This is a genomic window from Calidithermus chliarophilus DSM 9957, from assembly GCF_000430045.1.
Classification (GTDB): domain Bacteria; phylum Deinococcota; class Deinococci; order Deinococcales; family Thermaceae; genus Calidithermus; species Calidithermus chliarophilus.
In genome coordinates this window covers 4,789-51,144 of record NZ_KE387026.1, presented here as the reverse complement: position 1 = coordinate 51,144, position 46,356 = coordinate 4,789, and the positions used below count along the sequence as shown (strand labels likewise).

Genomic DNA, 46,356 nt, shown 5'->3' with positions numbered 1-46,356 from the left:
GGCGCAGCCCGCCCCGGCCCAGCCGCAGCCCGCGCAAGCTGCCCAGGGCCAGCCCGTCGCCATGCCCTCGGCCGAGCGCCTGATGGCCCAGAGCGGCATCGACCCCTCGCAGGTGCAGCCCTCCGGCCCCGGCGGGCGCATCCTCAAGGAGGACGTGCAGCAGGCCATCGCCACCAAGCCGGCCCCGGCCCCTGCACCGGCTCCGGCCCCCGCCCCTGCGCCCGCGGTGCCCCTCACCCCCAAGGCCCCGGGCGAGCGCCGCGACGACGTGGTGCCCATGACGCCCCTGCGCCGCCGCATCGCCGAGCGGCTGCTGTCGGCCAAGCAGAACACCGCCATGCTCACGACCTTCAACGAGGCCGACATGGGCATGGTGATGGAGTTGCGCAAGGAGTACGGCGAAGGCTTCCAGAAGAAGTACGGCATGAAGCTGGGCTTCATGAGCTTCTTCGTCAAGGCCGTGGTCCAGGCCCTGCAGGAGATCCCCCAGCTCAACGCCGAGATCCGCGGCAGTGACATCGTCTACCACCGCTACTACGACATCGGCATCGCGGTGGGCGGCGGCGAGGGGCTGGTGGTGCCGGTGATCCGCGACGCCGACAAGCTCTCCATGGCCCAGATCGAGGCCGTCATCGCCGACTACGGCACCCGCGTGCGCGAGAAGAAGATCAAGCCCGAGGAGCTGATGGGCGGCACCTTCACCATCACCAACGGCGGCATCTACGGCTCCTTGAACTCCACCCCCATCCTCAACCCGCCCCAGGTGGGCATCCTGGGCATGCACGCCATCGTCGAGCGCCCGGTCGCCCGCGGCGGGCAGGTGGTCATCCGCCCCATGATGAACCTGGCCCTCTCCTACGACCACCGCATCGTCGACGGGCGCGAGGCCGTGACCTTCCTCAAGCGGATCAAGGAGCTCATCGAGAACCCGGTGCGGCTGGCCTTGGAAGTCTGAAGATGCAAGACGCCAAACGCAAGACGCGATCTGGAAAAAGGCGTTTGGCGTTGGGCGTTTGACGTTTAGCGGAGCGAAGCGACTATGCCGAAACATCAACTCGTCGTCATCGGTGCGGGGCCGGGGGGCTACGTGGCCGCCATCAAGGCCGCGCAGCTCGGCCTCGAGGTGGCCTGCGTGGAGAAGGAGCAGGCCCTGGGCGGCACGTGCCTGCGGGTGGGGTGCATCCCCTCCAAGGCGCTGCTCGAGGCCAGCGAGAAGTTCTACGAGGCCAAGAAGGGCGCGCTCATCGGGGTGAAGGTCCAGGACGTGAGCCTGGACCTCCCCGCAATGATGGCCCACAAGGACAAGGTGGTGCAGGCCAACACCGACGGGGTGAGCTTTTTGTTCAAGAAGAACAAGGTCACGCGCTACCTGGGCCACGCCCGCTTCGTCTCGGCCAACAAGCTGGTGGTGGAGGGCCCCGAGGGCCAGACCGAGCTCGAGTTCGAGCGCTGCATCATCGCCACCGGCTCCAAGGTGGCGATGCTGAAGGGGGTCGAGGTGGACTACCAGACCGTCATCACCTCCGACCAGGCCATCGCCCTCGAGCAGGTCCCCGAGACGATGGTGGTGATCGGGGGTGGGGTGATTGGGCTCGAGCTCGGCTCGGTGTGGAGCCGCCTGGGCGCTAAGGTCACGGTGCTGGAGTACCTGCCGCGCATCCTGGGCGGTATGGACGGCGAGCTCTCCCGCGCCGCCGAGAAGATCCTCAAGAAGCAGGGCCTCGACATCCGCACCTCGCAGAAGGTCACGCGGGCCTACGTCAAGGACGGCAAGGGCGTGGTCGAGGTCGAGGGCGGCGAGACCTTCACCGCCGACAAGGTGCTGCTGGCGGCGAGCCGGGTGCCCAACACCGACGGGCTGGGGCTCGAGGCCGTCGGCATCACCCCCGACAACCGGGGCCGCATCCCCGTGAACGCGCACTTCCAGACCGCCGTGCCCCACATCTACGCCATCGGCGACGTGATCGCGGGCCCCATGCTCGCCCACAAGGCCGAGGAAGACGGCATCGCGGCGGTCGAGGGCATGGTCACGGGCTGGGGCCACGTGGACTACAACACCGTGCCCAACGTGGTCTACACCCACCCCGAGATCGCCTCGGTGGGCCAGACCGAAGAGGAACTCAAGGAGGCGGGCGTGCCCTACAAGAAGGGCAGCTTCCCCTTCCAGGCCAACGGCCGCGCCCGCGCCATCGGCAGCACCGACGGCTTCGTCAAGGTGCTCACCCACGCCGAGACCGACCGCGTGCTCGGCGTCCACATCATCGGCCCTCACGCCGGTGACCTCATCGCCGAGGCGGCCACCGCCATGACCTTCAAGGCCTCCTCCGAGGACATCGCCCGCGCCTCCCACGCCCACCCCACGCTGGCGGAGGCGCTCAAGGAGGCGGCGATGGCGGCGTACGACAAGCCGATTCATATTTGAGGTCGTACGTCGTACGCGAGACGCCGAACGCCGAACGCCGAACGCCGAACGCCGAACGCCGAACGCCGAACGCCGAACGCAAGACGCCCTTTGTTTACCCCCCTTAGCAAGGGGGGTTGGGGGGATAGCCCCTCCCCGCGTGCGGGGAGGGGTCACAAGTCACACGCCACGAGCCTTTTGCTGACGGCTGACCGCTGATAGCTGACGGCTATACCCGCTACCTCCGCGCCTCGAGCCAGTCCTTCACCCAGCCGCCCAGCAGGACCGCCAGGCCCACGGCTACGGCGATCTGGGGCGGGGTTTTGATGACGTCCAGGATCGCCAGGACGGCCTGGATCACGGCGACCGCCCAGGCGAGGGTGAACGACCAGAGGATGCGGAGGAACCACTTGCGAGCTGCGTCCACGCCAACATGCTAAGGGCGGGGCCGCCCCTGAGGCGTAGGAGCCCCGCCACCTTCGCCCTACAGGCTAGCCGTGGACGTCCTCGGGCTTTTTCTCCATGCGGCCGGTGAGCCAGTAGAGGATGCGCTCGGCGATGTTCTCCAGGTGGTCGCCCAGGCGCTCGTAGCTGCGGGCGATGCGCATGAGGGTGAGGGCTTTGGAGATGGTGCGGGGGTCTTCGAGCATGTAGGTCAGCAACTCCCGCGTTACCGACTCGTACATTCCGTCCACCTCGTCGTCGCGGCGCAGCACCTCGCGCGCGGCTTCCTGGTCGCGCTCGGCGACGGCCTTGGCCACGAGGTCGAGCATCCCCGCCAGGCGGTGGGCCATCTCGGGCAGCACCACGTAGCTCTTGAGCGGGGGCTCCTTGGCGAGCACGATCACGTCCTCGGCGACGTGGGCGGCGTAGTCCCCGGCGCGCTCGAGGTCGGTGAGCGACTTGATGATGGTCAGGGCGAAGCGCAGGTCGCTGGCGACGAGGCTCTGGCGGGCCATGAGCACCACCGCGGCGTTCTCGATCTCGAGCTCGAGGGGGTCCACCTCGTTCTTGTCCTGGGCGATGACCTCGTTGGCCAGGCGGATGTCCTGCTCCGCCAGGGCCTTTGCGCTCTTCTCCACCATCTCGCGCACCAGCGAGACCATGCGGATGCTCTCCTGGGTCAGCTTCCCGAGTTCACGGTCTAAGGCTTCACGCATACATCCTCCAACAGCACCGGTCAGCCCCTATCGTAGGGGAATTGCAAGCCGAAAGCGTTGCCGCCCTCCCAGGCCCGGCCGTAGGCGTGGCCGCCCCAGCCCGCGGCCAGGCGGCGCACCAGCGCCAGCCCGAGCCCCGAGCCCCGCACGCTGGCGGCGTGGTAGCCGCGCTTGCCCGGCTGGAACAGCGGCTCGTAGTCGGGGAGGGGGCTGCCCCGGTCGCGCACCTCGAGCCACACCCCCCGCGCGTCGCGGGTGCTCTCCACCACGACCTCCCCGCCGGGGCCGTACTTGAGGGCGTTGTCGAGCAGGTTCAGGAGGGCCTGGTACACTGCGTCGGGGCTGGCCCAGACGGTGTGCGGGGTCTTCCAGGTGATCCGGGCGCCGCGCTCGGCGAGCTGGGGGGCGAGGAAGCGCTCGAGCCGGGGGCGCAGCTCCTCGAGGGCGAAGGTGCGCTCCTGCCCGGGCACGCGGGTGAGGGGCAGGTCCTCGACCAGCCGCCGCAGGCGCTGGGCCTCCTGCAGCAGCAGCCCCAGCACCTCCGCCTGCTGGTCGGGCTCGAGGCCCTGCTGCAAGGCCTCGATGAGCGAGAGCATGCCGGTGACCGGGGTGCGGAACTCGTGCGCGAGCACCCGGCTCGACTCCTCGAGCGCCTCCAGCCGTTGCTGCTCGCCGGTCCGGTCGAGCAGCAGCAGCACCCCCGGCGCGGCCTTGGCCCACAGGTGCCGCCCGCGCAGCTCGAGCCGGGCCTGGCCGCCCTCGCGGCACAGCCGCTCGAGGCGGTGGTCGCGCAGCGCCAGCAGCAGGGGCCTGCCCAGCACCCGCTCCCGCGCGACCTCCAGCAGCCGCGCGGCCTCGGGGTTGAGGTAGGTCACGCGCTCCTCGGCGTGCAGCACCACGCCCTCGCGGGCCTGTTCCCAGGCGTGCTCGAGGGCCTTGAGGCTGACCACGGCTTCCACGGGGGTCACCCCTCACCGCGGGCGGGAGCATTCGGGGGCACGGGCCTCATGGGTTCTCACGGAAACGATACCCCACCCCGCGCAGGGTCTCGAGGTAGAGCGGGCTCTTGGGGTCCTCCTGCAGCTTCTCGCGCAGTTGCGCGACGTGCTGGTCCACGGTGCGGGCCGTGCCCATGAACTCCTGCCCCCAGACCCGCTCGAGCAGCTCCTCCCGCGTGTACACCCGCCCGGGGTGCCGCGCCAGAAAGGCCAGCAGCTCGAACTCGCGGCGGGTGAGGTCGAGGGGGGTGTCGTGCAGGTAGGCCTGGTGGCGCTCGAGGTCGAGCACCAGCCTGCCCCGCTCGATGCGCCCGGACCGGCCCGAGCGGCGCAGCAGGGCCTGCACCCGCGCCAGCAGTTCGGGGGTCGAGAAGGGCTTGGTGAGGTAGTCGTCGGCGCCGCGGGTGAGCCCCTCGACCCGGTCGCTCTCCCCGCTGCGGGCGGTGAGCATCAGCACGGGCAGGGTCTCGTAGCGGCTGTCGGAGCGCAGGCGCTCGAGCAGCCGCACCCCCGGCTCGTCGGGGAGCATCCAGTCCAGGAGCACCAGGTCGGCCTGGCCCAGCAGCACCCAGGCCTCGGCCGCGGTGGCGGCCTCGAGCACCTGGTGCCCGGCACGCACCAGGCTCAGCCGCAGGCCCACGCGCACGGCAGGTTCGTCCTCGACCACGAGTAAGCGCGACATCCTGCCTCAGTGTAGCCGTGGCCTTGTCAGGAAAATGTCAAGGGGGCGTGATGGACCGCCTGCGGGACGAACGTCTCGGCCGCAGGCCGAGGGGCACTTGTCCTCAGAGGGTTGGGCTAGGGTAAGGCCATCAGCGCCGCTCCCTGGGACGTGCCTTCGCCAGCACCGACGCGGCGAGAAGGAGTTGGCCTATGTTCAAGCGCATCCTCATCCCCACCGACGGAACCGAATTCGGGCGCAACGCCCTCGAGCAAGGCCTCGAGGTCGCCCGGCTCATGGGCAGCGAGGTGACCATCCTCTACGCCCTGGAAAACCCCTACGAGTTCCTGCCCGCCTACAGCGCCGAGACCCCCGAGCACACCGAGGCGATGTTCGAGCACTACCGCGAGGAGAGCGAGAAGGCCCTGGCCCGCATCCGCGACATCGCCACCGCCCAGGGCGTGAGCGCCAAGGCCGTGCTGGTCGAGGACAGCCCGGTCCCGGCGATCCTCGAGGCCGCCAAGGAGCACGACCTGGTGGTGATGGCGACCCACGGCCGCAAGGGCATCGAGCGGGTGCTGATGGGCTCCGTCACCGACAAGATCTTGCACAATTGCTCCACGCCGGTGCTGGTGCTGCGGGGCTCGAGCGCCTGAGCCCTCGGGGCTACTCCGCCGTAGTCCCCGGGGGCTGCAGCCCGAGGGTTTCGGCCAGCTTCACCATGCCCCGGGGCTCGAGGAAGGGCGCGCTCAGGGTGCCGTCTTGCAAGTGAGAGTCCAGGCAGGCGATCAGGGCCTCGTCGTAGAGGTTGCCGGCGCAGGGGGCCTCCTTGCGCGGGCTCATGCGCTTCTGGAGGGCCTCGAGCAGGGGCTCGATGTCCGGAGCTGCGGAAGGGCCGTCGCTGATCGGCATGTCGGAGTAATCCTGGTGCACGTCGCTTATGAAGCTACGGATCTGCTCAGGGCCTGCACGGCGGGGGAGAACCTCCGTGTCGTTGGAATTCGATAGGCCCACTCGAGCACCGCGGCCCGAATTGAGAAGGATGGCGGCCTCGAAGTTGAGCGTACGGTTGAGTTTGGTGCCGCTGCCTGCCAGGGTGGGGTTCAGGTATAACAGGTTTAGGTAGACCAGCGCTCCAGCAAAGCTGGCTACGACTTCTTGCGGCAGGCTGTTGTCGATGCTGCGGGTGTGCAGAACTTCGTGAGCCAGTATCGGGGCATACAGCAGGGGGTTCTCGTTACGGTAGCTCCCGTTGATCAGGATTTCGCTATCGCCGGTGAGCCGTGGCCAGGTTTGGCCTCGGAGGGTCGGTGGCAACTCCCCCCACCTCACGCTTGCCACGACCGGTCGCAGGAGAGATGTGTTTTGGTGCAGCACCCAGTCAATGGCCGCCTCGAAAACCGTGCCGGTCAGCCCGGCGAGGGCGGCCCGGAGGCTCGGGTCGGGGATCTTGTCACGCGCGGCCGGGTGGCGGAACACGCGCAGGGCCCGCCTGGTTATCCCCGGAACTTTTTTCTCGGCCACCTGCAGGTGGGCTTTCAGGTAGGCCAGGGCCTCGGTTTCGGTCTGGTCGCGGCGGCCGGGCACCTCGTAGGGGTGGAAGGTTCTGGCCACGCCGTGGGGGTAGAGGCGGGGGTCTTTCACCGGCCACGGGCGCAGGGCCGTCTGCTGGGCGGCGGTGAGCCTGCAGCCGGGGGAGCTTAGCCCCAGGCCGGGGTCGCTGGGGCAGCGCGCGGGCGGAGGAGGCTCGGACTGGCGGGTAGCGATCAGCAGCAGGCCCAGGAGGATCCAGCCGAGCGTTTTCCAGGGGGGGCGTTGGGCAGGAGTCATCGAACCCTCGAGCGGTCTAAGCCACAGGGTAAGGAGGGAGTTTCCTGGTGTCAATCCATGAAAACCGCGGGCCGGAGGGCCGTTGCATTCGGCGGGGCGGTTTTGCATTATGCTTTCCTCGTAATGGCCACCGACCTCAACCCCTTCGCCGACCGCCCCAAACACGACGCCGACAACTGCCCGGTGTGCAAGTTCGCCCACCTGCACCAGCACACCCAGTTCTCGCTGCTCGACGGGGCCGCGCGCCTCAAGGACCTCATCAAGTGGGTCAAGAAGGTCAGCCCCGAGGAGCCCATGCTGGCCATGACCGACCACGGCAACATGTTCGGGGCCGTGCAGTTCTACAAGTACGCCACCGAGGCCGAGGTCAAGCCCATCATCGGCTACGAGGCCTACGTGGCCGCCGACTCCCGCTTCGACCGCAAGCAGGGGAAGGGGCTCGACGGGGGCTACTTCCACCTCACGCTGCTGGCCAAGGACTTCGAGGGCTACCAGAACCTCTGCCGCCTCTCCAGCCGCGCCTACCTCGAGGGCTTCTACGGCAAGCCCCGCATCGACCGCGAGATCCTGCGCGAGCACAACGCGGGCATCATCGCGCTGTCGGGCTGCTTAGGGGCCGAGATCCCGCAGTTCATCATGCAGGAGCGCCACGAGGACGCCGAGCGCCGCCTGCTGGAGTACCTTTCGATCTTCGGGGACAAGCGCTACTTCATCGAGATCCAGGACCACGGCCTGAGCGAGCAGCACAAGGTCAACCGGGTGCTCAAGGAGTTCGCCGACAAGTACGGCCTGGGCATCGTGGCGACCAACGACGGGCACTACGTGCGCAAGGAGGACGCCGAGGCGCACGCGGTGGTGCTGGCGGTGCAGTCGAAGGCGACATGGGACGACCCGGACCGCTGGAAGTTCCCCTGCGACGAGTTCTACGTCAAGACCCCCGAGGAGATGCGCTCTACCTTCGACGACGAGCGCGAGCTGTGGGGCAAGCGCTTCGACGAGCTGTTCGACAACTCGCTCGAGATCGGGCGCATGTGCAACGTCGAGCTCGTGCCCAAGAAGGTGCAGTACCGAATCCCCAAGTACCCCCTGCCCGAGGGCCGCACCGAGGTGACCTACTTCCGCGAGCTCACCTTCAGCGGCCTCCTCAAGCGCTACCCCGACAAGGTCACCGACGACCTCTACCGCGAGTTTTTCCGCCGGATCGGCAAGCCGGTGCCCCACGGCGACGGGGAGGCGCTGGCTAAGGCCCTGGCCGAGCTCGAGGACCTCGAGGCCGCCCGCGCCCACCTGCCCGAGCTCAGCGAGGGCATCGAGTGGGGGCCCTGGGAGATCCTCTCCCGCGCCGTCTACGAGCTCACCGTGGTCGAGCGCATGGGCTTCCCCGGCTACTTGCTCATCGTGGGCGACTTCATCAACTGGGCCAAGGACAACGGCATCAGCGTGGGGCCCGGGCGCGGCTCGGCGGCGGGGAGCTTAGTCACCTACGCCACGCGCATCACCAACATCGACCCCCTGGCCTACGACCTGCTCTTCGAGCGCTTCCTCAACCCCGCCCGCGTCTCGATGCCCGACATCGACACCGACTTCTCCGACGTGCGCCGCGGTGAGGTCATCGAGTACGTGCGCCGGCGTTACGGCGACGAGATGGTGGCCCAGATCGGCACCTTCGGCACCCTGGCCTCCAAGGCCGCCATCAAGGACGCCGCGCGGGTCTTCGGGCTGCCCATCAAGAAGGCCGACGAGCTCGCCAAGCTCATCCCGGTGGTCTTCGGCAAGCCGACCCCGCTGGAGAAGGCCATCGAGACCATCCCCGACCTACGGGCCGAGATGGAGAAGGACCCGCTGGTCAGGCGGGTGCTCGAGGTCGCGCAAAAGCTCGAGGGCCTCAACCGCCAGTCCAGCGTGCACGCGGCGGGCGTGGTGATCTCCGACGTGCCCATCCGCGACTGGATCCCCCTGATGCGCGCCAACGACGGCGAGGGCAAGGTCACGCAGTACGACATGAGCTCGGTCGAGGCGCTGGGCTTCTTGAAGATGGACTTCCTGGGCCTGCGCACGCTCTCCTTCCTCGACGAGTGCAAGCGCATCGTCAAGGAGTCGAAGGGCGTGGACATCGACTACGACGCCCTGCCCATCGACGACGAGAAGACCTTCGAGCTGTTGGGGCGCGGCGAGACGAAGGGCATCTTCCAGCTCGACTCGGCCGGCATGACCTCCACCGTGCGCGGGCTCAAGCCGCGCCGCATCCAGGACATCATCGCGCTGGGTGCGCTGTACCGGCCCGGCCCCATGGAGAACATCCCCACCTACATCCGCCGCCACCACGGCAAGGAGCCCGTCGAGTACCCGCAGTTCCCCAACGCGGGCAAGATCTTGGAGCCCATCCTCCGCGAAACCTACGGCATCCCCGTCTACCAGGAGCAGATCATGCAGATCGCCTCGGCCGCGGCGGGCTACAGCCTGGGCGAGGCCGACCTGCTGCGCCGGGCGATGGGCAAGAAGAAGATGGAGGAGATGGTCAAGCACCGCGCCCAGTTCAAGAAGGGTGCGGCGGAGAAGGGCATCCCCGAGGACGAGGCCGACAGGCTCTTCGACCTGCTCGAGGCCTTCGCCAACTACGGCTTCAACAAGTCGCACTCGGCGGCCTACGCGATCCTCACCTACCAGACCGCCTACGTCAAAGCCCACTACCCCGTCGAGTTCCACGCCGCCCTGCTCACGGTCGAACGCGGCGACTCCGACAAGGTGGCCGAGTACATCCGCGCGGCCAGGGGCATGGGCGTGGAGGTGCTGCCCCCCGACATCAACCGCTCGGGCTTCAGCTTCCGGGCGCTGGGGGGCGAGGTGCTCTTCGGGCTCTCGGCGGTGAAGAACGTGGGCGAGGGCCCCGCCGAGCTCATCCTGAAGGAGCGCGAGAAGGGCCGCTTCAAGTCGCTGGCCGACTTCCTCAAGCGCTGCGACCCCAGCGTGGCCAACAAGCGCGTGGCCGAATCGCTGATCAAGGCGGGCGCCTTCGACGAGCTCGGCGAGCGCGGCCAGATGCTCGCCGCCCTCGACGACCTGCTCAAGTGGGCCCAGGCCGAGCGCGAGACCGCCAGCTCGGGCATGATGGGCCTCTTCGCCGACGCCCAGAGCGAGCCCTCCCTGCCCAAGGTGCCCCCCCTGGACGAGGTGACCAAGCTGCGCTACGAGAAGGAGGCGCTGGGGATTTACGTCACCGGGCACCCGCTCTTGCGCTACGAGGGCCTGCGCGAGGCGGCGAGCTGCACCATCGAGGAATTGCCCGAGGCCTACCAGAGCCAGCGCGGGGGCAAGGGCCGCGCCAAGCTGCTGCTGGCGGGCCTGGTGGAGGGCATCGTCCGCAAGCCCACCAAGTCGGGCGGGATGATGTGCCGCTTCACCCTGGGCGACGAGACCGGCGCGGTGGAGGTGGTGAGCTTCGGCCGCTCCTACGACCGCGTCTCGCCCCGCCTGCGCGAGGACGCCCCGGTGCTGGTGGTGGCCGAGGTCGAGCCCGACGGGGAAGGGGAGACCCTGCGGGTAGTAGCCCAGGACGTCTTCCCCTACCACGACCTCGAGGGCATGCCCAAGGTGATGGAGCTCGTCATGGACATCGCCATCCTCGACGACGACAAGCTGCGCGACCTCTACAGCATCCTCGACGAGCACGTGGGCACCCTGCCGCTGCACATGCGCGTCCACGGCGCCGACTGCTGGGCCTCGCTCGAGGCCCGCGGCATCAAGGTGAGCGAGGAGGCGGTGAGGATGGTCAAGGAACTCGACTGGCTCGAGGCCCGCCTGATCCCCGACCGCGAGGCGCTGCTCTTCGGGCAGCAGGGCGGCAACGGCGGGCAGAACGAGACGGTGGTGCCTTTCTAGAGAGCGTGGCCGGGGCCCGCCCCGCAGCCTGTCCAGGGCTCGCCGCGAGGCCCCGGCCGCCGGTGCTACACTCAGCCTATGGTTCGTCCGGTCGCCAAGCCCATGACGCCTGAGGAGTACCTCGAGTGGGAGCTGAAGCAGCAGACCCGGCACGAGTACGTCAACGGCTACGTGTACGCCATGCCCGGGGTGAGCCGCCGGCATAGCCGTGTCAGCATGAACATCTCGGTGAGCCTCTGGCCCTTCGTCACGCGAAAGCAATGCCGGCTGCACCAGGCGGACGTCAAGCTCGCCCTCAAGAGCATCTTCTATTACCCCGACGTGATGGTAGCCTGCGGCCCCGAGCCGAAGAACCCGTATTACGAGACCGACCCCTGCATCCTGGTCGAGGTTTTGTCCCCCAGCACCAAGGACATCGACCTCCGGGAGAAGCTGATCGCCTACCGGGGCATCGCCTCCCTCCACACCTACCTGATCGTGGACCCCGAGTACATGTTCGTGCGGCACTTCTGGCGCGACGCCGCGGGGGACTGGCAGCAGGAGGACATCACCGGCAGCGGGGAGATCCGCCTGGCCTGCCTCGAGGCCACCCTCGCGCTGGGCCAGATTTACCAGGGCGTGTTTTAGGGCCGGCTCGGAATTAAGATAGTATAGGCTAGCCAAGCTCAACGGAGCACTAAGATGATAGTGCCTAATCACACTTTAGATTAGCGGCTATTTAAGCCTTAACTCGGCCATCTAATACAGCATTCACAGTGCTATTACCTGAAAAATAGGTAGAATATGACGATGAAAAAAGTGATATGTAGAGCATAGTGCAGTTTATACGGCGTTATGTGTTTTAGGAAACTAGTGTAGATTGGACTACGCCAGCCTGCAGATTTATCAACAGAGTAATTGTAAACCAGATAATCAATATAATCATGGTTCGATTTAGATTCTATCAGAATCTTTAGGTACTCAGCTTGTAGCTTCTCTAGCTCCACTTCTAATGAACTAGCAAGTGTGCCTGTTTGATTCTTTAGCAGAACCAAATCGATCTTATCAATAAGTGCGGTCAATAGAATAGAGCAATTGTGCAACTCGTATGCTCTTTGGGCGTAGCCCCTAGAGGCTTCAAACAGGGAAATTACAAGGACAAAGGCAGACACAAGTGTGCTTACCACCGGTAGCATATCTCTATCTGTTTGTGACAAAAATATACTCGGAAAGATATTGAATCCAATCCCGTACACGGAAAAAATAGCAACTGAGACCGTAGATAAATCTTGCTTGTACTTGAGTCTTCTTGATGCTTCAAATCTTATATGACGGGTTTTATTGACCTTACTACGTAGGCCTTCCAACGCTTTAACTATCGGGTTAGTGGTCATATCCCTTATTTGCCGTGAACAAAAACGGTAGGGTGCATATTGATAACAGAAATAAACCCTGCATATTCCCCGCAAAGGGAAAGATGCAAGTCAAGGCACCCTACCTATGAGAATATACCAACATCTGACTCTAATTGGGAGAGGTTGAAGTCACGGGTAGATTCAAAAATCTCGTGTACTTGAGCCTCTGGGGGAGGCGGCTCGTTTGATTTCAGCCTGTTTCTTCTGACTAAAAAACCATAGCGATCGCGGGGGGATATGATTTTATCGTAATCAAGGAAGTACTCGTGGCGTGGGTTGACTGAGAGCAAATGATAGGCCTTAACTGCACTCTTTATTCCGTTAAGCTTTATGCCTAACGATCTAGATACACAATCGATTTCCTCAGCGATCACTTTATCAATAAGATGAAGTTGAGACTTGTCTTTTGTTTGTGAGAAGTAAAACAGCCAACCGTAACGTTTATTTCGACTATATGCACCAGTTATCTTTTCGTTAAGGGTATCAATAAATGCTATTACAATGGCTTCGCGCTCTTCCCTTGTTTTCATGGATAAAAATTTCTTCTTAAAACGCCTTATGTCACTGATGCACCTGACCAAAAACCTTCTTACTCCATGATCAGCTACTCGAACAATGGGTGATGCATGTACAGGGTGATATTGAAAACGATAGCCAAGAAAGTTAAACCCATCTTCAGCCTTTTTGCTGGTTACCTTCTCCATATTGAGTGATAAATCCAACTCTGCTAAGTAAATACCTGCCTCATCAATAACTGACGAGCCATCTTTCTCCGTGAAAATGACAAAGTCATCTACATATCTCCAATAACCAAGTTTTCCCATACGAAGTTTGACATCTAGATCAACTAGATATATGTGGGCAAGTACATTTGATATAGCTAATCCCTGAGGAATACCTCTCTCTGAGTTCATATACCTAGACTTCTGAGAACGGCTGTACCCTAAAGGAACGGTAGGATTGGTGATAGCTCTGTGTATTATCTCATTAACGAAACTAAGGGGAATAACCTTACTGAGTTTACTATATAGATATTCGTGAGCAACAGAGGGGTAATAATTCTGGATATCCAATCTAGTCACTAGACCAGTTGGGGCTAGTTTTTGGTAAGCCTTGTATACATCACTGATTATTTTGTTTGGTGGGTGCCTATCATCTATAGGTTTGACAATTTCATGCAGATAGTCCTTTAGCAAGGATAAAAAAACTTGATCTCTTATAGTTGGAATTGAAACTAAGCGAGGCGGCCTGTCACGATCTTTTATTGCCAACCTCTCTCGATATGGACTAAATTTGTAGTTTGTAGAACTCAAGAAAATGGTATCGACTATATGAGCGAGTTGAGCCTCGGTGTACTTAAAAACTCTCTTCCCATCAATCCCAACAGCGTGCTTGCGCTTAGTAAACTTGATTGCTCGCCGAAGTATATTCTCACGTGAGAAGATGTCGAGATAAAGCTGCTTACTCATATTGCCAAAAATATTATAGGCTCTAGGCAATCTAGAGCCTATAAAGAATTTACGACGAATTTACGGTTATCTTGGCGCTAAGCCTTCGCCTTGGCCTCGAGCATGTTCTTCAGCACCGTCTGCAGGATGCCGCCGTTCTTGTAGTAGTCCACCTCGACCGCGGTGTCGATGCGGGCGACGACCTTGAACGTGACCTCGCTGCCGTCGGCCTTGCGGGCGCAGACGGTGAGCTCCTTGCCGGGGGTGAGGTCGTCGAGGCCGGTGATGTCGAAGGTCTCGTAGCCGGTGAGGCCCAGCGAGGCGGCGCTGGTGCCGGCCTTGAACTCCAGCGGCAGCACGCCCATGCCCACCAGGTTCGAGCGGTGGATGCGCTCGAAGCTCTGGGCGATGACGGCCTTCACGCCCAGCAGGTAGGTGCCCTTGGCGGCCCAGTCGCGGCTGGAGCCGTTGCCGTACTCGATCCCGCCGATCACGACCAGCGGCACGCCCTCGGCCTTATACTGCATGGCCGCGTCGTAGACGAACATCTGCTCGCCCACGCCGGGCTCGCTGCCCACGTCGCTCTTGGGGAGCTTCTTGGTGTAGGGGCCCTCCTGGCCGTCGAGCATGAGGTTGCGGATGCGGATGTTGGCGAAGGTGCCGCGCATCATCACCTCGTGGTTGCCGCGGCGGCTGCCGTAGGAGTTGAAGTCGGCGGGCTCGACGCCGTGGCCCATGAGGTAGCGGGCGGCGGGGGAGTTCTTGGCGATGTTGCCGGCGGGGGAGATGTGGTCGGTGGTGATGGAGTCGCCCAGCAGCAGCAGCGCCCGCGCGCCCTTGATGTCGCCGACCTCGCGGGTGCTGCCCAGGTTCTCGAAGAAGGGCGGGTTCTGGATGTAAGTGCTGGTGGACTCGAACTGGTAGAGCTTGCCGCTGGGGGCGGGCAGGGCCTTCCAGCGCTCGTCGCCCTCGAAGACGGTGGCGTACTGGCGGCGGAACATCTCGGCGTCGAGGGTCTGGTGCACGGTGGCCCGGATCTCCTCCTGGGTCGGCCAGATGTCCTTGAGGAAGATGGCCTTGCCGTTGGGGTCGTAGCCGATGGGCTCGCTGGTGAAGTCGATGTCCATACGGCCCGCCAGCGCGTAGGCCACCACCAGCATGGGGGAGGCCAGGTAGTTGGCCTTGACGTCGGGGTTGACGCGGCCCTCGAAGTTGCGGTTGCCCGAGAGCACCGCCGCCACCACCAAGTCGCCCTCCTTCACGCCCTTGGAGATCTCCTCGGGCAGGGGTCCGGAGTTGCCGATGCAGGTGGTGCAGCCGTAGCCGACGGTGTGGAACTTGAGGGCCTCGAGGAAGGGCGTGAGCCCGGCGGCGTCGAGGTACTCGGTGACCACCTTGGAGCCGGGGGCCAGGCTCGACTTGACCCAGGGCTGGGTGGAGAGGCCCGCCTCCACCGCCTTCTTCGCCAGCAAGCCCGCGCCCAGCATGACGGAGGGGTTGGAGGTGTTGGTGCAGGAGGTGATGGCGGCGATCACCACCGAGCCGTGCTGCAGCTCGAACTCCTCGCGGCCGCGCGTGACGGTCACCTTGCGCTCGAGCTGCTCGGGGGAGAGCCCGAAGCCGCGCTCCTTGACGTCCTTGGTCAGGTGCTCCTGGAACGAGCGCTTGACGTCGGAGAGGTTGACGCGGTCTTGCGGGCGCTTGGGGCCGGCGAGCGCGGGGATGACGGTGGAGAGGTCGAGCTCGAGGTACTCCGAGTACTGCGGCGCGGCGTCGTCGGTGCGCCACAGGCCGGCGGCCTTGGCGTACTGCTCGACGAGGTCGACGAGCTCGTCGGGGCGGCCGGTGAGGCGCAGGTAGGCCAGCGTCTCCTCGTCGATGGGGAAGAAGCCCATGGTCGCGCCGTACTCCGGGCTCATGTTGGCGATGGTGGCGCGGTCGGCCAGGGGCAGCTTGGAGACGCCGGGGCCGTAGAACTCCACGAACTTGCCCACCGCGCCGTGCTTGCGGATCATCTCGGTCACGCGCAGCACCAGGTCGGTGGCGGTGGCGCCCTCGGGCAGCGCGCCGTAGAGTTTGAAGCCGATCACCTTGGGGGCGAGCATGTAGTAGGGCTGGCCCAGCATCACGGCCTCGGCCTCGATGCCGCCCACGCCCCAGCCCAGCACGCCCAGGCCGTTGATCATGGTGGTGTGGCTGTCGGTGCCCACCAGCGAGTCGGGGAAGGCGTAGGTGCGGCCGTCCTCGCCCTGCTGGCGCATCACCACGCTGGCGAGGTACTCGAGGTTGACCTGGTGCACGATGCCGGTGCCGGGGGGCACCGCGCGGAAGCCCTTGAGCGCGTTCTGGCCCCACTTGATCAGGCGGTAACGCTCCTCGTTGCGCTTGTACTCGAGCTCGACGTTCTGGGCGAAGGCGTAGGAGGTGCCGAAGAAGTCCACCTGCACCGAGTGGTCGATCACCAGGTCAACGGGCACGGTGGGGTTGATCATCTCGGGGTCGCCGCCCAGCTTGGCGACCGCGTCGCGCATGGCGGCGAGGTCGACCACCGCCGGGACGCCGGTGAAGTCCTGCAGGATCACCCGCGCCAGCATGAGGGGCACGTTGACCTCGCCGGGGTCGGGTTGCCACTTCGCCAGCGCGACCACGTCGTCCTTGGTGACTTTATAGCCGTCCTCGTTGCGCAGCAGGCTCTCCAGCATCACCCGGATGGAAAAGGGGAGTTTGGAGACCTCGGCGATGCCCTGCCGCTCGAGCTCCAGGATGTCGTAGTAGAACACCTCGCCTGCCTTGGTGGACAGGCTCTTGCGCGCGCCGAATTCGTCACGATAAGCCATACCAGCTCCTCTCCTTTGAACCAGCACGAAAGCCGAACCTGAGCACCCACGATTCTACGCCCGCCCGGCAGCCGGCCACACCGGGCCGGGTCACCGAATCCGAGGCCCCGGAGGGCCTAAAAAAAGCGCGGCGCGAACCGCATGGGTTTTCAGGGGGTCTGGTTTCGATGCCAGGGCGGGTGCGCCCAACCTCAAGCCCACTGATTCTAACGCTTGCCGGGCCGGGTGTGCAACGGCGGCGGCCCACCCCCGCCGCGCCGCTTGTGATTAAGCCCGCCCGTTTTGGCCGTCTTTGTACTATTCTCAAAATGAGGGGGTCAGACTGCCGATGGAACCCCATGCCGCCGTGCCCAAAAGGATCGTGTCGAAGGGCCTCTTCGACCTCAGCCAGGGCTTGCTGCTCGAGGACCTCGGGCAAAACCTGCCCTGGGGCTGCTCGACCGGGACGGCCCGGCTGCTGCTGGGCCCCGAGCACCAGCGCCCCGACCGCGAGACCATGGTCTGGAACCCGGTGCGCTGCTTAGACGGCCTCGAGTGCCACCTCACCGGCAAATTCCTGCGCGACGAGCACGACGAGCGCCGACGGTTGCGGATGGTGGAGTTCGTTCCTTACGAAAAGCTAAAGGCGGCGGTGGTGCCGAAGTACCTGCTGGTCCGGCAGCACCTCGTCGGCCTGCTGGGGGAGCCCACGCTCGAGAAGGAGCCGGGAGATAGCCTCGTGGGCACGTTTTCTCGCTGGGACACTGAGGCCTACTTGGTGCTGTGGAAGGTCGTGAGCAAGCGGGGCCTCGAGCACTGCTTGGGCCAGCTCTGGCCCAAGCCGCTGCCGGGAAACTACCTGGAAATGATGATCTGAACGGGCTTCTCCCGCCCGGGGGAGGGCCGGGCGGCGAATGGTCGATTGACCTGCCCCGCCCCGCCCGCCCCGCCTACAATGACGGCAAATGGAGCAGCCCTACCGCCTGGACCAAGGAATTTACATCGAGAGCGCCGACGTCCTGCTACCCTGGCTGTGCGTGAACGCCACCGCGCGCATGCACCTGGGCCTGGAGAACTACCGCACCGACAAGCGCACGCTGGTGTGGGAGACCTACCCCATCCTCGGCGGGATCCCCGTGGCGCTGCACTGCAAGTTCGTGCGGCTGGAGCACGAGCCCGAGACCGAGCCCCGCCGCCTGCGCTACGCCCAGTTCTTCCCCAACCTCGAGCAGCTCGGCGTCAACGCCCAGCAGGCCTTCGGCCTCATCAAGCAGCACCTCTCCCAGCAGCTCGGCACCCCGCCCATCTCCTCCAACGGCGGTGTGCTCTACCCCTTCGCGGAGTGGGAGTGGGACAAGTTCGCGGTGACCCTCAAGCTCACCGGCCGCGAGCCCAACCAGGTGTGCGTGGGCGAGCTGTGGAAGAAGCCTATCCCGCGAGGGGTGCTCGAGTACACCCGGATGGATAGCCCGGAGTGAAGTCGATAGTCGATAGCCGATAGCTGATAGCCGGGCGTGGGTCGTACGTCCTACGCCGTACGCCAAACGCCAAACGCCTCGGCCCTCGACCGTTGACGCCGATAGGGAGGGACGGGGAAGGGTAACCACCAACCGTCAGCGGAAGGCTGACGGCTGATGGCTGACGGCTTTCTGCTTACAGCATTCCCGCCAGGAAACCCTGCTCGCGGATGCTGCGGATGAGGTCCATGACGGTGAGGCGGTAGGGGTCGTACTCGACTTCGACCTGGCCTAGCGAGGCTTGGTCGGCGCGTTGGACGCCCTCGAGCGTCCGCAGGGCGCCGAGGATTTTCTCCATCTGCTCGGGTAGCTCTACGCCACGAATGCCAATCAAGACCCGGTTCATGGCTTCTATTCTAAGACTCCGGCCACTTCGCCTCGTTCACCCCGGCTGCCCAGCACCCGCACCCCCAGCAGGAGGGGGCCCAGGCGGAAGCCGTAGTCCTCGAGCGCCCGGCTCAAGGGCTCGTTGGCGGGATCGACGTGCATGGCCACCTCGTAGACCCCGGCGTCGTAGGCCGACTTGACCACCGCCCCCAGCAGGGCCCGGGTGGCCTCGTCGGAGCTCGAGAGCAGCCGGGTGATGAGCACCGTGACCTGGTCGCCCTGCCACACGGCCTGGGCCAGCACCACGCCCGCGACCTGCGGGCCGTCCTGGGCCACGAAGGAGTGGCCGCTGCGGGCGAAGAAGCGCAGGGCGGCGGGGGTGCAGCGGTAGCGGTGGGCGGGCTGAGGGCCCAGGAGCTCGCGCTCGAGGGCCTCCAACGCGGGGAAGTCGGGTTCGTGGATGTCGCGGCAGACCATGGCTGTAGCCTACAGGGTCGGGCCCTCAGGCTTCAGGGACGAGGCTCCCCTGGCGGTCGCGGGACCGGTACTGGAACAGCCACCACTCCAGCCCCAGCACCAGCGCGGCCAGCAGGGCGAGCCAGGGGGTGAGCTCGAGGGTGAGGGCCGGAGGGAGCGGCCGGCTGGGCTGGGGGCGGGGCAGCAGGGTTTCTTCGGCGCTCAGCAGGCCGCGCCGCTGCTCGCCGCGGGGGACGACGAGGTTGTAGAGCAGCACCGGGAAGGCCGGGAGGTTCTGCAGTGCGGCGGGGGAGGGCAGGTAGAGGCCGTCGGGGTGGAACCAGGCCAGCGCCTGCCCGGTCTCGCTGCGGGCGAGGGGTTGCCAGGTGTCCGGCGGGCTGGGGGGGACGGGGAGGCGGAAGCCCACCAGCTCGGCGCCCCGCAGGTAGGGTACGGTGCGCTCCACGTCGTCCACCACGGCTTCGCCCTCCGCGGTGCGGGCGAAGTACACGCTGAAGGCCGGGGGGGCGGGCGGCGGCGTGCCCAGGCGGAAGCGGAGCTCGGGGTTGGGGCTGCGCACCGTGCCCAGCAGCCCCAGCAGCCGCTCGAGCACCGGCGAACTCCCCTCGAGCGCCACCCGCACGTTGCGGCGGCCGAACTCGGCGGCGTTGTCCAGGCTCAGGGCGTCGGCGCCGCTCAGCCGGGCCTGGAGCGGGGCGACCGTGGGCACCTCGAGGGTGCTGAAGCCCCCGGCGGGTACCTCGAGGGCGTAGCCCCGGCCGCCCACCCGCACCTCGCCCTTCCAGGGGCCGGGGCCGCTGTTGCCCACCGCCACGAAGCCCGGCCCGACGGCGGTGATCCCCACGTTGACCCCGTTGCCCGCGGCGTTGAGGTAGCCCTCGGCGCCCTTGGGCGGGGGAGCGTCGCTGACCACCAGCGCCGGGGCGTCCAGGCGCGAGCGGCCCAGGGCCACGGCGGCGGCGAGGTCGGCGCGGTCGTCGGCGGCGCGGATCTGCTCGAGTTCGTCGAGCAGTTCACGGCCCGCGGCGGGCCCGAAGGCCTGGGGGTTGCGCCCGGCCCGCACCAGCACGGCCCGGGGGCTGCGCGAGAGGCGCTCGCGCACCTGCGCCTTGGCCCACTCGAGGCGGCTGGGGCTCAGGTCGGTCGCGGCCATGGAGGCCGAGGCGTCGAGCACCAGCACCAGCGGTCCCGGCCGGTCGAGCTCGAGGCGCGGCCCCGACAGCGCCAGACCGCCCAGCAACCCGGCCAGCAGCAACAGCAACAGCCGCAGGTCGAAACGCCGCCGGGCCACCCCCCGCCGCCGCGCCTGCCGCCACAGCCACAGCCCCGCCACCTTGCGTTCCTGCGGCCTGCGGCGGCGGTAGAGCCAGTAGATGAGCCCCAGGATGGGGGGCAAAGCCGCGAGCCACAGCGGGTAGGCGAAGGTCACGGTCTCAGGATAGAACGGATCGGGTGTCGGTTGTCGATAGTCGATGGTCGATAGTCGATAGCCAAACGCAAGACGCAAAAAATCCCCTCCCTCCGGCCGGAGGGAGGGGACGGGGGTGGGTGGGAAGGCTGTTAGCTGACGGCTGAGCGCTACCTTACTTCCACCGCACCTCGCTGAACCCGCGGCTCACCAGGGTGCTGCCCTCGATTACCGAGTAGGAGATGCTGTTGCCCAGGCGGTTGTAGACGCGCTCGAGGAACTTGACCAGGCGGTCGGTGAGTTCCTTGGTCTCCTTGTCTTCGGCACCGATGGTCTGGGGGATGCTCTCGCGCAGGGTGGCGAGGGACTCCAGGCCGGGGCCCTTCTGGTCGCCGAAGCTGTAGGACACGGCGTTCTGGGGTACGGTGACGCGGAAGCGCTGGTACTCGGGGCGGTCCTTCCAGAGCTTGCCGGAGGCGGCCGCGAGCGCGGCCTTGCTGGTGGCGACAACGAGCTTGTCGCCGTCGAGGCGGTAGTAGAGGTTGCCCAGCAGGCCCACCTCGAGCACCTTGAAGCCGCCTTCCTGCCCCGCCACCTTGAAGCCGCCCTGGCCCTCGGGGGTAGCGAAGGCCGCGAGGTTCTGCACGGCGGCCAGGAAGTTGGCCTCGGCGGTGGCGCCGTCTTTTACCTCGAGGTAGATGAGCTGGTGGCCCATGGGGGCCTCGAGGTTGCCCACCCCGCTGCTGCGCGGGCCGGGCACGGTGACGAGGGCGTAGCGGGTGCCGAAGGCCTGGAGGTCGAAGTTGAGCTTGACGTCGAAGTCGGAGAGGAGGCTGCTGAGGTAGCGGCCGCTGCTGGCGAGGTCGAGCACGCCCACGCCGCCCGAGTAGCCGGCCGGGAACTCGCCCAGCTCCCACGGCTTCTCGCGGGGCAGGACGAGGTTGCTGAAGGCGGGGTCGGCGTTGCGGTCGAGCTCGAGGCGCGTCTCGGTGGTGTAGCCCCCGGCGGTGAGCTTCATGCCCGCGCTGATGCGCTTGATGGAGGCCAGCGTGAGCCCGAGCCTGGGTGGCAGGCCGTACTCGGCGTCGAGGTTGCGGGGCGGCTCGCCCCAGAAGAACAGGTCGCCGCTCACCGGCGCGCGCAGGCCCCGCTTGTTGCCCAGGAAGAGGGCGGCCTGCCGGGGCGTGGCCATGAACACCAGGTCGCGGCTCACGCCGTTGACCATCCCCGCGCTGCGCTCGACCAGCCAGCCGTTCTCGACCTTGGCCTTCTTGACCTCGGCGCGGATCGCCTGCATCGTCCGGGTGCTGGGCTTGGCGACGAAGAAGAAGCCCCCGTCGGGGTAGACGGCCGCGAAGGCGCCGCCCTGGGCGATGCCCAGCAGGTCGCTGTCCTGGCCGAGTTCCTTCTCGAGGTTGCGGCTGAGCCAGGCCTCGAGCCCGCTCTGCCGCCAGTCACTGGCGATGCCCTGGAGGTAGGGGCTGTTGCTCAGGTCCCCCACGTAGAACCCGGCAATGGCCCCCGTGGGGGCCAGGGACACCAAGCTTTGAGCCAGAGCGGGACTGAGCAGCAGTAGGGCGAACAGCGCCCATCGGGCGAGTGATTTCATGAGCCGATTCTAACCTGCTCCCGCGCGGGGCGTGTGCGTTTTGGGCACTTGACGGGAGGAGAGGGTTCAGGGTTGCGGGGACGCTTTGCCCCCGGACCCGGAGCCCTGAACCCGTTCCCCTGCCCTCAGAGCACTTCCCACGTATACCCGGCACGGTACACCCCGCCATACCGGGTAAAACACCCGCCGGGAAGGGCGGGTGTTTGTGGGAGGTGCGATCAGTGCGCTTCCGCCTGCCGCTGGCTGACCACCTTCTGCGCGAGGTGCGGGGGCACTTCGGCGTAGTGGGAGAACTCGAGGCTGTACGCCCCGGTACCCTGGGTCAGGCCGGAGAGCACGCGGCTGTACTCGAGCAGCTCCGCCAGCGGGACCTCGGCCTGCACCACCGCCAGGGCCCCGTCCTGGTCCATGCCCAGCACCCGGCCCCGCCGCCCCTGCAGGTCGGAGAGGATGTCGCCCACGCGGTCCTGGCTGACGAAGACCTTGAGGTTGTAGACCGGCTCGAGCAGCACCGGGCTGGCCTGGGCCATCACGTTCTTGAACGCCAGCGAGGCCGCGATCTGGAAGGCCATGTCGGAGGAGTCGACGTCGTGGTAGGAGCCGTGGTAGACGACGGCCTTGAAGCCGATCACCGGGAAGCCCGCCAGCGTGCCCTGCTTGGCCGCGTCCTGGATGCCCATCTCCACCGACTCCGTGTACTTCGTGGGGATCACCCCGCCGGTGATGCGCCACTCGAACTGGTACTCGGGGGCGGGCTCCAAGCGCAGCCACACGTCGCCGTACTGGCCGTGGCCGCCGGTCTGCTTCTTGTGCTTGCCCTGGCCCTCGGCCACCTTGCGGATGGTCTCGCGGTAGGGGATCTTGGGCAGGCGGTACTGCACCTTCACCCCGTAGTCGCCCAGGCGCTCGCGGGCGGTCTCGAGGTGCAGGTCGCCGTGGCCCCACAGCAGCATGTCGCTGGTGTCGGGCTGGCGCTCGAAGCGCAGGCTGGGGTCTTCCTCCAAAAGTTTGCGCAGGGCCTCGCCCAGCTTGGCCTCGTCGCCCTTGTTCTCCAGCGCCAGCGCCACCATCACGTTGGGGTCGGGCAGGCGGGCGAAGGGCACCTCGTCCGACTCGGGCTTGGCCCCGTTCCACAGCAGCATCCCCCGGTGCAGGTTCTCGGCCTTGGGCAAGGCCAGGATGCTCCCGGCCTCGGCCGCCTCGAGCTCCACCAGGTCCTTGCCCCGCATGGTGTTGAGGTGCTGCAGCCGCACCGTCCCGGCCTCCGACTGCAGGCTGTCGCCGGGCTTGAGGGTGCCCCGGTACAGCCGCACGAAGGCCACGTGCCCGATGAAGGGGTCGACCTGCACCTTGAACACCTTAGCCAGAGGGCTCCCCTCGCCGAAGCGCTCGGTGGGGGAGGGGAGGGCCTCGAGGAAGAGCTCCAGCAGCAGGTCCAGGCCGATCATCGCCCCCGACGAGCCGATGGCCACGGGGTAGACCAGCCCCCGGCGCACCGCCTCGTGGAAGGACTTCGACAACGCGGCCTCCTCGATCTCGCCGCCCTCGAGGTACTTCTCTAAGAGCCCCTCGTCGGTCTCGATGATGGCCTCGCGGGCCTCGTTGAGGTACTTCTCGACCTGCGCCCGCATGTCCTCGGGCACCTCCATGGGCGTGGCCTTGCCGTTCGCGTAGCGCAGGGCGCGGTTGTGCAGCACGTCCACGATGCCCACCCACTGCCCATTCTCGTACAGCGGCAGGTGCGCGGGGACGATGTGGCCCAGCGTGGAGCGGAGGTCCTCGAGCAGCGCAAAAAAATCGCCACCCTTTTCCAGCTTGGTGACGACCACCATCCGAGCGAGCCCAAGCCGCTCGGCCACCGTCCATGCTCTCTCGGTCCCGATCTGCACGCCGTTCTCGGCCGATACTGCCACCACCGCCGCGTCGGCGGCCTCCAACGCCCCCCGGATCTCGCCCACGAAGTCGGCGTAGCCCGGCGCGTCGAGGAGGTAGATCTTATGCTCCTTGTACTGCAGGGGCAGCACCCCGGTGCGCACCGACAGGCGGTGGTTCTTCTCCTCCGGGGTGTAATCGCTGGTGGTGGTGCCGTCCTCCACGCGGCCCATGCGGTCCTTGGCCCCCGTCGCCACCAGCAGTGCCTCGCCGAGGGTGGTTTTACCGCTGCCGCTGTGCCCCACGAGGGCTACGGTCCGGATCATCTTGGCCTCCTTTGTCAGAAAAGTATACGCTTGATGGGCCGGATGCCCAACGCCGAACGCCAGGTGTCCTACGCCCTACGTCATACGCTGGGGGTGGGGGGGCATACGTCCTGAGCATGGTCGATAGCCGATAGCTGATGGCCGATAGCCGGGCGCGGGTCGTACGGCGTACGCGAGATGCCAGACGCAAAACGCAAGACGCAAGACGCCAAACGCAAGACGCAAGACGCGGGACGCCTTGGCCCTCAACCCTCGACGCCGGCGGGGAGGGGTAACCACGAGCCATAAGCCACAAGCCCACACAGCCCTCGACCCCCTGTGTCCTTGCTCGCGATCTGGTGACGGTACGGCGGGGTAGCATTACGTCATGGCAAGAAAAGCCTTGGCTCGTTCCGTGGATGCCCGCGGTGCCCCTCACTTCACGCCGGAGTTGTTCCGGTTCCTGCTCGAGCTGCGCTACAACAACGACCGGGCCTGGTTCCAGGCCAACAAGGCGCGGTACGAGCAATACGTCAAGGGACCTTTTCTGCGCTTCATCGCCGACCTCGCCCCGCACCTCGAGGCCCTCAACCCCGCCTACACCGCCAACGAGCGCAGCCTCTTCCGCATCCACCGCGACACCCGTTTCTCCCACGACAAAAGCCCTTACAAGACGCACGCGGCGGCGCAGTTCCGGCATCTGTTGGCCTCGAGCGACGTGCACGCGCCGGGGTTCTACCTGCACCTCGAGCCGGGCCAGTCGGGGGTGGGCGGGGGGCTGTGGCAGCCCGACCCCGAGAACCTGGCGCGGGTGCGGGCGGCCATCGACCGGCAGGACTTCCGCTGGCTCGAGGTCAAGCAGGCCGTGCCCCTCTCCGAGGAGGACAAGCTCAAGCGCCCGCCCAAGGGCTTCGACCCCGCCCACCCCCTCATCGAGGACCTCAAGCTCAAGAGCTTCATCGCCTGGTTCCCCCTGAGCGACGAAGAGGTATGCTCGGCGGCCTTCATGGATCGGGTGCTCGAGGCCCTGCGCCGGACCGACGCGCTGGTGAGCTACCTGTGCGAGGTGCTCAAGCTCCCCACCGGGGCGGAGCCGGTGAAAGGGTAAGCTAGGCCGATGCTGCGGGTAAGCCAGGCCGTGCTGGAGCACACCTTTTACCACCTCCTCTCGGAGAGGCCGGGGGAGGGTGTGGGGCTTTGGGCCGGGCGGCAGGGGCTCGTGGAGCGGGTCGTGCCGCTGCCCAACGTTCACCCGACCCCGCGGGTGGCCTACCACGCCGACCCCACCGCGCTGCTGCGGGCGGTGCAGGGCCTCGAGCGCGAGGGGCTCGAGCTGCTGGCGATTTACCACTCGCACCCCTACGGCCCGGCCCGGCCCAGCCCCGCCGACCGCGGCCAGGCCTACTGGCGGGTGCCGTACGTGATCTTCGCCCTGGAGTCGGGCGAGGTGCGGGCGTATAACCTGCCCGAGGGGGAGGAAGTGAGGCTGCATGTGGAGCCGTGAAGAACTCGACCGCTACGCCCGGCACATCGTGCTGCCCGGGGTCGGCGGGGCCGGTCAGGCCCGGCTCAAGCAGAGCTCGGTGCTGGTGGTGGGGGCCGGGGGGCTCGGCTCGCCGGTGCTGCTCTACCTCGCCGCCGCCGGGGTGGGGCGGCTGGGCGTCGTGGAGATGGACGCCGTGGACCTCTCCAACCTCCAGCGCCAGGTGCTCTTCACCACCGAGGAGGTCGGGCGGCCCAAGGCCGAGGCCGCCCGTGAGCGCCTGCTGGCCCTCAACCCCAACGTTGCCGTGGACGTCTACCCGCTCCGCCTGAGCTCCGAAAACGCCCTCGAGCTCCTCCGCCCCTACGACCTCGTGGTGGACGCGACCGACAACTTCCCCACCCGCTACCTCGTCAACGACGCCTGCTTGATCCTGGGCAAGCCGCTGGTGTACGGCGCGATCCACCAGTTCGAAGGGCAGGTCGCGGTGTTCAACCACGCCGGGGGCCCCTGCTACCGCTGCTTCTTCCCCGAGCCGCCCGCCGCCGCGCCCAACTGCGCCGAGGCCGGGGTCTTCGGGGTGCTGCCGGGGGTGGTGGGCAGCCTGATGGCGACCGAGGCGCTGAAGGTGCTGCTGGGGCTCGGCGAGCCGCTATCGGGCAAATTGCTCGTTTATGACGGGCTTTATAACGACTTCCGCACCCTGAAGCTGCGGCGGCGGGAGGGGTGCGCCGGGTGTGGTGTAAACGGTGTATCTACACTGAGTGACCTGGACCTATACTGCGAGCGTTAAAGCGCCGTAGTGTTAGAATGCCACGGCTAGAGCGGTCTTCGCGTCGGCTCGATCAGGCAAAGCGAATCTTGCAGCTACCCGATTGGCACCGCTGGCCCCGTGCAGAGGCCAGCGCGAGTGGGGACCGCGGGGAAAATCCGGCATCTAGCCGGAACAAAACGGAGGAACCATGAGCACCCAAACCATTGCCCGAGGTCTCGAGGGCGTTCTGTTCACCGAGAGCGCCATGTGCTTCATCGACGGTCAGGCGGGGCGCCTCTACTACGGCGGCTACAAGATCCAGGACCTGGCGGAGCACTCCACCTTCGAAGAGGTCTCCTTCCTACTCCTGCACGGCCACCTACCGAGCAAGCTCGAGCTGCAGGGCTTCAGCGAGAAGCTGGTCTCGCTGCGCACCCTGCCGCCCGTGCTGCTGGAGTCGATGCGGCGCTACCCCAAGGACGCCCACCCCATGTCGGCGCTGCGCACGGCGGTGAGCGAGCTGGGGATGCTCGACGCCGACGAGGACAACGTCAGCCCCGAGGCGCTTTACGAGAAGAGCCTCTCGCTCATCGCCAAGTTTGCCACCATCGTCGCGGCCAACAAGCGCCTGCGCGAGGGCCTCGACCCCATCGCCCCCCGTGCCGACCTCTCCCACGCGGCCAACTTCCTCTACATGAGCACCGGGAAGGAGCCCAGCGCCGAGGAGACCAAGCTGATGGACGTGGCGCTCATCCTGCAGGCCGAGCACGGCTTCAACGCCTCCACCTTCACCGCCGTCGCGGCCTACTCCACCCAGACCGACATCTACTCGGCCATCACCGCCGGGGTGTCGAGCCTCAAGGGCCCCCGCCACGGCGGCGCCAACGAGGCGGTCATGAAGATGATCGGCGAGATCGGCAGCGTGGAGAACGTGAGCTCGTGGCTCGAGAACCTCGTGGCGAGCAAGGGCCGCGTGATGGGCATGGGCCACCGCGTCTACAAGGCCTACGACCCGCGCGCGGGGGTGCTCGAGAAGTACGCCAGCATCGTCGCCGAGAAGCACGGCCACAGCAAGGAGTACGCCATCCTCAAGGAGGTCGAGCGCCAGGCCGGGGCCATCTACAACCCCAAGGGCATCTACCCCAACGTCGACTTCTACTCCGGCGTGGTCTACAAGGACCTGGGCTACGACCTCGAGTACTTCACCCCCATCTTCGCCGTGGCCCGCATCTCCGGCTGGACCGGCCACATCCTCGAGTACACCAAGCTCGACAACCGCCTGCTGCGCCCCGACGCCGCCTACATCGGCCAGCTCGACCTCCCCTACGTGCCGCTCGAACAGCGCTGACCCCGGCCCAAAAGACGACCCCCGCCCACCGGCGGGGGTTTCGCCACGTTCACGGGCCGCTACCGGGCGCCGGCGTTGAGCTCGCGGAAGGCCTCGAGGGCTTCCGCCCCGGACCCGAAGCGCTCGGCGGGGTCTTTGGCGAGCATGGTGTAGATGAACTCGAGTAGCGGCGCGGTGATCTGCAGGCGCGTGTCCGCGGTGGGCGTGGGTACGGGGACGGCGTGCTTGAGGTGCGCCTCCATCACCTCCTCGGTGGAGCCGAAGAAGGGCAGCTCGTTGGAGAGCGACCAGTAGAGGAAGATCCCGGCGGCGTACACGTCGGAGGCGGGGCTGGTGGTCTGGCCCAGGAACAGCTCGGGGGCCATGTAGGCGGGGGTGCCCACCAGGAATTGCTTGGGCAGGCGCTCGCCCACCGGCCCGGCGAGGTCGAAGTCCACCAGGCGAGCCTCGCCGGTGCCGTCTACGACCACGTTCTCGGGCTTGATGTCGCGGTGGACGTAGCCCTGCTGGTGCATGTGCGCGAGGCCCTCGAGCAACTGCTCGAAGACCCGCAGCACCATCTCGGGGCGGCGCGAGCGCCAGTCGTTGAAGCGCTCGCCCGGGGCGTAGGCGATGAGCACCGCCGGGCCGTTCTCGCTGCTGGCGGCCTGGCTCTCGAGGTCCAGGCGCTGGTACACCGGGTTGATGTGCGGGTGCTGCAAGGCCCCCCCGACCTTCCACTCGCGGTCGGCGCGGGACTCGTAGCCCCTGGGGAAAACCTTGAGCGCGTAGGGGGTGCCGTGGAGATCGAAGGCCAGGTACACCGTGGCGACCGCCCCCCTGGCGATGGGGCGGATCACCCGGTAACGCCCCAGCAGCGTGGCCCCTGGCAACCCCACGAACACAACTATACGGTCTCGGCCCGGGCTTTGGGACCGCAAATGGCCGGGCCATAGAATGGCTTCGTGCAGGGCTGGTCCTGTCGGGGGGCGGCGCGTGCGGGCTCGAGCACGGCGGCACCGGGAGCTTCGACCGCCCGGAGGACATCGTGGAGGCGGGGCGACGGGCGGCGCTCGAGGTGCTGGGGCAGGGGGAGGGCGGCCCGGTAGCTTTCTGATTCCGGCTGAGCGTGTATGCTGTGGGGGTTGCGATTTCCGCCTGGGGCGGCCTTCCCGCCGTTCACGCGGTCTGCGGGGACTGCCCCGGGCGATTAGGGACGAGGCGAACATGCGAAGCTTCTGGCGCTATCTTTTCCACGAGTGGTTCCGTCAGGTCGGCGAGGCGCTGCTGCTGGCCTTTCTGGTGACTACCTTCCTCTTTACCACGGTGGGCGTGGTGGGCTCCTCGATGAACCCCACCCTGCTCAACGGCGAGCGGGTCTTCGTGCCCAAGTACGAGACCTGGCTGGTGCGCTTCGGCCTGATGCAGTGGCGGCGGGGCGAAGTCGCCATCGTCAAACCCCCCGAGGGCACGCCCAACGCCTACGCCCGCTTCCCCGTTCTGGGCTTCCCCTTCCGCGCCTTCTTCATCAAGCGCATCGTCGCGGTGCCGGGCGACACCGTGAGCTACCGCGAGGGACAGCTCTACGTCAACGGCCAGCCGGTGAGCGAGCGCCACATCACCGACTTCCTCGAGTTCGACCCCAAGAGCTCGCTCTACGCCAGCGACTACAACTACCCCCGCGTCTGCCTGCGCGACGGCCAACTCACCAGCCTCTCCACCCAGTCGCGCTACCAGGTGAGCCCCGCCGACATCGAGAGCGACCCCGACTACGCCTACCTGAGGAACACCCTGCGCATGCTGGTCCCCCCGGGCGAGGAGGAGAAGGCCCGCAGCCAGGGCCGGGAGTACTGCTACACCGGCGCGCTCAAGCTCGAGCCCGGCTACTACTTCGTCATGGGCGATAACCGCACCCCCGGCGGCTCCGAGGACAGTCGCACCTTCGGCCCCGTCCCCGACACCTCCATCGCCGGCCGCGCCAACTTCGTCTGGTGGCCCCCCGTGATCCAGGGCCAGTTGCGCTGGCGCGTGTTGCCCATCCCCGAGGGGTTCAAGGGGTTGCAGTAGGGGAGCAGTCAGCGATCAGCGGTCAGCTATAAGCAGAGGGCTCGTGGTTTGTCGAGGGCCTAGGGTCGAGGGTCAAGGCATTTTGCGTACGACGTAGACGTAGGACGTACGACGCAGGAGTACGACCCTCGCCCGGCGCCCGGCTATCGACCATCGACACACCACCACCACTCTCACCCCCGTTTCATCGCCCAAGGCTAGGCTTCACGTGATGGAATCCATGCACGGCACAACCATCGTCGCGGTGCGCAAGAATGGCGTTACCGCGCTGGCCGGGGACGGGCAGGTGACGCTAGGCCAGACCATCATGAAGATCGGTGCCGTGAAGGTCCGCCGCCTCGAGGTAGGCGGCGGCGTTCTGGTGGGCTTCGCCGGGGCCGTGGCCGACGCCCTGACCCTGCTGGAGAAGTTCGAGGGGGCCTTGCAGGCCGCTAAGGGCAACCTCCAGCGGGCGGCGGTGGACACGGTGAAGCTGTGGCGCACCGACCGGGTGCTGAGGAACCTCGAGGCCATGCTGGTGGTCGCCGACCGTGATACCCTGCTGTTGCTTTCCGGCAACGGCGAGGTGCTCACCCCGGACGAGCCGGTGCTGGCGGTGGGGTCGGGCGGGGCCTACGCGCTTTCGGCGGCGAAGGCGCTGCTGCGGCACTCCGGCCTTAGCGCGCCCGAGATCGCCCAGGAGGCCATCCGCATCGCCGGGGAGGTCGACCTTTACACCAGCGGCAACCCGACCGTGTACAGCCTGGGAGAAGCATGAGCGTCACGCTGCACAAGACCGACCTGACCCCCGCCGAGATCGTGCGGGAGCTGGACAAGTACATCGTGGGCCAGGCGGCGGCCAAGCGGGCCGTGGCCGTGGCCCTGCGCAACCGCAGCCGCCGCAAGCGCCTCTCGGCCGAGATGGCCCGCGAGGTCACGCCCAAGAACATCCTGATGATCGGGCCCACCGGCGTGGGCAAGACCGAGATCGCCCGCCGCCTGGCGCGGCTGGCCGGGGCCCCCTTCGTCAAGGTGGAGGCCACCAAGTTCACCGAGGTCGGCTACGTGGGCCGCGACGTCGACTCCATCGTGCGCGATCTGGCCGAGGCCAGCTACCAGCTCGTGATGCAGGAGATGAAGGCCCGCGTCGCCGAGCGCGCCGACGCGCTGGCCGTGGACAACGTGGCCTCGCTGCTGCGGGTCTCGGGGCTCGAGGTGCGCTCGGGCCGCTACGACGACCAGTTCGTCGAGATCGAGGTCAACGAGGAGGCCGCCATGCCCTTCGTGGGCATGTTCGGCAACGAGCAGATGCAGGGGCTGGGGGAGATGCTCAAGAACCTCATGCCCCAACGCAAGGTGCGCCGCCGCGTGAAGGTGCGGGAGGCGCTCGAGGTGCTGCGCAACCAGGAGGCCGAACGCCTGGTGGACAAGGAAGAGGCCACCCAGGAGGCCCTGCGCCGCGCCCAGGAGGACGGCATCGTCTTCCTCGACGAGATCGACAAGATCGCCCGCAAGCAGGGCGTTTCCGGCGGCCCCGACGTCTCCGGCGAAGGCGTGCAGCGCGACCTGCTCCCGGTCGTGGAGGGCACGGTGGTCGCCACCCGGCTGGGGCCGGTGTCCACCGAGCACGTGCTGTTCATCGCGGCGGGGGCTTTCCACGTCTCCAAGCCCAGCGACCTGATCCCCGAGCTGCAGGGGCGCTTCCCCATCCGGGTCGAGCTCGAGCCCCTGGGCCCCGACGAGTTCGAGCGCATCCTGCGCGAGCCGGCCACCTCGCTCTTGCAGCAGTACACCGCCCTACTGGGCGCCGACGGCACCGAGCTGGTGTTCAGCCTCGAGGCCGTCCGCGCCCTCGCCGAGTTCGCTCATCAGGCTAACCGTGACCTGGAGGATATTGGAGCGCGGAGGCTTTCGACGGTGCTGGAGCGGGTTCTGGAGGAGGTTTCCTTCCAGACGGAGCTGGGACGGGTGGAGATCACCCGCGAGTACGTGGAGGCCAGGTTAAAGGGCGTGCTGGCGTCCCCCGATCTATCGCGATACATCCTGTGAGGAGGCTTTGGAATGCGTGTTTTGTTGCCGGTGCTGATGTTGGTAGGAAGTTTCGCTGTGCCCGTGGCGGCCCAGGCGCAGAACCCCGCGCCGGGGCAGGGGAACAGCCAATTCCAGGAGCTGCTCAACTTATGCGTGCAGCTCTTCCGGCTGGGGCGCTATCAGGACGCGCTGGCGGTGTGTGAGCGCTCGGTGCGCTCGAACCCCACCAACCCCGACGGGCTGTACTGGCTGGCCCGCACCCAGTTGCGGCTGGGCCTGACCACCGCCGCCGTGGAGAACCTTCGCAAGGCCATCGCCCAGAACGCCGCCTACGTGCAGGCCTACGTGGCGCTGGCCCAGGCCTACTACGACCAGTACCGCCTCTCCGACAACCGCGAGGCCAGCCGGGGCGTGCTGGACCAGGCCCTCACCGTGCTGCGCGACGCCGAGCGCGTCAACCCCAAGTACGCGCCCATCTTCGCCACCCGGGGCGTGGTCTACTCGGCCCTGGGCACCTACGACCGCGCCGTCGAGGCCTTCAACCGCTCGCTGACCCTCGAGCGCGACCCCCAGGTCATCGGCCTGCTGGCCAACGTCTACCTCAAGCAGAGCAAGCTCGACGACGCGCTCAAGCTCCTGGACGAGGGCGTGAAGGCCTTCCCCAAGGACTTCACCCTGCGCCTCAACTACGGCGTCGCCCTCCTCATCAAGAACGAGCCCGCCGCCGCCATCGAGCAGCTCAAGCAGGCCACCATCATCAACCCCGCCGAGGCCGAGGGCTACGTGCGCCTGGGCCAGGCGTATCAGGTCGCCAAGGACTGGAAGAACGCCGGGGCCAACTTCCAAAACGCCGTCGTGAAGTCCCCCTTCAAGTACCCCGAAGCCTACGCCGGCCTGGGTCGCTCCTACCTCGAGCTCGGCGACGCGGCCAAGGCCCGGGAGAACTTCACCAAGGCCGTCGCTATGGACTCCCGCAACGCAGAGTACTACTACTGGCTCGGCCGCGCCAACGAGGCACTGGGCAACAAAGCCGGCGCCAAGGACGCCTACACCCGCGCGCTCCAACTGCGCCCGGGTTACAAGGACGCGGAAGAGGCGTTGGCGCGGGTGCAGTGAGGGTCGAACGCTGAGCGCTGAACGCCGAACGCCGATAGCTCATAGCTGATAGCTGAACGCAAGACGCAAAACGCCGTAGGGACGCGAGGCCTCGCGTCCCTACAAAGTTAATCATCCACTGAGGTTGTGCCCGCCCCCTAGGCCGACTACAGCCCCACTTCCCCGCGGAAGGGCGCTCGGTGGTCGCTGCCGTGCCCCGGCCGGGGTGTGCGGCTCACGCGGGAGGGGGTGGGCGGGGTGGCGCAGACGGGCATGCCGCCGGGTCAAGGTGCGGCCCGCACCCCCGCACACGCGGGCACTGAGGCCCGGCGGCACGTCCGCGAGGGGGTGGCCGCAGGCCATACCGGCCTTGCCGGTAACCTGGAGTCCCTCGGGGGAGCCCAGGGGGAGCAGGTTTCCGGCGTATGCCGGGTCGCGTACCGCGATGCCCCCGCCATGTGGAATGGCCTCCCCCTCCGGCCCCTGACGGCGGAACGAGGGTCGCCAAACCAAAGCACCGTCAACCGCCCTCTCCTTAAGCACAGGAACGAGCGTTCTCATCACAAGCCTTCAGCCTCCAGCCCTCGACGCTTTCGCCCTTCAGCTTTAGTCTAAGGACGTGCGGCTAAGACTCGAAGCTTGGAACCCCGACTACGCGCTGCCGCAGGTGGGTCTGGACGACAGCAGCAGCGTGGACGGGGTCGTCACCGACCTCGAGCCCCCCTGGCAGCCCCTCGAGCCCCCCGCGCAGGAGTGGCCGGTGCTCTACTTCGTGGACGGGCGCCAGCGCATCGACGCGGTGGTCGCCAACGAGCACGGGCAGCGGGCGCTGCTGGTCACGCTGGCCGCCGGGGCGCTGGTGCGCGACGACGCGGGCATCCGGCTGGCGGGCGAGCCCCGCGTCGAGCGGGTTCTGCTCTACCCGGACGGGCACGAGTTCGGGCCGGTCGAGATCGGGCCCTTCTACTACCGCCCGGTGGCGCTGAAGGGCATCCACGACCTGCGGATGCTGGCGGCTAAGGTCAACGAGCAGATGCGGACGCTCGAGGCCCGCCTGGCCCAGGAGCTGCAGGGCGGGCTGGTGGTGCTCGACGGGCCCATCTTCGTCGCGCCCGGCCTGCTGCCCCGTCCAGGGGTGATCGGCTACGCCAAGACCATGTGGCAGCGCTACCTGCCGCCCGCCGAGGAGCGCATCCTCTCGCTGCTGGCCCCCTGCCAGCGCACGCCCGTCTTCCGCATCCCGCAGAACGCCCGCCGCCCCCTCGAGCTCTACTCCTGGTACATGCGGCTGCCGCTCAACCCCACCGCGCCCTTCCACAGCGGGGCCGCGCTGCTGCGCGTCGAGACCCCGGCGGGCGACCTCGAGCACGCCCGCGCCCTCGCCGACCTCTCGGTGGGGCTCTTGTGCGGCATGGCCTCCTCGCCCTCGCGCGACCCCCGCGCCCCGCAGAACCTCATCCCGGTGGGCGGGCTCGAGCTGTGGCTGGGCCGCCACATGGGCCAGGCCGAGGTGGTGCGCCGCCGCATCCTCCAGGGGTTGTTCTCGTAGAGCCGCTATCGGCAACCCCGCGCTATAGGCCATGGACGCTACGCCTTATCAGGAGACCCGATGAAACCGTGTGGAATGGTGCTGGGCAGCCGGGAAGCCGGGGCCCTGGATTTTTGGGTGGCGGTCGAGGAGGGGCAGTACCTGCGCCTCGACGACCTCGTGTACGTGGAGTTTCAGCACCCCGACCCCCTGAAGGGGCAGGTGCGCTACTACGGCATGGTGGACCAGGTCCTCAAGCTCTACGAGGGCTCGCAGTTCGACACCGACGTATTTTTGGCCAACCGCCAACTGCTGCCCATCAGCCTGTCCTACGCCGCGCACGTCAAGGTGACGCGCCTCGACCCCGAGGAATACCTGCCCCCAGACCCGGGTTGTCCGGTGTACGTCGCCCGCGAGCGCGACCTCGAGATGGCCCTCTACTACGACAAGATGACCAGCGAGGGCCAGAGCACGCGCCTCCCGGCGGGCATCCTCAAGAACGGCGAGGTGGCCTACTTGAACCTCGAGTTCCTCAACGGCGTCAAGGGCGGCCACGTCAACATCTCGGGCATCTCGGGCGTGGCGACCAAGACCAGCTACGCCACCTTCCTGCTCTACTCCCTCTTCGAGAGCGGGGTGATGAAGGACTCCCTCAACGCCAAGGCCCTCGTCTTCAACGTCAAGGGCGAGGACCTCTTCTTCCTCGACAAGCCCAACAAGGGCCTCAAGGCCGAGGACCGCGACAAGTACACCGCCCTGGGCCTCCCGGCGGGGCCCTTCCGCAGCGTGGCCTTCCGCGCCCCGCCCAAGCCCACCCCCGGCGACGTCGTCCCCGACGTGGAGAGCCGCAAAGGCGGCGTGCTGCCCTTCTACTGGGACCTGGTGCAGTTCTGCAAGGGCGGCCTCTTGCCCTACCTCTTCACCGACCGCGGCTCGATGACCAACCTGGGCTTCCTCATCGACCAGGTGACCGAGCGCCTGCGCAAGCTGGCCGCCGACCAGCGGGGCCCCGCGCTCCAGGTCGAGGACTGGCAGGACCAGCAGAGCCTCGACGACGCGGGCGTGACCTTCGACAGCCTGGGCAAGATGCGCCTGAGCAGCTTCGGCCAGCTGGTGCGCTACATCGAGTTCAAGCTGCTGGGGCCCGAGGGCGGCGAGGAGGACGAGAAGCGGCCCAAGGGCGACCCCCGCTGGACCGCGCGGCAGGCCACGGGGACCCTCGAGGCCTTCGTGCGCCGCCTGCGGGCCTCGGTGCAGAACGTCGAGTTCCTCATCCGCGGCGACAAGAAGGGCAACCCCCCCGACCCCCTCGCCGCGCAGGAGCAGGTCTCGGTGGTGGGCATCAACCGGCTCTCGGCGCAGGCCCAGATGTTCGTGGTGGGCTCGATTTTGCGCGAGGTCTTCGAGAAGAAGAGCGCGGGGCGGCCCGGCGCGGTGTTCATCGTGCTGGACGAGCTCAACAAGTACGCCCCCCGCGAGGACGAGAGCCCCATCAAGGACATCCTGCTCGACATCGCCGAGCGCGGACGCTCGCTGGGCGTCATCTTGATCGGGGCGCAGCAGACCGCGAGCGAGGTGGAGCGCCGCGTGGTGGGCAACGCCGCCATCCGGGTGGTGGGCCGCCTCGACGCCGCCGAGGCCGAGCGCCCCGAGTACCGCTTCATGCCCGCCTCCTTCCGCGACCGCGCCGTGATCCTGCCCCAGGGCACCATGATCGTGCAACAGCCCGAGCTCCCCGTGCCGCTGCCGCTCAACTTCCCCTACCCGGCCTGGGCTACCAAGGCCTCGGAGCAGAACCTCGAGGCCGAGATCAGCACCGAGGCGCTCGAGCGCGACCTGGGCCTCTGAAGGTCGCTACCCTCTTCGGTCGAGGATTGAGCCTTAGCCTCCACGCGCCGGGCTCGAGGCCGGTTACCATTAGCCCAACCCATCCACAACCCCTGCGTCGCGAAAGTTCTTAAGGCTGCGAGGAGGTAACCGTGAACAGGTGGACCCGGCGTAGGTTTCTTGAGGCTTCAGCCATCGGCGCAGGGGCCTTGCTGCTCGGCCAGCGGGGTTGGGCCCAGCAGGGCGGCTCACTGGCCGCGGGCATGGCCCAGGCGGCCAACCAGTTCCTCAGCGCCCTGGGCGACAAGCGCTCCCAGGCCACCTTCGCCTTCGACAGCGCCGAGCGCCTGCGCTGGCACTGGACCACCCCGCAGGGCTTCCCGCGCAACGGCGTGCCCCTGCGCGGCATGACCCAGGCCCAGCGCACCGCCGCCCTGGCCCTGCTGCGCACCGGCGTCTCGGAGGCGGGCTACAAGAAGTCGCTCGACATCATGCAGCTCCAGACCGAGCTGGGCCAGGACCCCGAGCTGTTCTTCGTCTCGGTGTTCGGGACGCCGGGCGGCCGCGAGCCCTGGGGCTGGCGCTGGGAGGGGCACCACCTCTCACGCCAGTACGCCATCTCGGGCGAACGGGTGGCCATGACCCCCTTCTTCCACGGCACCTGGCCCACCCAGACCCGCTCCGGGGTGCGGGTGATGGCCCGCGAGGAGGACGCCGCCCGCGAACTCGTGCGCTCGCTGGACGCCCGCCGCCAGGGCATCGCCGTCTTCCAGCGCGAGGCGCTGTTCCGGCACGTGACCTGGAACGAGGTCAGGGTGGGGCCGCTCGAGCCCGTGGGCCTGCCGGTGTCCGAGCTGAACCCGGCTCAGGAGAAGCTGGTGGTCGAACTCATCCAGAGCTACCTGGGGTCGCTGCCGGCCGCGGTGGCCGCCCCCATGTTCGAGCGCGTCACCAAGGCCGGCCTGGACAAGGTGCGCTTCGGCTGGGCGGGAAGCCTCGAGCCGCGCCGTCCCCACTACTGGCGCCTGCAGGGGCCCACCTTTTTGCTCGAGCACGACAACTCGCGCAACGGCGCAACCCACATCCACAGCGTCTGGCGCGACTACGAGGCCGACTTCGGGGCGAATTTGTAGGGAGCCGCCGATACCCCGCCGCGGATAGGCCCCAGCGCCCGTGCCCGTTATGCAACCTGAACCTGGCCGGACCGACCTGCTGCTGCGCTGGCTGCTGCGGCTGGGGCTGGCCGGCGTCTTCATCAGCAACAGCATCGGGGCCTGGTACGACACCAGCTCCTACATGGACCTCCTGCGCACGAGCTTCATGGGGCGCATCCTCGAGGACCTGCGCCCGTGGGTGGAGTTCATCAAGTACAACGACCTGATCGTGGGGCTCTTGATCCTCGCGGGGCTGTGGCCCAAGTACGTGCTGGCCTGGGCCGGCGTCTGGCTGATCGGGGTGACGGTCGTGCGGATATCCGCGACGCTTTTCCCGTGGGTTTGATGAAGCCTCAGGGCTAAAGCCAGCCCTTCTCCCGGGCGATGCGGGCTGCTTCCACCCGGTTCTGCGCCCCCAGCTTGCTGATGGCCTCGGAGAGGTAGTTCCGCACGGTGCCTTCCGATAGCCCCAGCTCGGCGGCGATCTCGGCGCTGCTCTGGCCCTCACCGGCCAGGCGGAGCACCTTGCGCTCGCGGTCGGTGAGGGGGTCTTCCTCGCTCCAGGCCTGCGCGGCGAGGTGGGGGTCGATGGCCCGGCCGCCCAGGTGGACGCGGCGCACGGCCTCGGCGAGTTCGGAGGAGGGCGCGTCCTTGAGGAGGTAGCCGCTGGCCCCGGCCTCGAGCGCCCGCCGCAGGTACCCGGCGCGGCCGAAGGTGGTCACGATGACGACGCGGGTCTTGAGGCCCAGCCGCTTGACCTCGGCGGCGAGCTCGAGCCCGGTCATGTGGGGCATCTCGATGTCGGTGAGCAGGACGTCGGGCTGGCGGGCTTTGACCTCCTCGAGGGCGCTCTTGCCGTCCTTGGCCTGGCCGACGACCTCGATGTCGCCCTCGAGCTCGAGCAGCGCGGCCAGGGCCCCGAGGATGAGGCCCTGGTCTTCGGCGATGACGACGCGGATCATAGGGTGTCGGGCTTGGGGTGAAGGGCCGTGGGGTGGGCCTGGGGGAGGGCACGCTCGGGGCCGGTTGTGGGCAGCCACAGGCGCAGCCGGGTGCCGCCGTCGCCGCTGTACTCGAGGCTGCCCCCCAGCGCCTCGGCCCGCTGGCGCATCCCGCGCAGGCCCGAGCCTTCCTCGAGCACGCCGCCCCGGCCGTCGTCCTCGACCTCGAGGACGACGCGGTCTGCTTCCTTTAGGAGCCGTATGGCGCAGCGGGTGGCGCCCGAGTGGCGGATCACGTTGGTCACCGCCTCGCGCAACGCCATGCCGATCACGGTCTCCTGGGTAGGGGAGAGGGTGAGGGCCTGGGCGTAGTACTCGAAGCGGACCCCGGCCGCTTCCAGGGCCAGGCGGGCGCTCGCCAGCTCGCCCTGCAGGCCGCGCGACTTGTAGCCCTGCACGGCCTCGCGCACCTGGGCGGTGGCCTCGCGCGAGATGCGCTCGACCTCGCGCATCTCCCGGGCGGCTCGAGCCGGGTCGCGCTCGGCGAGCTTGGCGGCCAGCTCGGCCTTGAGGGTGACGACCGAGAGGGTGTGGCCCAGCAGGTCGTGCAGGTCGCGGGCGATGCGCTCACGCTCGGCGATGGCCGCCAGGCGCTGGTTCTCCTCGGCGGCCTGCACCAACTGGCGCTGGTAACGTTCGCGCTCGAGGGTCGAGACGTTGAGCAGGCCGATGAAGGCGGTGAAGAACACCGCCGGGAAGAAGTAGGCGCTGCTCTGCGGCCAGGGGGCGCCCTGGAGCAGGGGGAGGGCCAGGGCCCAGAGCGCGGCCAGCAGCGTGAACAGCCCCACCATCCGGCGGGCCTTCGCCACCGGCTGCAGCCCGGCCACCGCCGCGGCGGCGTAGACCCAGTAGACCCCCGCGCCCCCGTTGAGCGGCGTGACCGCCACCCCCAGCCCGAAGATGGCCCAGGCGTAGGCCAGCAAGCGCCCGTCCCGGCCGTTCCAGCCGCGCAGGTACAGCGGGAGGAACGCCGCTACCGAGAGCAGGGTGACCAGGGCGTTGGGCAGCCCGAAACCGGGGTCGAAGACCGCCTGGGGCAGCAGGCTCACCAGGTACACCAGGTAGCCGTACTTGGCCCAGCCGTCCTCCTGCGCGGGGGCGGCTAGGCCGGGGACGGCGGTGCGGGGCTTGGGCATCGTGTTCATTGTAGGGCCGTGGGCGGGGTCGGCACTCTGGGCAACGGCACCGTAGCCGTCAAGGCAAAGGAGTGGACCTGACCACGAGCCACGAGCTATCCGTAGGTCTTGCCCTCGTCGCGGCGGTAGGCCCACAGCGCCAGGGCCAGGAAGGCCAGGGTGAAGCCCACCAGCGCCAGGGCGTGCAGCCAGGGGTTCTCGCCGCGGCCGGCGCCCAGGGTTCTTAGGGCGAGCTGGGCGTAGTGGTAGGGCGGCAGGAAAGGGGCGACGCTCTGGAGCGCCTTTGGCAGGGCCTCGAGGGGCACCCACAGGCCGCTGGCGAAGGCCATGGGCAAGTAGACCAGGTTGAGCACGCCGGGGGCCGAGTTGGGGCCGAGCACGTAGCCGAAGAACAGGCCCAACGCGCAGAAGGGGAACACCCCCAGCAGCAGCACGCCGAAGAGCCGCAGCCAGGTGAGGGGCTCGAGGCTGACCTTGCCCGCCAGCGTGCCCAGTAGGGTCATGCCCAGCACGATGAGGGCGCCGAACAGCAGCGCCAGGGCGATCTTGGCGAAGAAGTAGGCCAGCGGGGGCATGGGCGAGGCCCGCTTGAGCCGCATCCAGCCCTGCCCGCGCTCGACCGCCACCCCCACCCCGAAGCCGAAGAGCGCCGCGCCGATGGTGCCGAAAGCGCCGTAGGTGGCGAGCATGTAGGTCGCGGTGTTGACGGGCCCGGCGTTCTGGTTGCCGAAGGAGAGCCCGAAGATGGCGTAGAACATCAGCGGGAAGGCCAGGGTGGAGAGGGAGTAGATGGGCAGCCGCCAGCTTTTCAGGAACTCGTACTTGGCCTCGAGGGCGAAGATCCTCAGGGTGTTCATCGAACGGCCTCCTTCTCGGCGGGGGTGGTGAGGGCCAGGAAGGCCTCCTCGAGCCCGGCGCCGGTCACCTCGAGGTCGCTCAGGCCCGGGTCGAGCCGCAACAGCTCGGCCACCACCGGCTCGGCCCGCACGGCCAGGACCTGCAGGGCGGTGCCCTTGGCCTGCACCGAGGTCACGCCGGGCAACCGGCGGACGAGGTCGGGGCTCAGGCGGGTCACGGCCCGGATCTGGCGGCCCGCGGTGCGGGCCTTGATCTCGGCCGGGGTGCCCTCCGCGGTCACGCGGCCCTGGTTGAGCACCACCACCCGGTCGGCGAGCGCGTCGGCCTCCTCGAGGTAGTGGGTGGTGAGCAGGACAGTCTTGCCCGCCCGGGCCAGCGAGCGCACCTGCGACCAGAAGGACCGGCGCGACTCCACGTCCATCCCCACCGTGGGCTCGTCGAGGAACAGCACGTCCGGGTCGCCGCAGACCGCCAGGGCGAAGTGGACGCGCTGCTTCTGCCCGCCCGAGAGCTGCCCGTAGAGCCGGTGGAGGATGCCCTCCAACTGCGCAGCCTCGACCACGCGCTCCAGGGGCAGGGGCGCAGGGTAGTAGCTGCGGAAGAGGTCGATCAGCTCGCGCACCCGGAGGGTCTGGGGCACCCCGGAGAGCTGGAGCATGGCCCCGGCCCGCTGCCGGGCCCGGGGGCTGCCGGGGTCCTGCCCGAAGAGCGTGACCCGCCCGCTGCCGGGCCGCATCAGCCCCAGCATCAGGCTCACGGCGGTGGTCTTTCCCGCGCCGTTGGGGCCCAAAAGGGCCAGCACCTCGCCCGCGCGCACCTCGAGGCTCACGTCCTCGAGGGCTTTCACGCTGCCGTAGTGCTTGGAGACCCGCTCGAGCACCGCCGGGCCCGGGGGTTTGTGGACGACGTCGGTGAGGCTATGAACCATGAATCCCTCCCAGGCCGCAGTCTCGCAGGGCCGGAGGGAGGGGGGTATTGCCAAAGGTCAGCGCCGGGCGGTGACAAATGTCATGGGGGAGGGTTGCGTGCTGAACGCGGGGTGCGGGTCGTGCGTCGTGCGTCCTACGTCGTACGTCGTACGCAAGACGCACGACGCCTTGTCACCCCCCTTAGCAAGGGGGGCTGGGGGGATATTTCCCTCCCGTGCGCGGGGAGGGACGGGGAGGGGTCACCACGAGCCACGAGCCACAGGCTGACGGCTGACCGCTTCCTACACCGGGCTCGGTTGCCCCAGGTTGATGAAGAAACAGTGCGTGAGCGCGATGGCGATGGCGTCGGCCTTGTGGCTGGGCTTGGGGGTTTCCTTCAGGCCCAGCACGGCGCGTACCATGAAGGCCACCTGGTCCTTGTCGGCGTGGCCGTAGCCTACGAGGGCCTGCTTGACCTTGGGGGGGCCGTAGCCGTAGACCGGTAGGCCGTGCTGGTCGGCCACCACCAGCAGGGCGCCCATGGCCCAGCCCACCTTGTAGGCGAGCTCGTTCTGGCGGTAGAAGAACTGCTCCTCGACCGCGATGGCCTGGGGTTTGTAGGTGCGGACGGCCTCGAGCACGGTCTGGTAGATCTTCCCGATGCGCTCGGGGGCGGGGTCGGAGTGCCGGGTGGTGATCACGTCGGCGTGCAGCAACCGCTGCTGCTTGCCCACCTGCTCCACCACCCCCAGGCCCATGTTGGTGATGCCGGGGTCGATGCCTAAAACGATCATGTCAGGGGTCAGGGGTCCAGAGCCGAAAAAGGGTCGAGCATGTCTGGCCCTCGACCCTTGGCGCTCGACGGGCTTCAGTTGCCCCGCTTGGGCATGTCCCCGTCGCCGTAGCGGATGAAGGCGGGGATGTCGATGTTGGAGAGGTCGACGTTGGTGGCGGGGAAGTCCACGAGGCGCGAGCCGGCGGGCTTGGCGATCACGGCGCCCTCGCCGAAGCCGGCGGCGATGAGGATGACGCGCATCTCGTCCTTGGCGCGGTCGTCGTAGGTGAGGCCGTAGAGCACGTCCACGTCCTCCATGCCGGTGGACTCGCGGATCTGCTCGGCCACGGCGGAGGCCTCGGCCAGGCCCAGCTCCTCCGAGCCCACCACGTTGACCAGCAGGCGGCGAGCGCCCTCGATGGAGCGCTCGAGCAGCGGGGAGTGCACGGCGCTGCGCACGGCGTCGCTGACCTTGTTCTCGCCCTGGCCGGAGCCGATGCCCATGAGCACCTGGCCGGCGTTCTCCAGCAGCGCGCGCACGTCGGCGAAGTCGAGGTTGATGAGGCCGGGGAGGGTGATCACGTCGGTGATGCCCTTCACGCCGTGGTAGAGCACCCGGTCGGCCACCATGAAGGCGTCCTTCATGCCGATCTTCTTGTCCAGCGCCTGCAGCAGGCGGTCGTTGGAGACCACCACCATCGCGTCCACGCGCTCGCGCAGCTTGCGGATGCCCTCCTCGGCGGCCCGCATGCGGCGGGGCCCTTCCCAGGAGAAGGGGCGGCTGACCACGCCCACGGTGAGGCAGCCGAGCTTCTTGGCGATGTCGGCCACCACGGGGGCGCTGCCGGTGCCGGTGCCGCCGCCCATGCCGGCGGTGACGAACACCAAGTCGGCGCCCTCGAGCTGCTCCTCGATGACGTCGCGGGTCTCCTCGGCGGCCTTCTCGCCGATCTCGGGGTTGGCCCCGGCGCCCAGGCCGCGTGTGAGCTTGTCGCCCAACTGGATGCGCATGTCGGCCAGGCTGGTCGCCAGGACCTGGGCGTCGGTGTTGGCGGCGATGAACTCCACGCCGGAAAGGCCGGACTCGATCATGCGGTTGACCGCGTTGTTGCCCGCGCCGCCCAGGCCGATGACTTTAATCACCACGTCTCCCATAACCCCGTCTCCTTAGAAGAAGTTCTTGAATACGCCTTTGATCCGCTCCCACAGCCCCGGCCCTTCCTCTTCCTTGCTGGCTGTGGCCGGGTTGTTGGCCGACTGTGCCGTTTTACGCCCCAGCCGCAGCACCCCCGCCTTGCCGGCGGCGGGCTGCGCGTAGAGGCTGGCGTAGCGCACCAGGCCCACGGCGGTGGCGTGGGTGGGGGAGGCCACCACGTCGGTGAGGCCCGAGACCCCGATGGGCCGCCCCAGCCGCACGGGCAGGTTGAACTGCTTGCGGGCGAGCTCCTCCAGGCCCCGCACCAGGGCGCTGCCGCCGGTGAGCACCACCTTGCCCACGGTGATCTCCAGCGGCCCCAGCGCCTCGTCGACGTTGGAGCGGGCGAAGTGCAGGATCTCGCGCAGGCGCGGGCGGATGATCTTGGCGAGCTCGGTGGCCTGCACCACCTGGGGCGGGCCGCCCTCCTGGTTGATCTCGAGCACCAGCTCGGGGTCGGCGAGCTCGGGCAGGGCCGCCCCGTACTTCTTCTTCACCCGCTCGGCCTCCTCGAAGGGGATGCGCAGGAGCTGGGAGATGTCGCCGGTGATGTGGTCGCCGCCCAGGGGGATGACGGCGGAGTGGGCCAGGCGGCCGCCCTTGAACACGGCCACGTCGGTGGTGCCCCCGCCCATGTCGATGAGCATCACGGTCATGCCCATCTCCTCGGGGGAGAGCACCGCGAGCCCGGAGGCGTAGGACTGCAGGATGACCCCGCCCACGCTCACCTCGGCGTCCTCGACGGCCTTGCGCAGGTTGGTGATGGGGCCGCGCCCGGCGGCCACCAGGTGCACGTCGACCTCCAGGCGCACCCCGGCCATGCCGATGGGGTCGCGGATGCCCTCCTGGCCGTCGACGCGGAACTCCAGCGGCAGGGCGTGGATGAGGTCGACGTCGCCCTCGAAGGGGTAGGCCTTGGCCTGCTCGATGGCCCGGTCGATGTCGGCCTGGGTGATGCTGTGCCCGCGCCGGATGGCGGCGAGCCCGTGGCTGGTCACGCTCTTGATGTGCGAGCCCGCGACCCCCACGAACACCTGCTCGGCCTTGACCCCGGCCACCCGCTCGGCCTGGAAGAGGCTTTGCCGGATGGCTTCGCTGGTGCGCTCGAGGTTGGTGACCACTCCCCGCTTGAGCCCTTGGGAAGGAACGGTGCCTTCACCGATCACGTCCAGGTGACCGTCGGACGAGAGTTCACCAATCACGGTGCAGACTTTGGTGGTCCCTACGTCAATTCCTACAAGAATCATCGGCTTTTACTCTCCCCCCAAGGATAGAGGTAGGTGGGCTTGTTTGCAAGGGATTTACGGTCTTTGGCCCACTTTTTCAATTCCTCGGCCGTGGCGGCCCACACCTCGAAGCCCTCCCCACGGACCGTATAACCCGCAGGAGTATAGCGGATGGCCGTGGCGTTGGGAAGGCTTTTGACGATGGCGATGAGGTCGGCGAGGCGGGGCGTGCCGCTGCCCTCGATGCGGGTTCGGGTCTTGGGCGGGTTGGGCAGCAGCACCCCGTCGCTGCTGAGGCCCCACTCCCTCCCCTCGCGCACCAGCGTCGCCAGGGCCCTGCGCTCCTCCAGCACCACCCGCAACTCCCCGATGGCCGGGCGCTCGAGCCGGGCCGAGCGCACCCAGGGGTTCGCGCGCAGGGGCTCGAGCGCGTGCGGCCAGGCCCACAGCCAGGGGGTGCCGGCCTCGAGGCCGGTGATCGAGCGCACCTCGGCGTCGGAGAGCTGGGCGTTGCCCGCCACCACCACCTGCTCCACCGGCCAGACCACCCGGCTGCCCACGCCGAGGGCGACCAGCGTGAGCAGCGCCAACAAGCCTCGGATCACGCGACCACCTCCTCTCCCAACTCGGCCTCCAGCTCCCCCCAGATCTCCCACTCGACCTCCAGGGGCAGCACCTGCTGCACCTGGCGCAGCAGGGCGTAGACCTCCCGGGCGGTGGCCCCGCCCAGGTTGACGATGAAGTTGCCGTGCTCGTGGCTGATCATGGCCCGGCCCACCGTGAGGCCCTTGAGCCCGGCCCGGTCGATGAGGCGGCCCGCCGAGTCCCCGGCGGGGTTCTTGAAGGCGCAGCCCGCGCTCTTCTTCTTGGGCTGGCCCTTGCGCGCGGCGTCCACCAGCGCGATCTTGGCCCGCACCGCCTCCTCGCCCGCCTCGCGCAGGCGCAGCCTGACGCGGGTCACGACCGAGCCGGGGGGCAGCGCGGAGTGGCGGTAGGAGAAGCCCAGCTCCTCGGGGCGGTAGACGTGCAGGGCGCCGTCGTGGAAGATCTCGACGAGCTCGAGCGCGTCGGCCATCTCCCCGAAGCGCGTCCCCGCGTTCATCTTCACGGCCCCGCCCACCTGCGCGGGGACCCCGTGCAGGCCCTCGAGGCCCCCCAGCCCCAGCCGCGCGCTCTTGAGCAGCAGGGTGCTGACCAGCGCCCCGGCCCCCACCCAGCCGGCGAAGTCCCACTCCTTGAAGACCCCGCCCAGGGCGATGACCCGCTCGGGCACGCCGGCGTCGGCGACGAGGAGGTTGGAACCGTTGCCCAGCACCCGGTAGGGGGCCTCGGTGGCGCGGGCGAGGTCCTCGGGGGTCTCGACCGTCCAGACCTCGGCCGGGCCCCCCACGCCCAGGGTGGTGAGCTTGCTGAGGGGGAGCCGCTCGACCTTCACACGACCTCCTGGCCCGGGGTGGGGGCCGGGCTGACCAGGAGCCGGCCGAGCCGGGACACGTCGCCCGCGCCCACGGTGAGGATGAGGTCGCCGGGGCGGGCGCTGCGGCGCAGGTAGGCCAGCGCCTCGTCCCAGGCGTAGTGCCGGGCGGCGTGGCCGCGCTGCTGCAGGTGCTCGACGATGTTGCCCACGATCTGGGCGCTGCTCAGGCGCAGGGGCTTCTCGGAGGCGGCGTAGACGTCGAGGAGCAGGACCTCGTGGGCCTGCTCGAGCGCGCGGGCGTAGCCGGGCCACTCCTGCTCGCTGCGCCCGTAGCGGTGGGGCTGGAACACCGCCCGCACCCGCAGGCCGGTGGCCCTGGCGGCGGCCAGCAGGGCCGCGAGCTTGGTGGCGTTGTGGGCGTAGTCGTCCACCACCAGCGCCCCCTGCCACTCGCCGATCCGCTCGAAGCGGCGCCGGGCCCCGGCGAAGGCCC

The 46,356-nt window shown here is 67.8% G+C and carries 43 protein-coding genes; 19 read left to right on the top strand and 24 right to left on the bottom strand.

The annotated features are described in order from the left end of the window. Both odhB and lpdA read left to right on the top strand, forming a co-directional pair. Positions 1 to 955 (top strand): 2-oxoglutarate dehydrogenase complex dihydrolipoyllysine-residue succinyltransferase (gene odhB / locus MEICH_RS25675; RefSeq protein WP_036219597.1); only part of this gene is annotated, 955 nt, incomplete at its 5' end. Positions 956 to 1,039: 84 nt separating this feature from the next. Further along, the gene (lpdA, locus tag MEICH_RS0116470) at positions 1,040 to 2,422 is read left to right on the top strand and encodes a dihydrolipoyl dehydrogenase (RefSeq protein WP_027893501.1); all 1,383 of its coding nucleotides are present in this window, start codon (positions 1,040 to 1,042) and stop codon (positions 2,420 to 2,422) included. 217 nt (positions 2,423 to 2,639) lie between these two features. Here the strand turns inward: lpdA and MEICH_RS0116465 are convergent, their stop codons facing one another. The 4 genes from MEICH_RS0116465 to MEICH_RS0116450 form a co-directional block, all read right to left on the bottom strand. Then, positions 2,640 to 2,828 (bottom strand): hypothetical protein, encoded by a 189-nt coding sequence (locus MEICH_RS0116465; RefSeq protein WP_027893500.1) that lies wholly within the window; start codon positions 2,826 to 2,828, stop codon positions 2,640 to 2,642. Between the two features lie 64 nt (positions 2,829 to 2,892). After that, positions 2,893 to 3,561: a phosphate signaling complex protein PhoU gene (phoU, locus tag MEICH_RS0116460; protein ID WP_027893499.1), complete on the bottom strand. Its 669-nt coding sequence runs from the start codon at positions 3,559 to 3,561 to the stop codon at positions 2,893 to 2,895. A gap of 20 nt (positions 3,562 to 3,581) precedes the next feature. Next, positions 3,582 to 4,529, bottom strand: coding sequence for a sensor histidine kinase (locus MEICH_RS0116455; RefSeq protein ID WP_245587696.1), 948 nt, complete (start codon positions 4,527 to 4,529; stop codon positions 3,582 to 3,584). Positions 4,530 to 4,566: 37 nt separating this feature from the next. Beyond that, positions 4,567 to 5,241: a response regulator transcription factor gene (locus tag MEICH_RS0116450; protein WP_027893497.1), complete on the bottom strand. Its 675-nt coding sequence runs from the start codon at positions 5,239 to 5,241 to the stop codon at positions 4,567 to 4,569. A 191-nt stretch (positions 5,242 to 5,432) separates the two neighbouring features. Between MEICH_RS0116450 and MEICH_RS0116445 the strand changes: the two genes are divergently transcribed. After that, complete coding sequence (locus MEICH_RS0116445; protein WP_027893496.1) at positions 5,433 to 5,876, top strand: universal stress protein; 444 nt, start codon at positions 5,433 to 5,435, stop codon at positions 5,874 to 5,876. Between the two features lie 10 nt (positions 5,877 to 5,886). On the opposite strand, the gene MEICH_RS0116440 is transcribed toward MEICH_RS0116445, so the two are convergent. After that, positions 5,887 to 7,050 (bottom strand): hypothetical protein, encoded by a 1,164-nt coding sequence (locus MEICH_RS0116440; RefSeq protein ID WP_027893495.1) that lies wholly within the window; start codon positions 7,048 to 7,050, stop codon positions 5,887 to 5,889. 123 nt (positions 7,051 to 7,173) lie between these two features. Here MEICH_RS0116440 and dnaE point away from each other — a divergent pair, with 123 nt between their 5' ends. Both dnaE and MEICH_RS0116430 read left to right on the top strand, forming a co-directional pair. Then, positions 7,174 to 10,929 carry a DNA polymerase III subunit alpha gene (dnaE, locus tag MEICH_RS0116435; protein ID WP_051304292.1) on the top strand — a complete coding sequence of 1,252 codons (3,756 nt, stop codon included), beginning with the start codon at positions 7,174 to 7,176 and terminating at the stop codon, positions 10,927 to 10,929. Between the two features lie 78 nt (positions 10,930 to 11,007). Next, the gene (locus tag MEICH_RS0116430) at positions 11,008 to 11,556 is read left to right on the top strand and encodes a Uma2 family endonuclease (RefSeq protein ID WP_027893493.1); all 549 of its coding nucleotides are present in this window, start codon (positions 11,008 to 11,010) and stop codon (positions 11,554 to 11,556) included. A gap of 134 nt (positions 11,557 to 11,690) precedes the next feature. On the opposite strand, the gene MEICH_RS30745 is transcribed toward MEICH_RS0116430, so the two are convergent. From MEICH_RS30745 to acnA, 3 genes are all read right to left on the bottom strand, one after another. Beyond that, entirely contained in the window at positions 11,691 to 12,302 is a 612-nt protein-coding gene (locus MEICH_RS30745) for an SLATT domain-containing protein (protein WP_157202869.1), read from the bottom strand. A gap of 104 nt (positions 12,303 to 12,406) precedes the next feature. Beyond that, positions 12,407 to 13,792 carry a reverse transcriptase domain-containing protein gene (locus tag MEICH_RS28145; RefSeq protein ID WP_084542397.1) on the bottom strand — a complete coding sequence of 462 codons (1,386 nt, stop codon included), beginning with the start codon at positions 13,790 to 13,792 and terminating at the stop codon, positions 12,407 to 12,409. 77 nt (positions 13,793 to 13,869) lie between these two features. After that, positions 13,870 to 16,608 (bottom strand): aconitate hydratase AcnA, encoded by a 2,739-nt coding sequence (acnA, locus tag MEICH_RS0116425; protein WP_027893492.1) that lies wholly within the window; start codon positions 16,606 to 16,608, stop codon positions 13,870 to 13,872. Between the two features lie 328 nt (positions 16,609 to 16,936). On the opposite strand from acnA, the gene MEICH_RS0116420 reads away from it, so the two are divergent. Both MEICH_RS0116420 and MEICH_RS0116415 read left to right on the top strand, forming a co-directional pair. After that, positions 16,937 to 17,464: a hypothetical protein gene (locus MEICH_RS0116420; RefSeq protein WP_027893491.1), complete on the top strand. Its 528-nt coding sequence runs from the start codon at positions 16,937 to 16,939 to the stop codon at positions 17,462 to 17,464. An 88-nt stretch (positions 17,465 to 17,552) separates the two neighbouring features. Beyond that, the gene (locus MEICH_RS0116415; RefSeq protein ID WP_027893490.1) at positions 17,553 to 18,065 is read left to right on the top strand and encodes a hypothetical protein; all 513 of its coding nucleotides are present in this window, start codon (positions 17,553 to 17,555) and stop codon (positions 18,063 to 18,065) included. 175 nt (positions 18,066 to 18,240) lie between these two features. On the opposite strand, the gene MEICH_RS0116410 is transcribed toward MEICH_RS0116415, so the two are convergent. The 5 genes from MEICH_RS0116410 to MEICH_RS0116390 all read right to left on the bottom strand — a co-directional run bounded on the left by MEICH_RS0116410 (position 18,241) and on the right by MEICH_RS0116390 (position 24,123). After that, on the bottom strand, positions 18,241 to 18,450 hold the full coding sequence (locus MEICH_RS0116410; protein WP_027893489.1) for a heavy-metal-associated domain-containing protein: 210 nt from the start codon (positions 18,448 to 18,450) through the stop codon (positions 18,241 to 18,243). 5 nt (positions 18,451 to 18,455) lie between these two features. Further along, the gene (locus MEICH_RS0116405) at positions 18,456 to 18,908 is read right to left on the bottom strand and encodes a DUF1999 family protein (RefSeq protein ID WP_027893488.1); all 453 of its coding nucleotides are present in this window, start codon (positions 18,906 to 18,908) and stop codon (positions 18,456 to 18,458) included. 25 nt (positions 18,909 to 18,933) lie between these two features. Further along, the gene (locus tag MEICH_RS0116400) at positions 18,934 to 20,337 is read right to left on the bottom strand and encodes a vWA domain-containing protein (protein ID WP_027893487.1); all 1,404 of its coding nucleotides are present in this window, start codon (positions 20,335 to 20,337) and stop codon (positions 18,934 to 18,936) included. A 154-nt stretch (positions 20,338 to 20,491) separates the two neighbouring features. Beyond that, positions 20,492 to 21,925, bottom strand: a complete 1,434-nt coding sequence (locus tag MEICH_RS0116395; protein ID WP_027893486.1) for a hypothetical protein — start codon at positions 21,923 to 21,925, stop codon at positions 20,492 to 20,494. A 218-nt stretch (positions 21,926 to 22,143) separates the two neighbouring features. Then, a complete protein-coding gene (locus MEICH_RS0116390; protein WP_027893485.1) occupies positions 22,144 to 24,123 on the bottom strand; it encodes an elongation factor G in 1,980 nt (659 codons plus the stop codon). A 367-nt stretch (positions 24,124 to 24,490) separates the two neighbouring features. On the opposite strand from MEICH_RS0116390, the gene MEICH_RS0116385 reads away from it, so the two are divergent. The 4 genes from MEICH_RS0116385 to MEICH_RS0116370 all read left to right on the top strand — a co-directional run bounded on the left by MEICH_RS0116385 (position 24,491) and on the right by MEICH_RS0116370 (position 27,687). Then, positions 24,491 to 25,210, top strand: coding sequence for a DUF2461 domain-containing protein (locus MEICH_RS0116385; protein WP_051304291.1), 720 nt, complete (start codon positions 24,491 to 24,493; stop codon positions 25,208 to 25,210). A 9-nt stretch (positions 25,211 to 25,219) separates the two neighbouring features. Then, on the top strand, positions 25,220 to 25,606 hold the full coding sequence (locus tag MEICH_RS0116380) for a M67 family metallopeptidase (RefSeq protein ID WP_027893483.1): 387 nt from the start codon (positions 25,220 to 25,222) through the stop codon (positions 25,604 to 25,606). Continuing rightward, the gene (locus tag MEICH_RS0116375) at positions 25,593 to 26,378 is read left to right on the top strand and encodes a HesA/MoeB/ThiF family protein (RefSeq protein WP_027893482.1); all 786 of its coding nucleotides are present in this window, start codon (positions 25,593 to 25,595) and stop codon (positions 26,376 to 26,378) included. The genes MEICH_RS0116380 and MEICH_RS0116375 overlap by 14 nt, the downstream gene beginning before the upstream one ends. Positions 26,379 to 26,547: 169 nt before the next feature. Beyond that, entirely contained in the window at positions 26,548 to 27,687 is a 1,140-nt protein-coding gene (locus tag MEICH_RS0116370) for a citrate synthase/methylcitrate synthase (RefSeq protein ID WP_027893481.1), read from the top strand. A gap of 59 nt (positions 27,688 to 27,746) precedes the next feature. Here the strand turns inward: MEICH_RS0116370 and MEICH_RS0116365 are convergent, their stop codons facing one another. Beyond that, the gene (locus MEICH_RS0116365) at positions 27,747 to 28,565 is read right to left on the bottom strand and encodes a serine/threonine-protein kinase (RefSeq protein WP_027893480.1); all 819 of its coding nucleotides are present in this window, start codon (positions 28,563 to 28,565) and stop codon (positions 27,747 to 27,749) included. A gap of 328 nt (positions 28,566 to 28,893) precedes the next feature. Here MEICH_RS0116365 and lepB point away from each other — a divergent pair, with 328 nt between their 5' ends. The 8 genes from lepB (at position 28,894) to MEICH_RS0116325 (ending at position 37,693) form a co-directional block, all read left to right on the top strand. After that, positions 28,894 to 29,733 carry a signal peptidase I gene (lepB, locus tag MEICH_RS0116360; protein WP_027893479.1) on the top strand — a complete coding sequence of 280 codons (840 nt, stop codon included), beginning with the start codon at positions 28,894 to 28,896 and terminating at the stop codon, positions 29,731 to 29,733. 211 nt (positions 29,734 to 29,944) lie between these two features. Beyond that, complete coding sequence (hslV, locus tag MEICH_RS0116355) at positions 29,945 to 30,490, top strand: ATP-dependent protease subunit HslV (RefSeq protein WP_027893478.1); 546 nt, start codon at positions 29,945 to 29,947, stop codon at positions 30,488 to 30,490. After that, entirely contained in the window at positions 30,487 to 31,761 is a 1,275-nt protein-coding gene (locus tag MEICH_RS0116350; protein WP_027893477.1) for an ATP-dependent protease ATPase subunit HslU, read from the top strand. Before hslV ends, MEICH_RS0116350 begins: the two co-directional genes overlap by 4 nt. A 12-nt stretch (positions 31,762 to 31,773) precedes the next feature. Beyond that, a complete protein-coding gene (locus MEICH_RS0116345) occupies positions 31,774 to 32,859 on the top strand; it encodes a tetratricopeptide repeat protein (protein WP_027893476.1) in 1,086 nt (361 codons plus the stop codon). Positions 32,860 to 33,457: 598 nt separating this feature from the next. After that, entirely contained in the window at positions 33,458 to 34,387 is a 930-nt protein-coding gene (locus tag MEICH_RS0116340; protein WP_027893475.1) for a DNA double-strand break repair nuclease NurA, read from the top strand. 60 nt (positions 34,388 to 34,447) lie between these two features. Further along, positions 34,448 to 36,214, top strand: a complete 1,767-nt coding sequence (locus MEICH_RS0116335; RefSeq protein ID WP_027893474.1) for an ATP-binding protein — start codon at positions 34,448 to 34,450, stop codon at positions 36,212 to 36,214. Positions 36,215 to 36,345: 131 nt separating this feature from the next. Continuing rightward, entirely contained in the window at positions 36,346 to 37,326 is a 981-nt protein-coding gene (locus MEICH_RS25665) for a DUF3500 domain-containing protein (RefSeq protein ID WP_157202868.1), read from the top strand. 49 nt (positions 37,327 to 37,375) lie between these two features. Then, positions 37,376 to 37,693, top strand: a complete 318-nt coding sequence (locus tag MEICH_RS0116325) for a hypothetical protein (RefSeq protein WP_027893473.1) — start codon at positions 37,376 to 37,378, stop codon at positions 37,691 to 37,693. 13 nt (positions 37,694 to 37,706) lie between these two features. Here the strand turns inward: MEICH_RS0116325 and MEICH_RS0116320 are convergent, their stop codons facing one another. The 10 genes from MEICH_RS0116320 to MEICH_RS25650 all read right to left on the bottom strand — a co-directional run. Then, entirely contained in the window at positions 37,707 to 38,309 is a 603-nt protein-coding gene (locus MEICH_RS0116320; protein ID WP_027893472.1) for a response regulator transcription factor, read from the bottom strand. Further along, on the bottom strand, positions 38,306 to 39,484 hold the full coding sequence (locus MEICH_RS0116315; protein WP_027893471.1) for a sensor histidine kinase: 1,179 nt from the start codon (positions 39,482 to 39,484) through the stop codon (positions 38,306 to 38,308). The genes MEICH_RS0116320 and MEICH_RS0116315 overlap by 4 nt, the downstream gene beginning before the upstream one ends. Positions 39,485 to 39,579: 95 nt before the next feature. Further along, positions 39,580 to 40,341, bottom strand: a complete 762-nt coding sequence (locus MEICH_RS25660) for an ABC transporter permease (protein ID WP_036219593.1) — start codon at positions 40,339 to 40,341, stop codon at positions 39,580 to 39,582. Further along, a complete protein-coding gene (locus MEICH_RS0116305; RefSeq protein WP_027893470.1) occupies positions 40,338 to 41,270 on the bottom strand; it encodes an ABC transporter ATP-binding protein in 933 nt (310 codons plus the stop codon). Before MEICH_RS0116305 ends, MEICH_RS25660 begins: the two co-directional genes overlap by 4 nt. Positions 41,271 to 41,552: 282 nt before the next feature. Then, entirely contained in the window at positions 41,553 to 42,044 is a 492-nt protein-coding gene (gene ruvC, locus MEICH_RS0116300) for a crossover junction endodeoxyribonuclease RuvC (RefSeq protein ID WP_027893469.1), read from the bottom strand. 74 nt (positions 42,045 to 42,118) lie between these two features. Beyond that, the gene (ftsZ, locus tag MEICH_RS0116295; protein ID WP_027893468.1) at positions 42,119 to 43,180 is read right to left on the bottom strand and encodes a cell division protein FtsZ; all 1,062 of its coding nucleotides are present in this window, start codon (positions 43,178 to 43,180) and stop codon (positions 42,119 to 42,121) included. A 12-nt stretch (positions 43,181 to 43,192) separates the two neighbouring features. Next, entirely contained in the window at positions 43,193 to 44,467 is a 1,275-nt protein-coding gene (gene ftsA, locus MEICH_RS0116290) for a cell division protein FtsA (RefSeq protein WP_027893467.1), read from the bottom strand. Then, positions 44,464 to 45,051 (bottom strand): cell division protein FtsQ/DivIB, encoded by a 588-nt coding sequence (locus MEICH_RS25655; protein WP_036219592.1) that lies wholly within the window; start codon positions 45,049 to 45,051, stop codon positions 44,464 to 44,466. Before MEICH_RS25655 ends, ftsA begins: the two co-directional genes overlap by 4 nt. Then, positions 45,048 to 45,881 carry a UDP-N-acetylmuramate dehydrogenase gene (locus MEICH_RS0116280; RefSeq protein WP_027893466.1) on the bottom strand — a complete coding sequence of 278 codons (834 nt, stop codon included), beginning with the start codon at positions 45,879 to 45,881 and terminating at the stop codon, positions 45,048 to 45,050. The genes MEICH_RS25655 and MEICH_RS0116280 overlap by 4 nt, the downstream gene beginning before the upstream one ends. Then, positions 45,878 to 46,356: glutamate ligase domain-containing protein (locus MEICH_RS25650; protein ID WP_036219590.1), on the bottom strand; the 479-nt coding region annotated here is incomplete at its 5' end. The genes MEICH_RS25650 and MEICH_RS0116280, both read right to left, overlap by 4 nt.

Excerpts from the sequence above, each read along its gene's own strand:
- lpdA (WP_027893501.1), top strand. The coding sequence starts at position 1,040 with ATGCCGAAACATCAACTCGTCGTCATCGGTGCGGGGCCGGGGGGCTAC.
- phoU (WP_027893499.1), bottom strand. The coding sequence starts at position 3,561 with ATGCGTGAAGCCTTAGACCGTGAACTCGGGAAGCTGACCCAGGAGAGC.
- MEICH_RS0116450 (WP_027893497.1), bottom strand. The coding sequence starts at position 5,241 with ATGTCGCGCTTACTCGTGGTCGAGGACGAACCTGCCGTGCGCGTGGGC.
- MEICH_RS0116445 (WP_027893496.1), top strand. The coding sequence starts at position 5,433 with ATGTTCAAGCGCATCCTCATCCCCACCGACGGAACCGAATTCGGGCGC.
- MEICH_RS0116440 (WP_027893495.1), bottom strand. The coding sequence starts at position 7,050 with ATGACTCCTGCCCAACGCCCCCCCTGGAAAACGCTCGGCTGGATCCTC.
- dnaE (WP_051304292.1), top strand. The coding sequence starts at position 7,174 with ATGGCCACCGACCTCAACCCCTTCGCCGACCGCCCCAAACACGACGCC.
- MEICH_RS0116430 (WP_027893493.1), top strand. The coding sequence starts at position 11,008 with ATGGTTCGTCCGGTCGCCAAGCCCATGACGCCTGAGGAGTACCTCGAG.
- MEICH_RS30745 (WP_157202869.1), bottom strand. The coding sequence starts at position 12,302 with ATGACCACTAACCCGATAGTTAAAGCGTTGGAAGGCCTACGTAGTAAG.
- MEICH_RS28145 (WP_084542397.1), bottom strand. The coding sequence starts at position 13,792 with ATGAGTAAGCAGCTTTATCTCGACATCTTCTCACGTGAGAATATACTT.
- acnA (WP_027893492.1), bottom strand. The coding sequence starts at position 16,608 with ATGGCTTATCGTGACGAATTCGGCGCGCGCAAGAGCCTGTCCACCAAG.
- MEICH_RS0116420 (WP_027893491.1), top strand. The coding sequence starts at position 16,937 with ATGGAACCCCATGCCGCCGTGCCCAAAAGGATCGTGTCGAAGGGCCTC.
- MEICH_RS0116415 (WP_027893490.1), top strand. The coding sequence starts at position 17,553 with ATGGAGCAGCCCTACCGCCTGGACCAAGGAATTTACATCGAGAGCGCC.
- MEICH_RS0116410 (WP_027893489.1), bottom strand. The coding sequence starts at position 18,450 with ATGAACCGGGTCTTGATTGGCATTCGTGGCGTAGAGCTACCCGAGCAG.
- MEICH_RS0116405 (WP_027893488.1), bottom strand. The coding sequence starts at position 18,908 with ATGGTCTGCCGCGACATCCACGAACCCGACTTCCCCGCGTTGGAGGCC.
- MEICH_RS0116395 (WP_027893486.1), bottom strand. The coding sequence starts at position 21,925 with ATGAAATCACTCGCCCGATGGGCGCTGTTCGCCCTACTGCTGCTCAGT.
- MEICH_RS0116390 (WP_027893485.1), bottom strand. The coding sequence starts at position 24,123 with ATGATCCGGACCGTAGCCCTCGTGGGGCACAGCGGCAGCGGTAAAACC.
- MEICH_RS0116385 (WP_051304291.1), top strand. The coding sequence starts at position 24,491 with ATGGCAAGAAAAGCCTTGGCTCGTTCCGTGGATGCCCGCGGTGCCCCT.
- MEICH_RS0116380 (WP_027893483.1), top strand. The coding sequence starts at position 25,220 with ATGCTGCGGGTAAGCCAGGCCGTGCTGGAGCACACCTTTTACCACCTC.
- MEICH_RS0116375 (WP_027893482.1), top strand. The coding sequence starts at position 25,593 with ATGTGGAGCCGTGAAGAACTCGACCGCTACGCCCGGCACATCGTGCTG.
- MEICH_RS0116370 (WP_027893481.1), top strand. The coding sequence starts at position 26,548 with ATGAGCACCCAAACCATTGCCCGAGGTCTCGAGGGCGTTCTGTTCACC.
- lepB (WP_027893479.1), top strand. The coding sequence starts at position 28,894 with ATGCGAAGCTTCTGGCGCTATCTTTTCCACGAGTGGTTCCGTCAGGTC.
- hslV (WP_027893478.1), top strand. The coding sequence starts at position 29,945 with ATGGAATCCATGCACGGCACAACCATCGTCGCGGTGCGCAAGAATGGC.
- MEICH_RS0116350 (WP_027893477.1), top strand. The coding sequence starts at position 30,487 with ATGAGCGTCACGCTGCACAAGACCGACCTGACCCCCGCCGAGATCGTG.
- MEICH_RS0116345 (WP_027893476.1), top strand. The coding sequence starts at position 31,774 with ATGCGTGTTTTGTTGCCGGTGCTGATGTTGGTAGGAAGTTTCGCTGTG.
- MEICH_RS0116335 (WP_027893474.1), top strand. The coding sequence starts at position 34,448 with ATGAAACCGTGTGGAATGGTGCTGGGCAGCCGGGAAGCCGGGGCCCTG.
- MEICH_RS0116325 (WP_027893473.1), top strand. The coding sequence starts at position 37,376 with ATGCAACCTGAACCTGGCCGGACCGACCTGCTGCTGCGCTGGCTGCTG.
- MEICH_RS0116320 (WP_027893472.1), bottom strand. The coding sequence starts at position 38,309 with ATGATCCGCGTCGTCATCGCCGAAGACCAGGGCCTCATCCTCGGGGCC.
- MEICH_RS0116315 (WP_027893471.1), bottom strand. The coding sequence starts at position 39,484 with ATGCCCAAGCCCCGCACCGCCGTCCCCGGCCTAGCCGCCCCCGCGCAG.
- MEICH_RS25660 (WP_036219593.1), bottom strand. The coding sequence starts at position 40,341 with ATGAACACCCTGAGGATCTTCGCCCTCGAGGCCAAGTACGAGTTCCTG.
- MEICH_RS0116305 (WP_027893470.1), bottom strand. The coding sequence starts at position 41,270 with ATGGTTCATAGCCTCACCGACGTCGTCCACAAACCCCCGGGCCCGGCG.
- ruvC (WP_027893469.1), bottom strand. The coding sequence starts at position 42,044 with ATGATCGTTTTAGGCATCGACCCCGGCATCACCAACATGGGCCTGGGG.
- ftsZ (WP_027893468.1), bottom strand. The coding sequence starts at position 43,180 with ATGGGAGACGTGGTGATTAAAGTCATCGGCCTGGGCGGCGCGGGCAAC.
- ftsA (WP_027893467.1), bottom strand. The coding sequence starts at position 44,467 with ATGATTCTTGTAGGAATTGACGTAGGGACCACCAAAGTCTGCACCGTG.